The organism is Prosthecobacter sp. (assembly GCF_044222345.1).
GTDB lineage: Bacteria > Verrucomicrobiota > Verrucomicrobiia > Verrucomicrobiales > Verrucomicrobiaceae > Prosthecobacter.
Window position 1 is genome coordinate 1 of sequence record NZ_JBGANL010000038.1, and the last position, 57671, is coordinate 57671.

A 57671-nucleotide genomic window follows, 5' to 3' on the forward strand; every position below is an offset into this window, starting at 1 on the left:
GTCCACGAGGGCATTGGGAAAGTACTCGTCATCATACATGAGTTCGAGAAACGGATAATCTTTCAGTTGTTCGTTGGTGATGGGCATGGAGGGAAAGGATAAGATTCCGATTTAATACTATTGACTGACGCCAACCTGCCAACATAAAAACAGCACATGAATGTGCGCGCCCGACTATTGCTGGCCGCAGCAGCGCTGGCTTTTTCAGCAGTCGCAGCAAAAGCCTGCCTTTGGGACAGTGACACACTGGCGGCTGAAAGTGCTCGTTTCCCTGGCATCTCTCAGCTCATCACCGGAGCTTTTCCGCGCCATTCGCAGGAGTTTTATGAGTGGCGTCGGAAAACCAGTGAACAACAACTGGCCAAAAACCCGGCGCTTTTTGCCCTTTACGATGATCTGGCTGTAGCGCAGCACAAACTCGGTGATCACAAGGCCGCCATCGCCACCATGCTGGCCAAGGAAAAGCTCCGACCCGGTGTTTATGAAACCTATTCAAACCTGGGCACCTTTTACATCTACACCGGCGAGCTCGAAGAAGCCGTCAAATGGATTGGCAAGGCGCTCGCCATCAATCCCAACGCCCACTTTGGCCGGGAGAAATATCAAAAGTGGCTGGTCGAATGGCTGATCGAAAGAAACAAGCCCCACGAAGAGAACGCCAGCCCGCCCAAACGAAGATTATCACCTCACAGTATGTTGATGGGCTTTGCTCAGTTCGTGGCCAGCAAAGAAGCTGACATGATTTCATCTTCTTCCGACGCCGAAACCACGCTTTCCCCGGAAAATGCTCTGGCCGCCATCCGTGGAGTCGCGGGCATGATGCGGTTTGCTGACTTTGACAACCCGCTGCTGCAGGAAGCCATGGGAGACCTCCTTCTCTCCGGAGACCAGGAAAAAAATGCTGCGCAGCTTGCCTCGATTTGCTACATGAAGGCGGCTCAGGAGTCGGCTGATGATGAAAAGAAGCAAGCCCTGCTGGCCAAATGTAAGATGGCAGGCCGGTTTACCCCTGACTTCAGCATGGATTTAGTGCAAAGACAGCTGCATTTCGGACTCAAGGAGGGCAACTCCTACTTCCAGACAATTCGAGAAGACGAAATGGACTGGATCGCCGCAGGAAAGGACGCGAGCGCCGAGTTCCAAAAGAAGTATCTTGCGGCCCACTGACGACGAAAGCGACTCATAGAAGAGTGCTATTTTTTGGAATCTTGGGGCCATTCCGCCATTCGACAGCGGGGGGAATGCATGCTAAACACCCCGCCCCATGTCTGCTCCAGCCAACCGTCTTGATGCCCGTTTTGCCCAGCTTCGTGCCCAGAAGAAGAAGGCCTTCGTCGCCTATGTCTGCGCCGGAGATCCAACGCTTGAGGCCACCATTGACATCGTTCTGGGGCTGGAGCGCGCCGGAGCGGATGTGGTGGAGCTGGGCGTGCCCTTTTCCGATCCGCTGGCGGACGGGGTGGTGAACCAGATGGCGGCAGACCGCGCGCTGAAGGCCGGGGCCTCCACGCCGAAGGTGCTGGAGATGATCCGCCAGCTCCGCACGAAATCCCAGATCCCTCTGGTGCTCTTCACTTACCTGAACCCCGTCTATGCCTACGGCTACGAGCGCTTCCACATCGACGCCGCCGCAGCCGGTGCCGATGGCATCCTCGTGCTCGACCTCCCGCCGGATGAGGCCGCACAAAACACCGAGCTGAAGCCCACGCCAGAGCTGCGCCACATCCAGCTCATCGCCCCGACATCCTCGACCGAACGCATCACCAGCATCGCGAAAAGCGCTGAAGGCTTTGTTTATTACGTCAGCCGCCTCGGCGTGACAGGCGCGCAGGTGGAAGTCGCTTCAGGCATCGCCGAGCAGGTGGCCATCATCCAAGCAGCCACCGACGTTCCCGTGTGCGTGGGCTTTGGCGTGTCCAATCCCGCCCAGGCCGCCGAGATCGCCAGCAAAGCCGATGGCGTCGTGGTGGGCAGCGCCATCGTAAAACTCATTGAGCAGAACGGCAGCAGCCCCGACTGCGCCGCCAAAGTGGAGGCTTTTGTCAAGCCTCTCGTCGATGCCGTGCACGCCCTGTGACCTTCTGACCGCCTTGACTCCCTGAACAATCCCAGCCCCCCCTTCCCCGCCATGACTCTCAACTTCACCAAAATGAACGGCGCCGGCAATGACTTCGTCATGCTAGACAATCGCGACCTCTCCATCGCGCTGACCAAAGAGCAGATCGAAAAGCTGTGCGACCGCCATCGCGGCATCGGCGCGGATGGCCTGCTGTGTGTGGAACCCGCCACGGCGGACGGCGACTTCAAGATGCGCTACTACAACGCCGACGGCGGCGAGGCCGAGATGTGCGGCAACGGCGCGCGCTGCTTTGGCCGCTTTGTGAATCATCTGCATGGCGACACGCTCACCAAGATCCGCTTTGAGACCCTCGCCGGCATCATCTCCGCCGAGTTCGAAGGCGGCCATGTGCGCATCAACATGAGCGCACCGCACAATCTCAACCTCTCCCAGCACCTCGAAGTGGCCGGGGCCGGGCTCACCGTGCACAGCGTAAACACCGGCGTGCCGCATGCCGTGGTGATGGTGGATGATCTGGAAGTGGTGCCTGTGCGCGAATGGGGTGCTTCCCTGCGCTACCACGAAGCCTTCAAGCCGAAAGGCACCAATGCGAACTTCGCCAAAGTGCTCGCTCCCGGCAGCATCGCCATCCGCACTTACGAGCGCGGTGTGGAGGACGAAACCCTGGCCTGCGGCACCGGCATGGTGGCCTGCGCCTTGATTTACCACGAACTCACCGGCGAGCCCAGCCCGATCAGCGTCCTCGTCAAAGGCGGCGACACCCTCAAAGTCGGCTTCGAAGAGCCGGACAAGAGCGAGTACACCAATGTGACCCTCTTTGGTCCGGCTGACTTTGTGTTTACGGGGAGCGTCTCGATTTGATCGGGAGCTTTCCGGAGACTGAAAATTGAGAACTGAAAACTGGGAACTGAAAATTGCATGAGCGCTGAGAAGTCGTCTTTGGCATTGGCGGAGGAGATGGAGGATCGGTTCCTAGATTTTGCGGCGCGGATTTGTGCCTTAGTTGAAGCACTGCCGGACACCAAAACCGGCAGACATATCTCCGGGCAGATGATTCGCTGCGGAACTTCGCCTGCACCGAATTATGCAGAGGCCTGTGCCGCGGAAAGCCGGAATGATTTCACTCACAAGCTTGGCATAGTGCTCAAAGAACTGCGGGAGACACGCATCTGGCTAAAGCTTTCGGTCAAGACAGCCACCATGAAGAAGAGCCGCCTCAATCCGCTGATCGAGGAATGCTCTGAGCTGATGAACATTGTCGGAAAATCCATCGTGACAGCCAAAGCCAACGCCCCCGCCAAAAAGATCCGTTGACGCCAACGGTCAGTACAATTTCCAATTTTCAGTTTTCATTTCTCAGTTTTCAGTCCGACAAATCCCGCCCTTTCCACCTACCGCCCCCATGTTCGCAGGAACCCACACCGCTATCGTCACCCCTTTTCGCAACGGCCAAGTCGATGAAGCCGCGCTCAAATCGATCATCGACTTCCAGTTCGACAACGGTGTGACAGGCGTTGTCCCCTGCGGCACCACCGGGGAGTCCCCCACGCTGGATCACGAAGAGCACAGCCGCGTGGTGAAGCTGACCGTCGAGTTTTCCAAGGGCCGAGGCGTCGTCATGGCAGGCACCGGATCAAACTCCACCCGGGAGGCCATCGAGCTCACTCAGGAAGCCGAAGCGGCAGGTGCCACCGCATCCCTGCAGGTCGCGCCTTATTATAACAAGCCCACCCCCGAAGGCCTGTACCAGCATTTCAAAGCCATCGCCGACAACACCAAGCTGCCCCTCATGCTTTACAGCATCCCCGGACGCTGCGGCATCGAGATCGGTCTGGATGTCCTTGTGCGCCTCGCGGAAAACTGCCCGAACATCCGCTCCATCAAGGAAGCCGGCGGCAACCCTGAGCGCGTCAGCCAGATGAAGCAGATCCTTCCGGCGGACTTTGAGATTATGTCCGGCGACGACGGCCTCACCCTGCCCTTCATGTCCGTCGGCGGCGTCGGCATTGTGAGCGTGGCAGGAAATATTATTCCAAAGCAGATCAGCGAAATGGTGCAGCTGGCCCTGAAAGGCGACTACGTCTCCGCGCTGAAGATCCACACGAAGTACTACCCGCTTTTCGCCGCCTTCCTGAAACTCTCGACGAACCCCATCCCGATCAAGACCGCGATGGCACTGGCCGGTCACTGCACCGACGAGCTGCGCCTGCCGATGACCGGCATGGAGCCCGAGAAAGTTGCGGAACTGAGCGCCACGCTGAAGAAGCTGGGGATCATTGCCTAGGGGCTGGACAGCCAGCCACCGATGCGGCATCAATAGGGCATGAAGTTTCTGCTCTACCTATGCCTCCCTTTGCTGCTGGGGTTGTCCAGTTGCACCTACTTTGCCAACAAGTTCGCGTCCTCGAAGAAATCGAGTGAGGACAAGCGTGTCGGCGAGGCCAAGGTGATTGGAGTGATCGAGCTGGTGAATCCGGAGCAGAACTACGTGCTCATCAATTGCGAGCATCGGGTGGACATCCCGGTGGGGACCGAGATCATCTCCCAGGGCATCAACGGCACGGATGCGAAGCTCAAAGTGACCCCTGAACGCAAAGGCAACTACATCACGGCGGACATCACGGAAGGCACGCCGGTGGTACGTGATCTGGTGGTCTATCAGGTCAAGCGTGATGAACCTCCCCCACCCACGACAACCACCGCAACGGGTGTTGTCGTTCCCATGACTCCGGTGATGAAGGCCGATGTGATCCCACCGCTGGATGCCCCCTTTCAACCGATGACTCCGGTGCAACCCACCTTCGTCCCTTCCCCGGCTCCGCTGCCACCGCAGCCGACACCCGCAGCCCCTGCCCCAGTCAAAAAAGAAGAGCCTGCTGCGGATCTGAGCAAACTGCCACCTGTGATCCGATGATCTCCGAAAGCGAGGCACTCGCACGTGTGCTGGCGTCAGTGACGCCGCTGCCGGCCGAACAAGCGACATTGCTGAATGCACTGGATCGTTATGCCGCGCAGGATGCGACGGCCACGGTGCCGATTCCCGCCTTTGATCAATCCGCGATGGATGGCTACGCCATCGTCGCCGCCGAGAGCGCGACCACGCAGCCGCTGCGGGTGATGGGCGAACAGGCCGCCGGACTGGATGACGGACTACGTCTCCAAACCGGCTGCGCCATTCGCATTTTCACCGGTGCGCCCATTCCCGCCGGAGCCGATGCGGTGATCATGCAGGAAGACGTGCGGCGTGATGGAGATGCCATCGTCTGCACCGATCCCGTCAGCCCTGGAGAAAACATCCGCCGCGCCGGAGAGGAGCTGTGCCAGGGCCAGTTTGTGCTGCGTGCGGGAGAGCAGATCCCCCCCGGACGCATGGCCTTGCTGGCCTCTCAGGGGCTCGATCAAATCTCCGTGCATGCTCTGCCGCGTGTGGCGGTGCTGAGCACGGGCGATGAACTGGTGGCACCCGGCTCCGGCCCGCTGCAGGCCGGTCAGATTTACAACACCAACGGCCTCATGCTGCGCGGCATGCTGGCCCAGCTGGGCATCCGCACCAGCACCCAGGCCCACTGCCGTGATGATCTGCACAGCACCACCGAGACTCTGCGAGAGCTGATGCAGGCCCATGATGTGGTGCTGATCAGCGGTGGTGTTTCCGTCGGCGATCATGATCAGATCAAACCCGCGCTCAAAGCGCTCGGCATCGAGCCCGATCTCTGGCGCGTGAAGGTGAAGCCCGGCAAACCGTTTCTGTTTGCGCGCTCGGAGCAATCCTTCGTCTTTGGCCTGCCGGGAAATCCGGTGTCTTCCTTCGTGACCTACCTGCTGTTTGTGCGGCCGGCTTTGCTGAAAATGATGGGCGCTGCGGATTCCCATCTCAAGCCACGTCTGATTCCCGCCACCACCGGGACTGCGCTCTCGAACCCTGGTGACCGGCCCCACTATCTGCGGGGGACACTCACCCACGGTCAGTTCATGCCCTTCGGCCTCCAGCAGAGCCATGCCCTGCTGTCCCTGAGTCGTTCGAATGCTCTGCTGCGTCTGGAGGCCGGCCAAAATTTACAGGCGGGAGATGCCGCTGATGTGTGGTTGCTGGATTGAGTGGTTGCGCACCCTGCGCGGCCATCCATTCTGCACGACTACCCATGGAACACGTTCTCGTCATCACCCGTCAGCTTTTCGATCAACTCGGCAGTTTTCAAGGTTTCCAAGCCGATGCCTCGCGCTATTTGCACGCGATGCTGGCGCCGGGAGCCAATCACTTCATGGAGCGCCCTGCGGCTGAAAAAGACCCCTCGCACAAGCAACTCATCCCTTATGCCATCTTTCATCACGAAGGCCGCTATCTGAGCTACACCCGCGGCGGCAGCTCGGGAGAAAAGCGTCTCGTGGCCAAGCGCTCCATCGGCATCGGCGGCCACATCAATCCAGTGGATGCAGCGCAGGATGGTCTTGGCGAAACGATGTACTACAACGGCGTCGAACGTGAGATGGCCGAGGAACTGGTGATCGGCGGCACACACACGCAGAAAGTCATCGGCCTGATCAATGACGACGCGACGGAAGTCGGCAGCGTGCACCTCGGAGTCGTGCATTTCTTTGACCTCAGCAGCGACGATGTGCAGTCCAACGAAGACGCCATCCAGGACCTGCGCTTTCACACTTTGGCGGAGCTGCATGCCATGCGCGACCAGCTTGAAACGTGGTCACAAATTTGCGTGGACCACCTTTGGAGCGTTCAAAAATAATTGATATTGGTGGGTCCATAAGAAATGCTTGTCTCTTGAGTCAACGAGTGTTTCTCTTACTTTAATGGAAGAATCATCACTCAGCGCCGCAGCGACCCCCATCGCTTCGCTGAACCAGCCAGCTCCCAACAGCAGCTCTGCGGAGGATCGCATCCTGGTGGATAAAGCTCAAGCGGGTGACACGCGTGCCTTTGATGACCTCGTTCGTAAATACACGCCCAAGCTCTATGGCTTGATTTATAACATGACCTCGAACCGCGAGGACACCGCCGACTTGCTGCAGGATGTCTTCGCCAAAGCCTACCGCTCCATCAAGCGCTTCATGGGCAAGTCTTCATTTTACACATGGATCTATTCCATCGCGGTGAACATGACTTTGAACTTTCTTAAGAAGCGCGGAAGGCATCACAAAGTCAGTCTTGACGATGTAGATACGGGCATTGAAAACGATCCCGATTTCATCCGCGTCACCACCGCCAACACGGGCACGCTGCGCGAGGTAAACATCCACGAACTGCAAAAAAGGTTGAACGCAGCCATGATGAAGCTGTCCGAAGACCATCGTGCAGTGGTGACCTTGTACGATGTCCAAGGTCTCCAGCATGCCGAAATCAGCAAGATACTTGGAGTCTCGGAAGGGACCGTCAGATCACGATTGTTTTACGCACATCGCCTGCTCCAGACTTATCTTGAAGACTTCGTGAAATAAATACGCCCCCAGAACCTTTGAAGAAACAACAATCCACAGCACGCCATGAGTGAGTTTGAAGACATCCAGCGGTTGATTCGATTGAAGCGGTTCGAACAGCCTGAGGAAGGGTTCACCGAAAAGTTTCTCCATCAGTTTCATCAGAGGCAGCGGGCTGAAATGCTGCAGCAGTCGTCCTTGGAATTGTTCTGGGAGCGTGTCTCCACCTGGTGGAGCAACCTTCTGGTGCCCAAATGGGGCATCGTGACGGCGGCCGTCTCCGTTGGCGCCATGAGCCTCTGGCTGCTTTCACATCCTTCTGAAAAGCCCGGTGCAGAACTCACCGCAGCCCCAGTCGTTCCTGAAAAGCCCTTCATTCCCAAACTGGACCTGAGCGACCTTCCTCTGGCACGTATGGCGCAGCATGATGATGCCACCATGGCCGACATGCTGATTCGCAGACATCTTGAGGTACGCCCCGCTCTCGAAGGCAATGTATTGCCTGCGAATGGCTGGGCGCAGCCTTCACTGCGCAACGCCACACCTGCCATCCAGTCAGGTCTCGAGGGCATGCTGGGCAAATAAGCCCCCTCCCGCACCTGCAGGCCCCAGGTGGCCAAAGGCTCCCTGGCAGGCGAAAACTTCCCTTTGCCAGCAGGGCTACCCCGGCGTAATCCTCATGCTGCTCATGGGAAACCGCCCTGACATTCGCCTAACCACCCGAATTAGTTTCGGACTCATCCGCGCCTGACGCCGCCGGGAGAGTCCGTTGTCATGCATGCCTGCGCTTAAAGCGCCCCCGGCATCCGGCGTCCCGGAATCCATGGCAACCGCCAGTCCGGCCTGTTTTCTCGTTGCACCCACCTTCCATCTCTTCATTTCCCCTTCCCACATGTCTCCAGTTACCATCTATGACACCACCTTGCGTGACGGCACGCAGGGCACCGGCATCTCCTTCAGCACCCTCGACAAGATCCGCGTCGCGGAAAAGCTCGATGAATTCGGTGTGCACTACATCGAAGGCGGCTGGCCCGGCTCCAACCCCAAAGATGCCGCCTTTTTCGAAGAGGCCGCCAAGCGCTCCTGGAAGACGGCAAAGATCACCGCCTTCGGCATGACCCGCCGCGGCAAGATGAAGGTCGAAGATGATCCGCAGGTCAAGATGCTGCTCGATGCTAAAACGCCGGCCGTCACCGTGGTGGGCAAGACCTGGGCGCTGCATGTGACCGAAGTTTTCCAGGTCACCCTGGAAGAGAACCTCGCCATGATCTCCGACACGGTGGCCTACTTGAAAAAGCATGGCCGCGAAGTGCTCTATGATGCGGAGCATTTCTTCGACAGCTTCAAAGAGAACCCAGAGTACTCGCTCAAAACCATCAAGGCTGCCCAGGATGCCGGAGCAGATCTCATCGTGCTCTGTGAAACCAATGGCGGCGCGCTGCCTGAGTTTGTCGAAGAAACGACGCGCAAAGTCATCGCCCATCTGGGACGTCCGGTCGGCATCCACACGCACAATGACGGCGGAGTCGGCGTGGCCAACGCCCTCGCAGCTGTGCGCGCCGGTGCCTGCCAGGTGCAGGGCACCATCAATGGCTACGGCGAGCGCGTGGGGAACTGCAACCTCACCACGATCATGCCCAATCTTCAGATCAAGATGGGCATCCCGCTCGGTCTCGACCTGACCCACCTGCGCGATCTGGCGCACTTCGTGGACGAACTCGCCAACGTGCCGCATGACATCCGCGCTCCCTATGTGGGCGTGGCTGCGTTCACACACAAAGGAGGTCTGCATGTGCATGCCGTGCAAAAGCTGGCCCGCACCTACGAACACGTGGACCCCACGCTCGTCGGCAATCAGCGCGTCATCAGCATCTCGGACATGTCCGGTCAGTCCAATGTTCTCGTGAAGGCCGAGGGCATGGGCTTCAAATTCGTCAAGGGCGATGCCCGGGTGCAGACCATCCTCACCGAAGTGAAGCGCCTCGAAAGCGAAGGCTACGAGTTCGAAGCCGCCGAGGCATCCTTCGAGATGCTCATCCGCAAGCAGCTAGGCCAGCATCAGCCGGTGTTCAATCTGATCGAATACCACTCCACGCACCGCTTCCACGGCGGCGAGCATGGCTTTGAAACCTGTGAAGCCACCATCAAACTCGAAGTCGGCGACAGCCGAGTTTACACTGTGGATGAAGGCGACGGCCCGGTGAATGCGCTCGACAACGCACTCCGCAAAGCCCTCCTGCCCTTCTTCCCGGCGCTCAAAGACATGCGCCTGGCAGACTACAAGGTGCGCATCATCGACGGCGGCACGGGCACGGCGGCCAAGACCCGTGTGCTCATCACCAGCACCGATGGCAACGCCACCTGGGGCACCGTCGGCGTGAGCTGCAACATCATCGACGCAAGCTGGAAGGCGCTCGTCGATGGCATCGAGTACTTCCTGCTCAAGCGCGCCTAAACAGCCTTCATTCCCGCCGCTGCCAGCACCGCCAGCAAATCTGGCGGCAGCGGCGCTTTGACACTGAGCTGCTGGCCTGAAGCGGGGTGCTTCAGGCTCAGCTCATGCGCATGCAGGAAGAGCCGTTTGGCCAGAATGGTTTTGCGCAATTTTCGGTTCAGATCAAAGGAGCCGTACACATCATCCCCCACCAGCGGAAGCTGCCGTGAAGCCGCCTGCACGCGGATCTGATGCGTCTTGCCGGTGATCAGCTCGACTTCAAGCAGGACCACGCGGTTGAGCGCATTCGCCTCCAGCACCCGGTATTTCGCCTCCGCATTCGGACGCGCACCATGGCGCACCGTGGTGCGCACCTGGTGTTTGGCATGCGCTGTGATGAGGTGATCCAGCCACACGCCCTCAGGCTTGGCCGCACTGCCGCTGCATAGGGCGAGGTATTTTTTGCGCACCAGTTCCGCTTCAAAAGCTGCACGGCATGCAGCGGCTGTTTTTTCATCCTTGGCCCCCAGCAAAACACCCGAGGTGTCCTGATCGAGACGATGCAGCAGCCACACCATTCCAGCCGCCGTTTTAAAACAGCGCCGGTCATGATCATAACTGCCTTCAAACGCCGCCATCTGCGGCTTGCCTGCCTTCGGGTTCGGATGCGAGAGCACGCCATGTGGCTTGTTCACCACAATGAGGAAACGATCCTCATGAAGAATGTCGCAGCGGGTCATGTCGGAGGCGGGAGTCATTGGGGCTGATACTTCTGCACCAAATACTCTTCCAGCGCATCGAACCAGTTGCGAATCTCACCGGCCAGCAGGCCTTGCAGTTTCGCATTGCTCATCACGGTCATCAGTGGGCGTGGAGCCTTGAGCTGCGTCAGGCTGGCCAGATTGATGGGCTTAACGGTTGTGGTTTTGACCGGCACCTCCAGCCGGGCGGCGATCGCTAGCGCAGCCTCAGCCCAGGAATGCCATGAAGCAACGCCGCTGTTGCACAGATGCAGCACGCCACTGGCTGTCGGATGCCGGACTATCAATTGTTCGATCCAGCCGCAGATGTCAGCATTGCTCGTTGGCACTGAAATTTTATCTGCCACGGCACTCAGGTCGTCCGTCTGCAGCGCACGCTGAATGATGCTGTCAGGATGGCTCGGTTTGTGAGGACCAAACAACCACGAGACGCGTGCCACAAGAGCGCCGGGAGATGCCTTGAGCACTGCCTGCTCTCCGGCACGCTTGGTGCGGCCATAAATGTTTGCCGGGACTGTCTCGTCTGCTTCGAACCACAGGTCACGATCCACCCCGCTGAACACGTAATCGGTGCTGAAATGGATCATGCGTGCGCCACGTTGCTCACAGCATTCAGCAAGAATCCGGGGGGCCACCGCATTGACCAGGAATGCGCGCTCCGGCTCCGCCTCACAAACATCCGGGCTGGTCATGCCTGCGGCATTGAGCAGCACATCGAATTTCTGGGATGCCAGCGCCGCCGCGATGGTCTCTGGCCGCTCAAAATCCAGCTCAGCGCGCCCCCATGACAGGGTTTCAAAATGGGCTGCAAAGTGGCGGCCCAAGGCACGCCCTAAGCCACCGTGGGCGCCGAGAATGAGGATACGAGGGGCTGGCATGCCCCATGCTTGCCATGCCTCCCGTGCTTGCAAAGCCAAAAGGTATGTTCAAGGTGAGTGCAGGACTGATTAAGGATGAATGAGTGAAGCACAGCCCAAAATTGTAATCATCGGCGCCGGCCTTGCGGGGCTGGCCTGTGCCCGTGTGCTGGCGGCGGCAGGTCGCCCGTTCACCCTTTTGGAGGCCTCCAACGCCGTGGGTGGCCGGGTGCGCACGGATGTGGTGGATGGCTTCCAGCTTGATCGCGGCTTCCAGATCTTCCTGCCTGCCTACCCTGAGGCCAGGCAGGTGCTGGACTATGAGGCTCTCGACCTGCGACCAATCTACCGTGGCGCAAATATCTTCGTCAAGAATCGTTTCCACCGCCTGGCGGACCCTCTGGCGCATCCGCTCGACGCACTGAAAAACTTCAATGACTCCATTGTCTCCCTGCGTGACAAATGGACCTCGCTGCTATTGCGCAAGGAAGTTTTCGGCCTGCGCGAACCTCCACGTGAGCTCCCTGAAATGGAAACAGAGGACTATTTGCGCGACTTTGGCTTCTCTGAAAACATGATCGACCGCTTTTTCCGCCCGTTTTTTGGCGGGGTCTTTCTGGAGAAGGATCTGCGCACCAGCGCACGCATGATGTTATTTTTGTTCGCCATGTTTGACCGCGCGGGCAGTGCGGTGCCAGCACGCGGCATGCAGGCGATCCCTGATCAGATCGCCCTGGCGCTGCCCCCGGGAAGCCTGCGGCTGAATTCTCCAGTGTCTGCCGTGCGCCCCGGGGAGGTCACTCTGGACACCGGTGAAGTGCTGCACGCAGACCATGTCATCGTAGCGGTCAGTGAAGAAGTGGCTCATCGGCTGTTACCTCCTGCGGAAAACTCCCCACTCCTTCCCAGCCGCTCCACCACCTGCATGTATTTCGCCACGGATGATCTGCCGCCCGGCGATGCCGTTCTGCATCTGGATGGAGATGGCCGCGGCCCGGTCAACAGCATCCTCGCGCTCTCACGAGTCTCACCGCACTATGCGCCCCGGGGACAGCACCTTATCTCCGCCTCCATCATTGGCGCTCCATCAAGCACAGAACTGGAACAGGTCGTACGCGAGCAAATGCGCAGCTGGTTCGGGGAGGCCGTTGTCTCCAAATGGCGGCATCTGCGCACCTACCAGATTCGTCATGCGCAACCGGAGAGCAGGCAGCTGCGCCTCGGTGACAACCCGCTGGCCAGTGTGATCCAGCCCGGCCTCTATCGCTGTGGCGACTGGTGTGAGCAGGTCTCCATCAACGGCGCACTTCTCAGCGGCCGTCGGTGCGGAACGGCGGTAATGAAAGCGTTGGGAGAACCGACCCTGGATTAGGCGTGGCCGGCGCCGACTGCGTGGGCAGCACAAATGGGTTGATCGTGGCAGCGGCGTTGTTGAGCCGCACCTCCACTTTCGTCACGCCAAACTTCTCGGGCTTTTTTTCAGCAATCGCACGCAATTCCTGCGCCACGCCCTCGACATCCGCCCGGTTTTTGAGGTCTCGAATAGTCACAGTGGTGAAGCCCGGCCCAGCCTGCACTTCGATCTTGCTCGCAGGCACCCCCATGTCCACGTGAATGAGTTTCTCCCAGGCGCTGGCGTGTTGCAGGTCCGGCAGCGTGATGAGCCCGGCTTTGTGATACCGATCATCCTCTTCTGAGTTGGATTCAGGCAGGGGTGCGTCTGGCTTGTTCTGGCAGGCGACGAGACAGGCGAGAGCAGCGAGGAGGAAAAATCGAGGGATCACAGTTTGATAAAAGCCTTCTGTCTATACAGCCAGAAGCAGATCAGCCAAAGCACAAACAGCACTCCGCAACGCTCGATGACGGGTGTCCAATACGCCGGGAAAGCTGTCTCCGGCAGGTGCTTGTGCAGGTTCTCGGTGATCCACCCCGCACAAAGGCTGTGCAGCAGATAAATCACGATGCTGTTCATGCCCACGACCACCAGCGGGAAAACCAGCCGCCGCATGCCCAGGACCTCCACCAGCCAGTAAAAGATCGAAAGCAGGATGAGCACCCAGCCACCGCTCAGTATGGCCCAGGAGGGCGTCCAGATGCGCTTCACCACTGGCAGCAGTGTGTACTGATCGAGCTGCGCACCCACCACGGGCAGAATTTTGAAATCAAGCGCAGTGCCTGCCACCACCAGCAGGATGCCTGTGATCAGCAGCGTGGCACACCTGCCCTTGTCCGTTTTCCGGCTGTTCATCAGGAAGCCACCTGTGAGCGCACCACCGAGCATCGTGGCGAGTGCAGGGACGAAGTTGAGCGTTTGATAGCCCCCATTCGTGTATTGGTATGGCTGCGCCTGTGGCAACAGATTGAGCCACCAACGGTCAAAGGCAGCAGCAGCATTGGTGTGGATGTTCCAATGCCCGGCAAAACCTGGCAGGATCCCATGCGCCGAGTCCTTCATGCCCGCGATGGCGGCGAGCTCCTGCGCCGTCGGCAGTGGATGATTGACGAAGAACCAGGTGTAACCCGCCAAGATCAGAATGATGCCGGACAAGATGTATTCCCAACCCATGCGTGACAGGAGAAAGAGCACGAAATAGCCGAGGCCGATCTGCGCCAGCACATTGGTAAAGAGAAACACCGTGTGCTTGTCTCCTGAACGCGTGGCCAGCATCACCCCCAGGGCCACCAACAGGATGGAGCGTGAGAGCGCATGCCAGGCCATGCCAAAGAATGACTGCCCATGCTCGCGCCTCTTCGCATACGAAAACGGCACCGCCATGCCCACCATGAACATGAAACTCGGCTGAATCAGATCCCACAAGGAGCAGCCCTGCCAGTCCTGATGTGCGAACTGCGGTTTGATGAACTCCCAGACGAAGCCTGGATGCGCCGCCGCCATCTGCGCTATGCCAAAGCCCCCGGAGGCCATCAGCAGCATGATGAACCCTCGAAAAGCATCGAGGGACAGAAGACGTTGGTTGGAAGTGGTCGGGTTCATGGAGCAACCACAAACGCCACTCGTGCAGGCCTGCTATCGAAAGCAGTGAAGGTTATGCTCAGGCAGCCTTGAGAACCTCGTGCGTGTGGATGGCCGGATTGACAATGTCACGCACGAACTGAGCCGGCTCCGCACCTTCTCCAAAGACATAGATGCGGGTCCGCAGGGTGAGCTTTTTGATCTCAAACCCTGGATTCTGGATGCTGCGGTAATAGTTGAGGATCATTTCTTTTTCCAGATCCAGAGCCGCGCCTTTCATGCCGTATTCGAGCACAAAGGCGGCTTTTTCAAACGCAGGCTGGCCGCCGATGCGGGCCCCCTGGCTGATGGAATCGATCAAAACCTTGTCCACAAAGGCCTTCAGCGCCGCCTCATCTCCCTCGAATTCGATCTTGTACACGCGCCCCTCACGGTATTTCAGCGGCAGCGGATGCGGGGCGTAGAGCAGCTTGTGGCAGTCGCTTTCAGTGTCGAATTTACCGAGGATTTCAAAAATTTGGGTCACGAGGGTGGCGGGGATGGTTCCCAGCCTTCCTAGCAAGAACGCCCGCCCGCGCAAGCTCGCAGCGACCTGCCGTGAATCCCTCTTGCCTCCCCTGCCCCGGCCTGCTACAACTGCGCCGTTATGCCACGTATTCAATTCACCACTCCTGACGGTGCCTCTGGTGCCCTCGAACTCGACGCCGAACGCATGTCCGTGGGACGTGCTGATGACAACCAGCTCATCATCGCTGACGATTCTGTGTCCAGTCATCATGGTGAGTTCGCCTTTGACGGCAGCAGCTGGACGTTCACCGACCTCGGCTCCACCAACGGCACCAAAGTGGGCGGCTCCCGAGTGGACAACGTCAATCTCGCCTCAGGCGCTGCGTTTCAGCTCGGCAATGTGAACTGCGTTTTCCTCGGCGACGGCGAAGAAGAAGCCTATTCCGCTCAGACGACCACGATGTCCACGCCATCCAGTGGCTATGGCAGCCTCCCCTACAACGGCCGCCAGCGCACAGGCTTTGGCCCGAAGGTGAAACAAAAAAATCCTGGCGGGGCTCTGGTCACGCTGCTGGGAGTAGCTGGCATTCTGGCCTGCGGGGCCGCCATTTATTTCGCCAATCTAATGGGAGCCTGAGACCGTCAAATACCACGCGCTCGCGAACCAGGCTCCCGCACGGAGCACTCCAGCGGCCCTTCCGGCTGCCATGGTACAGTCTGCGCGTCATGAAAAACAACCCCCTTGCGGCATCCCCATGCCGCCATCCCAAGAAAAGAATCCATGTCTAATACAATCATTGTCGGTGCCCAGTGGGGCGACGAAGGAAAAGGTAAAATCGTAGATTACCTCACTGAGAACACGGACGTCGTCGTCCGCGCCGCCGGTGGCAACAACGCCGGCCACACCGTCATCAGTAACGGCACCAAGTACATCCTGCACCTGATCCCCTCCGGCATTCTCTGGAAAGATAAAATTTGTGTCATCGGCAACGGCGTCGTCATGGACCCCACCGGTCTGCTCGCAGAAATGGCCAAACTTCGCGGCCAGGGTGTCACCATCACCCCGGAAAATCTCCTCATCAGCGAAACCGCCCACTTGGTCATGCCCTACCACCGCGGCCTGGACAAGGCACGTGAGGCCAAGCGTGGCGACAAAAAAATCGGCACCACGGGTCGCGGCATCGGCCCCGCGTATGCTGACAAAGTCGAGCGCGATGGCCTGCGCACCATCTTGATGACGCAGCCGGAAATCTTCGAAGAGGAACTCCGTGACCGCCTCGCCCGTCACAACGCCACCTTCGCGGAACTCGGAGTCGAACTCGTTCCCGTCGAAGAAACCGTGAAGGAGATGCTCGAAGCGGCCAGAATTCTGGCCCCGCACATCACCAACACCACCGTGTATCTCCATGAGGCGATCAAGGCTGGCAAGAACCTGCTGTTTGAAGGCGCCCAGGGCACCTACCTCGACATCGACCACGGCACCTACCCCTTCGTCACTTCGTCCAACACCACCTCCGGCGGCGCCTGCACCGGCTCGGGCGTGCCTCCGCGCATGATCGACAAGGTCGTCGCTGTGGGCAAAGCCTACACCACCCGCGTCGGCAGCGGCCCCTTCGTCACTGAAAACGACGCCATTGGCGACATGCTGCACAACATGGGCCGTGAATTCGGTGCCACCACGGGCCGCGCCCGTCGCTGTGGCTGGCTGGACTCCGTCCTCGTGCGCTACGCTGTCATGCTCAATGGAGCGGACGAACTCGCGATCACCAATCTCGACGGTCTGGACGGTCTCGACACCATCCAGATCTGCACCGCCTACACCCTGCGCGGCAAAACCATTCACTACCCGCCGAGCACCGCCGCCGATCTGGCAGCCTGCGTGCCTGTTTACGAAACCCACCAAGGCTGGAAGCAGGACCTCAGCGGCATCAGGAAGTTCGCCGACCTCCCTCCGCTGGCCAAAGCCTACCTCAAACGCCTCGAAGAACTGACCGGAGCTCGCGTCAGCCTCGTCGGCATCGGTCCGGACCGCGAGCAGACTCTCGTCGCTTGAGGTCACATTCCAGTTGACGCCCGGCCTCATTCCCCTACTTTCACACCCCTTTTCCCAAACCACCCAGACCCGTTTATGACCGAAATTCAGATCCGTAAAGGCGAGCCCGTTGACCGCGCTCTCAAACGCCTCAAGACCCGCCTTGAAATGGACGGCATCCTTGAAGAAGTCCGCCGCCTGCGTGCGCATGAGACTCCCAAAGAACGCACCAAGCGCAAAGCCCGTGCTGCTGCCAAGCGTGGTAAGATCCGTTATCGTTTCACCCTGCCTAAGGCCCCCGGCGCTCCCGAGGCTCCTGTCACCGCAGCTTAATTCGGCTCAGGGAAAAGACTCTTTAAAGGGCGGGTTCACCCCCGCCCTTTTTTGTGCCCGCGCATCTTGGCTCGTGGCTGTCTTTTCAAACCAGGGGAGGTCTGTGCACCATTTGCCCCCACCCTTTCAGTTCCTTCTGTTCATCAGGGCGCATTGCTGTTAATTCCTGACAGCTCCTCATTATCCCCTCATGAAACTCAAGCTCGACCTGGATGACTTCCGCGTGCCGGATGGCAAACCGTTTCACATCAAGAAGGCAAAGACCAAGGTGAAGGATCTCTACAAGGACGATGCGCACTATGAGTCCCTCATCGCCGAATTCCGCATGGAGATCGACGACCTGCAGCAGAAGATGTATGCGCAGGACCGGCAGGCATTGCTGCTCGTCTTTCAGGCCATGGACGCCGCCGGCAAGGACAGCACGATCAAGCATGTGATGAGCGGTGTGAACACGCAGGGCGTGGAGGTGCATGCCTTCAAGCGCCCCACATCGGCTGAACTGGACCATGACTTCATGTGGCGCCACACTCGCGTGATGCCACCGCGTGGCCGCATCGGCATCTTCAACCGCAGCTACTATGAGGAGGTGCTCGTCTGCCGGGTGCATCCTGAGATCGTGACCCAGGTGCAGCGTCTGCCCGCGCAAACGACGAAGAACGTTGAAAAGCTTTTCGCCGACCGGCTCAAAGACATCCGCAACTACGAGGCCTACTGCCACCGCAACGGCATCCTGATTCTCAAATTTTTCCTCAACGTGTCCAAGGACGAGCAGAAGAAGCGCTTTCTCGACCGCATCAACACGCCCAGCAAGAACTGGAAATTTGAAGAGGGCGACGTGGGCGAGCGCGGCCACTGGAAGGAATACATGGAGGCTTATGAAGATGCCATCCGCACCACCGCCACCGAAGACTGCCCCTGGTATGTCGTGCCAGCGGACGACAAGAAAAACATGCGCCTCATCGTCAGCGCAGCGATCCTGGCCGAGATGAAGAGCATGAAGCTCAAGTATCCCGAACTGCCGGCGGAGCAGAAGAAGCACCTGCAGGCGGCGAAGCGGATGCTGCTGGCGGAGTAGCGGCGGTCAGATTGGCCGAAAAAGAGGAAAAGCGGGAAAAGGGCCGGATCAAGAATGCGGCCGTTTTTTCCCACCTTTTCGACTATTTCAAATCACTTCAGGCTTCGCAGCCAGGCAACGAGGTCGAGGAGTTCAGCTTCAGGCATGGTCTGGTCCAGCCCCTGCGGCATGAGGCTGGTGATCAAGGTGGTGTCTCCGGCGATGGTTTGATGCGCGATGGTTTTTTCCTGACCGGCGATGTCCACGACGAGCAGGCCTTCAGCGGTATGGGATTTGATCACGCCCAGGGTTTGCTGACCGTCGCTGGTTTCGATGACGTGGGCCTCGTAATCGCGGGCGAGGGTGTTGCTGGGAAAGAGGATGCTTTCGAGCAGATCACGCTCGGTGCGGATGGCTCCGATGTGGGAGAGATCGGGACCGATGGGGCGGCCTGCGGAGCCGATCTTGTGGCAGGCGATGCAGGTCCCCTTCCCCATCTCGAAGTTCTTTTTCCCATTCGCCGCATTGCCGCTGGCGATGACTTTGTCGGCCAGCGGGCCGAGCTGGCGTTTCTTGGATTCGGAGGCAGCGACGGCGGCGTTGTAGGCGGGGAGGATGATCGTCTCAAAAATCTCCGGCGACAGGTCGCTAAACGTGGTGCGGTAAGCACTTTCCTGCTGGCTGGCGATGACAGGATTTTTGGCGATCTCACGTGCGAGCGCACTGCCGACTTCGGGGTCTTTCGATTTGCGCACGATGCCAAGCAGCGATTTGAGTTCGACGGGACCCAACGTGGCAAAGAGCGGTGCGACTTCGAGGAGCTGCGGCTTGGCCAGAGGCGCACTGGCAATCATACCTGCGGCCTGAATCTTCGCGGCGGAAGAAGAGGCAGCATCGGCGAGCACGCCCTTGACCATCGTGAAGGTTTCGCCAGTGAGCTTGACGGACTTGGCTGAGTCGAGGGCTTTGAGGCGAATGGCAAGCGGACGCTTGGTGTCGTTGGCGAGGGCTTGCAGCGCGGCGTCGAAGTGCGGGGTCTTGAGTTTTTTGACGGCGTCGAAAACAAGCGGCGTCGGGGATTCAGCGAGAAGCTTGTCAAGAGCGGGAAGCCAGGCTTCGTTGGTGGTGCCGGTGGTTTGAGTGGCCAAAACATTCAAGGCTGCGCTTCGAACATCAGAGGAAGCATGCGAAAGCATCGCGGTCATGCGTTTTTGAGTCTCCGCCTTGGTGATCAGCGTAGAGCAGAATCCCGAAAGAGCTTTGAGCCGCTGCGGTGCAAGCCTGGGTTCGTCCAGCCACCGGGCGAATTCAGAAGCGATACGTTCATCTGCATCCGGATGAGCGGTGACAAAAGACAAGGCCACCCTGGCCAGCTCGGCGTCGGCTGCATCCAATTGCTTCATTGCGATGCCAAGACTCAGGTCCTGGCCCGAGGCATCTTCTGCCGTCAGGCTTTGCAGCATGCGGCGAAATGCCACTGTGTCTGAGCAGTCTTTGAGGTCCTGAGGGCGAATGGCTTTCTGTCTTTTAGCCGCGTAAATCAGGCCGTGTTCGAGGGAGGGATCCAGTTTGTCTCCCATCATCTGTCGAAGGGCGTCAACTACATCGTTTTTTCCAGGGCTGGCCTTCGCGACAATCGCAAGGGCATGCAGCCGGACATGCGGGTCTGACGATTTGAGATCTGAAATGGCTGACTGCAAATCTCCTGCGGACTGGGTGGCAGCCGCGCCCTTGCTGGCAAGCGGTGCGGCATTCGGCTTCGTCGATTTGATCCGATATACAGCCCCGAGCAGGTCCGACTTGGCCATGAGGCTGGAGGGGCAGCCGATGCGGAACCAGCCGCCGGTGTCGATGAGGAGGAGGGAGCCGTCGCGGGGGTCTTCCATGACATCGGTGAGATGGATGTCGGGATTGTGAAGCTTAAGGAATTCGTTTTCGACGGCCTTGTAGGTGCTGCCACTGGGAGTGAGCTCCATGCGGACGAGGCGCTGGGTATTGAAGTGGGTGACCATGAACTGCTGCGCAGACTGAGTGCGGACAGGAGTGTCCGCGCTCCCGTAGCTCTTCCAAAAGCAGCAGCCACTGACGGCGACGTGGCCGAAATTGTACATGACGGGCATGGTTTCGAGGGTGCGCGGCAGATGGGCGATGGCTTTGAGCTGATCGCTGCGCTCATAAATGCCGCCGTACAGCCAGTGGATGATGGTGTCGCCACGGGGCTGGGTGTAGTAGAGGTTCTGCACGCCGATGATGTCGCCGTCACGAGTAAAATCGACTTCGACGGGGTTGTCTCCGCAGCCGAGGGAATGCCAGGCGACGTCGCTACCATCGGGCTTGCAGCTCCAGATGCCGCAGGCGAGTGATTCATCGACCAGCGTGCCGTCCTTCTGCGCGACCTTGTGACCTTTGCGGCCATGACACCAGTAGAGGCGGCCATTGGGATGCAGGAAGGGGCCGTGAATGTCGGCGGCATTGCCGGTGTAGTCAAAACCGCCGACGATCATCTCGCGCTGGTCGGCGACGCCGTCGTTGTCGGTGTCGGTGAGCTTCCAGATTCCGGGTGGTGAGCCGACGTAGAGGCTGCCATTCAACCAGCAGGCACCTTGGGGAAAGGTCATCTTGTCCGCGAAGACGGTGCTCTTGTCGTAGCTGCCGTCCTTGTCGGTGTCTTCGAGCATGAGGACGCGGTTGGGCGGGCTGGCTTCAAGCTGCGCCTTGTTCCAGTTCACGCCGACGGCATCGCCGACGAAGAGCCGTCCCTTGTCATCGAGACAGCCCATGATGGGATGCGTGACGAGCGGCGAGGCTGCGGCGACTTCGAGGGTATAGCCGTCAGGAAGATCATGCTTTGGCAGCGCGAGCGATGCTTTGCCGGTGATGACAACGGGACGTTTGCCACTTTCGGGGATGGTGCTGCCTTTATCCGGAGGGAGGTCAGCGGCGATAACGGGGATGGCAAGGAAGAGAAGCAACTGGCGCATGATGGGAGTCATACGTTGCCAATGAGGCGTCTCATTGCAGACAGACTGGCTTATCACCAAATTACCCGCCTACAGCCGCCGGACTTCCTGCACTTCGAGGCCGGTGAGCTTCCATTCATCTTTCACCGGGGTGATGGTGACGCGTGCGTTGTAAATGTTAACGCGAGGGTGGCTGTGCCCCCAGTGTCCGACGATGCCACGGGCCATCCAGTTGCAATCCGCGATGAAGCCTGCGCCCTTGGGATTCGGCTCCACCTTGTCCACGGTGGCGGAAAATTCGGCTATGGTGACACGGGTGCCTTCACGGCCATCCAGCGTGAGCGCCTGGATGGTTTCGAGATAGAGTTTGCGCAGCAGCTCGCCATCGACACTGCGGGCAAGAACGTCATACACGTCTGACTCGGCGTGATGATCAAAAGCACGATAGACATTGCGCAGCAGCGGAGAGACGATTTTTTGAGCCTCCGCCACCTGGGTGATGGCCTGAGCGGCAGGCCCTGTATGAATGGGCAGCACGAGCAGCTGGCTCATGAGCACCCCACCCAGCAGCCAGACGAAAAAATAGGGCAGACTGCCCCCCGGAAGCTTGTGATCTTTCACCTTGAGGTAGATGTAAAACACCAGCCCGCCCACGAGCCAGAGGATGCCGCCCAGGGGCAGGCGAAATGGCTGTGGCAAAGGAATCTGCGGCACAGCCACAAGCGGGGCCGGGCGGGGCATGCGGCCCTGGTTGCGCCAGCGGAATGTTTTGATCGTGGAGTGTATTTCCCCGGTCTCGCTCAAGGGTCCAAAGAAGACACGCACCGGAAGCTTGGTAGTGCCTTTGATCCAGCCTTTCCAGGTGACATTCATTTCATCCGGACCCGGAGGTGTGGCAAACTCCCACATGAATCCGACGAGCGCCTGATTTAGGGCCACTTCCTCCCCCTCTTTCAAGGGCAGCGTGTTGCCGGGCAGGCCCTTGATCACCGCCACCAAGGGCATCGGCACTTGCAGCGCCTGATCGCCGACGCTTAGAGTGCACCAGTCGGAAGCACGCGATGCCATGGTGTCGACAATTTGCTTTTGCTGGTCGGCCGAAAGCGCGGCAGGCAGTGCAGCCTCAGGTGCCAGCCAGGCCAGCACGGTGGCCGCATCAAAGATCACTTCAAAGCGCGTCTGATAGGGCTCGATGTAGAGATATGCCTGCGCAATCGGCGCGGTGATGGTGAGAGCACTGCTGGTGGGCAGTGGCGGCGGTGCTGCGGCAGGAGGGACCGCAGGCGGCGGAGCCTCTGGCTGAATTGCTGGCGAAGCTGCGGGGGCGGCCACAGGGGCTTTCGTTTGGGGCACCACCGGAACTGCCGGCCCGAGTGATGGCAATGTCTGCAAGGGCTGGAGCGGACCGATCTTGATCGTGTCCTGCCCCTGTATTCCAACGGGAAGCCCCCCGCCAAGTCCGAGCACGACCATCAGGACAACACCGTACCAGTGCGATGTCAGGGAATGTTTTGGCATGCGATGGTGTTGAAAAACGCTAAATCAAAGCACCCATGGCTTGCGCCATTCCTTGGAGAGCAGTCCAGAAGCGGCGGCATTGTCTGCAATGGTCTCCGTTTTCGGATCCCACTTCAAGCCAGTGCTGCCACTGCGCAGGGCAATGTTGGCGAGGTGCGCGATGGTAATGCTGCGGTGTGAGACTTCAATGGGGGTCGCCGTCGGTTTGGCATCATAGATGCAGGAGAGGAAGTTGTCCGTGTGGTCCTTGCTTTCGTAGAGATGAATTTCCTCAGGGCGGGTCTTTTCGCGCAGGATTTCGGGGCTGCTGGCGGTGATCTTGCCACGATTGACGTAGATCCATTTGCCGTCATCACCTTCAAACATCACGCCGACGTGATCGAAGGGCTTTTTGGCGTTGGGCGTGGCCAGCACTGCCTCCACTTCAGGCATGATCTTATGCGTCGGACTGGCCACCTGCATGACAAGGCCGTTTTCATACACGCACTCAAAGGCGAACTCGGAGGCGGTGTTGTAGAGCGCCGCCTTGTCCATGGTGCCGGAGACGTTGCGCAGCTCGACGGGGCCGCTGAGCTGGGTGCCCATGCCCCACTGGGCGATGTCGATGTGATGCGCGCCGAAGTCCGTGATCATGCCGCCGGAGAAATTGAAGTTGTGACGCCAGTTCAGCGGCAGCAAGGCGGGGCGGTAGTCCATGTGCTCCGCCGGGCCAAGCCACATCTCGTAATCAAAGTCGGGCGGGAGCGGTGCGGGATTGATCTGGTCCGCCATGCCATTCCAGTTGCTGTGGCCTCCGGGCAAACCGACGCGCACGCGCTTGAGTTTGCCGATGCGGCCGTTCTGCGTCATCTCGCAGGCGAGACGGAAGTATTGATCACTGCGCTGCTGGCTGCCGGTCTGCCAGGTGACGCCAGCCTTGGCCACTTCATCGCTCATGCGGCGGCCTTCGGCGATGGTGAGTGCCAGCGGTTTCTGGCCATAGATATGCTTCCCTTTGCGCGCGGCATAGATGGCCAGGTAGGCATGCCAGTGGTCGGGAGTGGAAACCTGCACGGCATCCAGGTCTTCTTTCTCCATCATTTCGCGAAAGTCCGAATAGGCGGCGCAGGCTTTCACGGGCTTGCTGGCCGACTGGGAATAATGTGCGTCGATGATCTTCCTGCCAGCCTCACGCCCACCAGTCCGTTTGCCATCGTAGCCGTAGTGGCCGTACTCCTTCATGGGATCAGCCACGGCGATGACCTGGCACTTGGCGTTGTTGAGGAAGGACGGGGTCCAGTCACCTGCAATCGTCCCCCAGCCAATGGCACCGACGGTGATTCGCTCCGAAGGCGCGGGGCGTCCCCCTTTCCCGAGAGCCGTGGCGGGAATGATGGTGGGAAAACCAAGCGCGGCGGCGCTGGCGGTCAGGAAATGACGACGAGAGACGGTGGAAATATCTTTGGCCATGCTGACAGCTTAGCGGAGGCTCCCGCCGTGGCCAGAAAAGAAATGAAGAACTCCCCAGCAAGCAAAAGTGGACATGATGCGTCAGTTTGTTGCATGCTGGCAGGATGAAAGATCCCAAGGCGCTGCTGCAGCGCTTCCTGCCCCTCCTGTGTGCCGCAGTGCTGCTCGCGGCCTCATTTCTCCCTTATCAAGAGAAAAAAGGCCGCCTCCGGATCGTCCCTGGGGTATGGCCGGCCGCCGAGCCCCTGCTGCTGGCTGGAGACCTGCAAGTCCTGCCACCGAACCGCTTTCAAATCATCGAAATCACCTGGTCATCCGCAGTGGTCCGCGCATTTGGCAGCGGTGCCGCTGATGTGGCGGTGATGACCTTGGACAGTGTCCTGCGCATGCGGGAGGCGGGACAGAAGCTGAAAGTGCTCAAGGTGCTGAGCCAGTCTGATGGAGCAGATGCGCTTCTGGCGCGCCCTGAAATCCGGCGGCTGCAGGATCTTAAAGGCAAGCGAGTGGGGGTGGAGCGCAGCGCCGGCTCCTATCTGCTGGCGAATGCGCTGGAAAGCGTGGGCATGACCATGACAGAAATAGAAATGGTTCCCATGTTTCAGTCTGAGATGGAACCAGCCATTCAAGCCGGGCAGGTGGAGGCGGTGGTGATCACGGACCCATGGCTGACCAGGCTGTCTCACAACGGCATTCACAGCCTTTATGATTCAACCCAGCTCAAGGTTCCGATCACCTATTTGCTGGTGGCCTCCGAGCGTGCCTGTAAATTTTCCCGTGAAGATCTGGAGTCTCTGCTGCAAGTTCAGGAAGTCATGGCTGACGCCCTATGGGCAGGCAAACCCTTCCTGGGATTGGATGCCGTCCTGCGACGTGAAAACCTGAACGCCGCCGAACTTGCCTCATGCCTCGGTCGTCTGCGCCGGCTGAGTAAAGCTGAAAATGCGGTAATGCTGAAACAACTCCCGCAACTGGCGCTGCAAATGGAGAAGCAGATGCTCCACACCGGCATCATCATGTCCAAGCCGACGGGCGGCGAATGGATCGACGAGAGCTTTACGAAGGAGGTGCACCCGTGAAATTTTTTCATTCCATCCAAAGTCGCATCACACTGAGTGTGTTGTCGTTTGGCCTCCTGATGATTCTGCTCAACAACTCGAGAAATCAGCAGTGGCTGACAAACCGCCGGCTCGTACGCCTGGAGCAGGAGGCTACTGAAACGGGCAGCCGCCTGGCGGGCCTGCTGCAGCACCTGTCCCGCAGGCAGCAGGAACGTGCCGCCGAACTCGAGATGGCTTACGTGTCACTATCTTCAGATGTGGATCTGGGGCTGGTATGCAACAAGGAGGGAATCGTCACCTGCTCCACTCACATGCAATGGAAGCAGATGAACGTGCTGGAAACACCGCTGGCAAAAGAATGGCAGCGGCACGCTGCTGTACTGGAGACCATGGCGCCTGCATTTGAGTGGAACGCTGAGAAAACCAGCCTTGTGGTGATGGTTCCGTTCTTCGAAACCTATGAATCAAGCAGCCGCGCGGCGGTCCTGATCCGCTATGATGCCACGCTGGCGCTGGTCGAAGTACATGAGGAAGCCTGGCAGGAGTCTTTGCGACAGGCCGGGGTGCTGCTGGCATCATGCCTGCTGCTCTGGTTTGCCCTGGATGAATTGATCACCCGCAGGGTTCGCAAAGTGGTGGAAATCTTACGCGCCGCCAGCTCCAAGGACGGCCTCCCGATGACCTTGGAGGGACGTGATGAACTCTCCATGATCTCCAAAGAATTTGCCGGGGCGGTGACCAAGCTCAGGACAGCGGAAAACATGGTGCTCGAAGCCGCTGAACAGGAGCGCAGGAAGATCGGCAGAGATTTGCATGATGATCTCTGTCAAAGACTCTCAGCAATCAAAATGAAAGCAGGAGTCGTGCAGGGAATGATCCATGATGAAGATGGCAAGATTGCCACCCTCGCCGGACAGGTGGCTGAGGAGCTTTCAGAATCAACGGTGATCGCTCGCAGCATGGCGTGGGGGCTGGCCCCAGTGGGCATCGAGAATCATGGATTGAAGGATGCGCTGGAGAATGTGCTGCAGTTTGCCGAGAAGTCATACATGGTGCGGTGCTCGCTGGACTATTCCGATTTGAGCCCCTCTCTCACCGGGAGCTCCCAGGAATTGCTCTTCCGTATTGCCCAGGAACTGGTCGTCAATGCATGCAAGCATTCCAAGCCGAATGTCATCACCATCACCGTGCGGATGGAGGGCGCGAATGTGGTGTTGAGCGTCATTCATGATGGAACGCCATTTACAGAACGGACCGCGTCAGACGGTCACGGCATGGGCCTGCATCTCATGAACCAGCGGCTGCGCACACTTTCAGCAACGCTGGAGAGGACCATTGAAAAAGGAGATCGGGATTTCTCGATTGCCATTGTGAGGATTCCGCTAAAGACTCCATGAAACAAAAAAGCAATTGCCCCCCAAACTTGCACCAATGAAAACCAATGCCACACAAGCCGCCATACGAATTGCCATCGTGGATGACCACACGATGATGCGTGAGGGATGGAGGCTCTTCATTGAAAACGCTGCGGATCTCGCCTTTGCTTGGATGGCCGGAGATGCCTCCGAGGCCGTGCGCAAGGTGGACGAGGACACGCCGGATGTGCTGGTGGTGGACATTTCACTGCCAGACCGCTCAGGGCTGGAACTCATCAAAGATCTCCGACTGCTGCGTCCGAAGCTGCCGATGATCGCCATTTCCATGCACGATGAGAAGCTTTACGCACAGCGCGCCCTCAAGGCAGGTGCACGCGGCTACGTGATGAAGAGCGCCCCGCAAAAAGTGCTGGAGCAAGCCCTGCACCGTGTGGCCAGCGGAGGCATCGCCGTCAGCGAAGAGATGTCCGAAGAAATCCTGAAGGCTTTTTCCTCCGGCAGCGCCACCGAATCCAAGGATTCTATTTCAGAGCTGAGCGACAGGGAGTTTGAAGTCTTTGTCCTCATCGGCCAGGGGAAAAACACCGGTCAGATCGCGGAGGCGCTGCGAATCAGCACCAAAACCGTGGATGTGCACAAGATGAACATCCGTGCGAAACTGGGGATGAACGAGACAGGCGAGCTGGCTTATTTCGCCATTCGATGGGCGGAAGGGCAGAAAGCGAGCTGAGCACACGCGATTTTCTGCCGCCAATTGGCCCCTTGGTTTTGCAGTTCTTTGAGGGCTGCCATCCCGTGATTACAACGGCTTTCGTTGATCCGTTGGAACAGCTGGCAAGCTCTCCTTCATGACCTCTGCCAGCCCTTTCCTGGCATGACGAATGTCGGTTGAACGCTCCAAGCGGACCTTGCAGCTGGCTGAAATCATTTCAGCCAGCTGATATCGAACGGGCAAAGCCAGGCATCAGAAAGTGGAACGACGGCGACGGCGCATGCACAGGCCTAGCAGACCAAACATAAGCAGCAGCAGGCGACCGGGCTCGGGCACAACCACAACGATGATGCCCTGCGTATCGAACAGGCTCACGTCCCACCGGAAGCCGGAGCCAAGCTCAAAAAGGTCAAGATCTGTGCCGGTCTCTGCACCCGTGCGGAACAAACCACCGTTGTAGGCGACTCCGCCGACATTGTAGGTCAGATTGGCACCGTTCCAGTCGAGGAGTTTGAACACATCCCCTGCAGTGGCATTGTAGCCATTGTTAACAAGGGTAATTTTGGAACCTGTAACAATGGTCAATGCACCGCCAACAAGGATTTGATCGTGCTGAGCATTGGTGACCGGATCATTGAGAAGATGGCTGTAAGTCGGATCAGTGGTGATTCCACTGACCCAGGTGCTGTAGCCCGCAGTATCGTAACCGACCGTGTTCATGGCGGTGTAGCTGGAACGTTGGGCTTGGAGAGTGATCTCCGAGGTGGCTCCAAAGGTGGCCGAGGAGACGAAGGTCAGCGTCCCCATGGAGGCTCCCGCTTCATCACCCGGGCTAAGACGGCCAAGAATGGTCGCAGACCCTTGAATCTGGCCGGTCCCTGCGACGGTGGTGCCAGCAGCGGATGAGAATCCAGCAGCGTTAACGGCTCCCGTATCCCCCACACTGTTGCGACCCACCTGCAGGATGCCTGCGGCGACTGCCGTCGTGCCCGTGTAGTCGTTGTCCAAGGTCATCGTGGCCCAGCCATCACCTGATTTGACCACATTCAATGCAGCAGAGACCGTAGGGCTGGCGCCTGGAGCAAAGAACTGGCTGTTGATAGTGCCGTTACGGAATTTGGCGTCCCACAACACTTCCGTGGAAGCCGGTGTGCTTTGAGTAATGGTCAGAGTGCCTTCGGTGGCGGCGGCGTTTTCAATGATTTCGGTGCTGCCATTGGTGCTGCCACCCATCGCGCCAGTGTCGCCGATGTAGGGGCCGACGCCGCCATTGGTGGTCAGAGAGCCGATGGTGCGTGCACCACCACCGATCTGCAGGATGGAGTTGAACCCCATGTCCACATCATTGGCAGCAGTAAGCGCCTTGTCATTTTCCAGGCGCAGAATGGTGGTCTGATCCTGATCGTAGCCAGTATTGGCACTGACGCGGACATCACCTGTCCAGCCGCTGTTGTCGGCCTTGAGCACGGCGTAGTTGTAGGTGCGCCCGCTGGTGTTGTCGCTGGCGCCGTTGGTGTCATCTCCGTAGAAGGTGATGTTGCCGCTGGTGGTGGCACCGTCCAGAAGACGGCCGTTGAAGTTGATGTAGTTCTGGCTGCCACCGTTCTCAGCGCCGTCGTTCATGTAAACCAGGAGGCTGTCATTCAGCGTGATGTTGCCATTGATGTTGATCAGGTCGCCGTTGCCGACGGTTTCGACCGAGAGCTGCTTCGTCTGTGCGGAGTTGTAAACCACGTTGATGTCATGGTTGAGCTCAATGATGTAGTTCTGAACGACATCCTGATTCGAGAGCACCAGTCGGGCCGTGCCCTGGCGGTCAGCAGACCCCAGAGTGATGGTCTTCCCGGTCAAGTAGCCGGTGCCAAAGGCATCCGCCTGATACATGCCATAAACAGTGCCCTGCTTGACGATCAGGTTGCCGGTCCAGTCAGGATTGTTGTTGCGGAACTCCAGCTGGCCGATGCCATCCTTGATGATGTCGCCGCTGCCAGTGAGGTAGCCGGAATTGTAAGCAAGGCGCACTATCTGCCCGCTGAGAATGTCGAAGGTTGTGGTCCCCGCAAGGGTGATGACACCGTTCAAGTTCAAGGCGCGAACTGCGGGATTGGCAAAGCCCGCAGGTGTGGCCACAGAGGGATCCAAAGACCCCGCGGTCACGTAGTTGCCGCCCTCGAAGGTCAGCCACTCTTCAATGAAGTAGTCCCTTGCGTTCTGCAGGTTGCCCATTTGGATCGCCAGATTTGTGCCTGTGCGGAAAATGGTGCCGTCGGCGAAAGAATTATTTGTTCCAAGTATCGTTGATACCGTGTCAGCCGTGGTGGATGCGGAAGGATTGTCACCGTTTAGACGCAACGCACCTTCACGAACATCAAGCAGGCCCTGGAAGTTCGCGTTGTTGGTGGTGTTCAGAGTACCTTCAAGAGTCAACGTTCCCGCGCCCACCTTGACGATGTCGCCACGATACAGGGCGGTCGAGGCAAGAGTTCTGACACGCAGCTCGGCTGCGCCATCAACCACGTCGATGGTGCCGCCGCCGCCTGTCACTGTCACGCCACGGTTGCCAAGATCAGCATATCCAGTGCCGGTGTAGCGCAACGTGCCGCCGCCAAAGGTGATCTGGTCCACGGTGGCCGCCCCTGGATTGACACCAAGCTGGGTCACATCACTGATGGAGAGGATGGCCCCGTTGATGAAGGTTTTGCCTGTGTAGGTGTTCGCTCCGTTGAACACCACCACACCGGAGGTGCCAATGGTGGAGGCGTCCACCGTGCTAGGGCCAGTGATCGTCACGTTGATCGCGCCTGTGATAGGCACGTTCACATTCAAGTTTCCGGTGCTGAACTGGTGGAAAATCAGCTCAGCACGTCCGCCGGTCGTCGTGAGAGCCGCACCCGCGCTGCCATTGATGGACTTGTTTGCCGCACCCACGTTGCTGCTCACCAGGATGGCACCGCCGGAGGAGGCGATACTGGTGCCGGCAATCGTCAGAACGCTGCTGCCGAGATCAATGACGCCGTCTGCACTGGCGTCAAAGCGAAGAGTGCTGATGCTAAGGGCAGAACCGCGCGTGCCGCTGAAGCCAGCACCACCGTTTTCGGAGATGTTGCCGTTCGCAGACCAGCTGGCCACATCATTGTTATAGTCGCTCAAGACACGAATCGTGCCAAAAGAACCGACGTCATTGCCGCTGGCGCTGGCCACCATGGCAAAGTCAGTGGCCGTGCGCAGTTGAGTACCGTAGGTCAACCAGGTAATGATGGCATCCTTGACCGCTGCGGTTGAAGTGACATTGAAGTCGAGGGTGATCTGAGCGGTGCCGCCAGCCACATTGTCTTCGACCAGGTTGGCCGTGGCTCCAAGGCTGCGGGTGAAGTTGCTGGTGGTGTTGTTGGCATTGGCATTGCCCATGTTGATGGTCATGTTGCGCGCCGTGCCAGTATTGGTTGTGCGCGCCACGATTTCATTGCCTCCGAGGGTGAAGTCCAGCACCCGAATGGCGGCATTGTTGGTGGCGAAAGCGGTGGTCGTGTTGGCACCACTGCTGGCCAGCGCGATCAGAGTGCCCCCATCAAACCGCGCATTCTGGTTGGCCACCAGCGCCTGCACCGTGGTGCCGGTGTGGTTAAGCACCAAGGTGCCGCCAGCAAGAACGAAGTTGGCATCCGAAGCAGATGCAAGCCCGGTGTTTTGCAGGATCACCGTTCCGCGGCCTTGTTTGAGGAAGCCAAAGTTTGGCGCTGTGGTGCTGCCGGTGTTGCCTGTGATCACCTGGTTGATGACCACGGTGCCACCGCTCTGCGCCTGAAGATTGGCCACGATGCTGCCTGTCACAAGCGTGCCTGTGCCAGTGCCGAAAGTCACCGTGCCATTTTCGTTCAAACCGCCCACGTATTTGGCTCCCGTGCCAACCATGGACCATGCGGCCATGTTGAAGAACTGGTCCGCCCGGGTCAGGAACAGAGAGCTGAACAAGTTGGAGGCATTGCCCATCACAAAACCCTGCATGGTTGTGCTGCCATTGATGGCAAAAGAGGTGGTGTTCGAATCTGCATTCGGTATGCGGCTGATGGCCGTGTTCGTCCAGAATCCACTGCCATCATTGCCCACAGCATTGGGGTCGTAGTTGATCAACATGTCTCCACGAAGGAGGGAGAGGCGCCCGGCAGCATTGTACTGCTTCTCGAAGATGAAGCTCGTCTGGTCGTTACCAGCGGCAAGGTTGACACGCAGCACCTCATTCTCGTTGGTGCGAACGCCTGCCACGGTCGGGAGAGTGGAGATCACATCGGCGATAGGAATGGCGTTTCCGCTGCCATCCGCCTTGTCACCAAAGGTTCCTCGGAAGATGAACATCTGCGTCAGTTCCCCGGATGTGTCGAACTGGACAACGCGGGAGTCGATCTGCGTGATGTCATTGCTGATGGCCGTGTTGCCGCCAACGATGTTGCCATTGATGATGGTGTTGCTGTTGCCATCCAGGCGGATACGCGGCGTGAAAATCGTCTGGCCGGCAAGATCCACGTTGTCGATGGTGATGTTGCCAAAATAGTTCAAGGTGCGGCTGAAATTGCGGAGGATCTGCTGATCGCCTGAAAGCACGCCAATATAGATGTCCTCGCGCGCAGTCGCGGAGCCGATCTGGACACCTGCAGTGGAGCTGAGATTGCCGCTGCCGGTGATGACAACGCCGTTGCCAGCGCCCCCCGCACCGAGTCCGGTGCGACCGTTGGTGACCTGCAGATCCCCCTCACTGATACTGGTGATGCCGGTATAAGTGTTGTTGCCAGCCAAAATCATCTGAGCGAAACCGGTCTTGAGCAAGCCTCCTGTGCCCATGATGTTTGATCGGACATGCAATGTACCGGTGCCGATGGCGCCCGAGGTGGTGACATAATAGCCATTCTGAGCGTTGAAGATGGCTTCGCGGCTGCCGAAATTGAGATTTCCTCCCAAGATGTAAGTGGCCGCATCCGCTGTGTTGCCCACTGCAAAAGTGGCGCTGCTGACCATGCCGGAGGAGATGGTCAGGGTTCCGTCCACATACAGCAGCGCCGCGTGATGATCGGTGTAGCTCGTCAGAGTGGTGCTGCCGTTCACAGCGCCACCGGAACCATTGTTGTCAAAGACCGGGCCAAAGCGCAGCGCATTGATGGTGGTGCTCTCTTTCATCACGGTGGCCAGATCATTGAGGCTCACGTTTTGATTCAGGCCCAAAGCGAGGCTGTTGCCCAGGAGGCCGTCAGCAGCCGTGAAGTATTCCGAGTCATCCAGCGGGCGCAGGTAGCCGCCGTCATATGTCATGAAATTGCTGCCGCCCAGATATTGAAGGTTGCGCTGCTGGTTCCACAGGTCGCTGATGTTGCCGTTGTTGAAGCCAAGGATGCGGAAGTCCGTATCCAGTCCAAGCGGGATGACACCCCCGAGAATGCCAACGGCGATTTGTTTGTCGGTGGCGATCCAAGAGCGCCCACGGCCACACGGACACTGTCTCCCACCGCCGCAGTGCTGAAGGTGGAGGTGGCGTCCAGATCAACGAACCTCACGACAGCACCCGCAGAACGGTTCAGGTTGTTGATGGTAAGCGTCATGTTGGTGCCAGCACCGTTGGTAGGATTGAAATCCACAATGTTGGTGCCTGACGCCACATTGACCGTGCCAAGCGTTTCCGTGTTGTTGACGGCACCACCGCCAAGACGCAGCCAGCCATTGTTCATGTTCGTGATGGCACCATCATTAATGCGGTCATTGTTGTTGCCGCCGGTAGTACCGGAGGTCGCATCGAGACGGTTGGTATTGTCCAGAGTGATCATGCCCCGGCGTTGGAGATTGATGGTGGTCACGCCCGAAATCACACCATTGACGCCATTGAGCGTGAGGCCCCACTCCGCCCAGCCTTCAGCCAGCCCCTGAGTGGCGTAGTCCACGCCGTTGATGGCGTAAGTATGGCTTTCCCATGGCAAGGCTGCATAGCCGAAACGCAAGACGTTCAAATCTCCGGTGAAAGTGTTGTTGGCAGTCAGTCTCAGCTCACCAAATCCGAGTTTGGTAAAGCCACCCGCCCCCTGGATCACACCGCCAATCACCAGCTTGGATGCCGGCGATTCCGTTGTATTGCCCTGCTCCACGACGCTGTAGTTGCCAATCGAGTCGGAGATGATGATGTTCCGATCAGCGGTTCCTGTCAGATTGAGTTTCCCATCCAAAAAGGTGGAACCGTCCTGGATGGTGAAGAAATCCACCTGGAGATAGTTGTAGCCACCGTTGGCAGCGGCGATCACGCCATTCATGCTGATGTCCACCGTGTTATGGGTGTTGAACTGGTTTTCAAAGAGCAGACGTGCCCCTGTGTTTGCTCCAAGGCCGAGTGCAGCATTCGTTGCATCCGCCTGAATCTGGCCGCCATAGCCGATTTCGATGCCGTTGGTGATGTCCGAACTTTGAATGCCGTTGTCGGCAATCGCAGCGGACACTTCATGCCGGAAGCGAACGCTGCTGCCACGGATCACCAGACTGTCGAGCGCGCTGGAGAAGCTTGCGTCTGCAAACACCATGTTGTCCGTGGCATTGCGACCGCCGATGATGGTGAGGATCTTGTTATTACCAGCAATGACCGGACGATTGCGGGTCACCGCGCCAGTCAGGCCGTTGGCATTGCTGAGATTGGTGTCATAGGTGCCGACCACGAAGGCTGACGCATTGACCGTGCCACCGCTGTTGATCGTGGCATTGCCATCGAGGGTCAGGAAGGAAATTTGCCCTGTGCCGCTGGAATTACGCAGAGCGCCGGTGCCATTGAAGCCTGTGCCGGTGATCTTGAAGATTTCACGGAAAGGATCGCTGTCATCCCCGAAATTGAGCGCCTGACCGCGCAGATCCACGGAGGCACCATCAGCAACGACCGTTTCATTACCGACTCCAAAAGCACCCAGCGCACGGGCACCACCGACATAGAGGACACCCTCATTGACCATGATCTGACCAAGGAGAGTCGCTGTCTTGTTGATGCCGGTGTAGCCATCATAAACGTCGGAGAAGTTGTTGGCGCTGATCTGCAGGATGCCGGAACCGGTCTTGGTGAAGCCATTCTGGGCATAAACGATGCCAGAGATGTTCAGACCGACACTGCCATTGGCGGCTGCCACCGGGATATTGAAAGTGAGACCGGCCGCCGTCGTGTTGTTCATCGTCTGCTTGCCGCTCAGGGTGCCCAAGGCAGCAGCAAGTGTCGTCACGGTGGCCCCATCATTGTAAGTGATGAACTCGCCGGTGTTGCGGCTGTCATTGAACAGCAGAGTGCCTGTGCCGCCGATGGTCGTGGTGCCGCGCACATTGCCCAGGGCATTGTTGTTCAAGCCGATCTGGATCGTGCCGCCGTTGACGACAATGTCGCCATAGAAGTTGCCGTTGTCGTCATCGAAGAGGACCACACCCAGATTGCCGTTGTCGAGAATGATCGTGCCGTCCCCGGTCATGACTCCCGTGTTGTAGACAGAAGCATTGGTGGTGAGGAAGCGAAGCACCGACCCGATCCCCATGTTGATGACGTTGCCCTGAGGCGAGACGCCGTAACCGCCAAGGAAAGCATTGGTGGCCACGGTGGGGGCAGCCGCCGTACCACCCACCTGGATTTCGCCTTCATTCAAATTGAGAGCACCGCTGTAGGTGTTAAGGGCGTTGAGGTACACCTTGCCCGTGCCAGATTTGGTCAGGATCTGTGCACCTGTGTTGTTCTGAATGACGGCGTCAATTTGGAGCGCGCGTGCACTGTTTTGCAAGATGATCAGCGTCTCGAGCCCGGCTGTTGTCGCCGCATTCTGAATGAAGCCGTTCCTGATGATCACATCTCCCGCATTCACGTTCGGAGTGATGAGAAGGCCGCCACCAGTCATGGCCAGTATACCGCCACCGAGATTAAGCGTGCCGCCACCGGCTGTGTTAAACCGCAGGGTGTTGGCTGCCGTGCCTGTGATTGAGAAATTAGTCACGTCCACGTTGTTCGTGGCCGCGTAGCTGTTCACGCTGTAGGCAGTGTATGCAGTGACCGGACCGTCGCCACCGTTGGTGGAATTCACCGCCCAGTCGGTCTTGCCCACTGTGGCGTAGCCAATCCCAAGAATGCCGTTCGTATTGGTCGTGTCCACCTGGGCGATTCCCGCAGCACCGAAGTCGATGGTGCCACCGACATTTCGAGTGATGGCATTCATCCGGAGGACAGAAGTGCCGCTGGTGCGAGTGACCGCGTTGGAGCCAGGAGCGATCGTGGTGGCGCTCACCACTTCCACATGGCTGCCACCGCTCAGGTTGATCGTGCCGCCGGAAGTGCCCAGGATCTTGGTCTGGCCCGCAACGTTGGCATCTACGCCCACAGTTGTGAGCGCGGTGATCGTACCCAGAGTCAGTGCGGCACCATCTGCCAGCTTGCTGTTGTTGTTCGTCCCATATTCAAGCTGGAGTATGCCATCGCGGACGACCGTTTGACCAGTCCATCCGGCACCATTCACCCCGGAGAGGGTGAGAGTGCCCTTGCCAAAGAAGAGCAAGGTGCCAGCGCCGGTGAGCGAAGAGGTGGCATTGTTCAGATCCAAGGAAGCGCCGGCATCCACGGAAAGACGCAGTTGAGCGGACAACGTGATCAGTCCACTCATGATGCTGGTGCCGCTGGTGACTCCAAGACCACCATCTGCGGTGGAATTGGTAAAGGCATTGGCAAGGGTGATGCCACTGCGGATTTCCAAGCCATTGCCTGAAGCACCGTTGACCGTGATGGTGCCGCTTCCCAATGCGTTGCCAGCGCGGATGGCCAGTGTGCCTGCGGTGATGGTCGTGCCACCCGTGTAGGTGTTCCCTGCACTCGGATCAATGACCCACATGCCACCATCCACTTTTGCAAGAGAGGTGGCTCCGCCTTGATCGGTGATCTTGAGGCTGAAGGTGTTGTCGCTGATGGTAGAACCGCCCAGTGTCAGAGTGCGGACGCCGCTGCCAGCAAAGGCGATGGAACCGGTGTTGCTGAATGTGAGGGTCGGTGTGTTGGTGCCAATGATGATGCCGGAAGCATTAATGCGCGCGGCAAGAGCGCCCAGCCCCATGGTGAAGAGACGGTCAGTGCTCTGGTTTGTCAGGCCCTGCCAGGTGAGGATGCCGCCTTGATTTGCGGCCGTGTTGCTCACGAAGACAAGATTTCCAGCGGCGTTGCTTGAAGCGCCGACACCGCTCGCGATGCCGCCGTCGGCAAGATAATAGATGGTCATGCCCGCACTGGCGGTGGCACCCCCGGTGGCACCGATGGTGGTGATGCCCGTGTAGGTGTTGCGTGCGCTGCTTGTCAAAGTGGCCGCGGTGGAGGAGGACACCGTGCGGGTGAGATTTCCCTCTCCCGAGAAGAAGCCGTTCATGGTGCTGCTGCCCCCGATGATGGAGAGCGTCTGGCCGGAGAGTATCTCCGCCTCCGTCAGCACATCTCCCGTCAAGGTGGCGATGGTTTCGGAGTCGATGATTCTCAACTTCGCGGTGCCAGAGAAGATGCCGTCGCCACCATCTCCATTGAGTGCCACGCCGACCGTGTCCAGAATGGCCGCACCACCAGCGAGCTCAAGAATGCCATTGTTGATGACAAGGGTTCCGGTGAAGGTGTTTGCGCCGCTGAGACGCCAGGTGCCCGCGCCCTCTTTGATCACCGCCGTGGCCTGGCTGGTGGTCGGATTGCTGATGACGCCGGCAATGGTGTTGCTCAGGGTGTTGGAGCCATCCAGGACCCAGTTGTGAGTGCCCGTGGATCCTGAAGTAAGCGCACCTTTGATGATGATCTGCTTCACTCCGTTGTTGATCAACTGGCCGCCTGTGGTGTTTCCGGTTGAGGCATTGACCAGCGCCCAGGTGATGTTGCTCTCGAAGGTGGCAACTCCAGCATTGGAATCATTGAAAATGATGGTGCCCACGGCAGCACTATTCGGGGTGATCGTGTTGGTGCCCTGGCCGAAACCGCCATCGCCAATCTGGTCGGTGTTGCCATACTGGTCGTAGCGGCGGCCATTGAAGTTGTTGCTGCCGAGCGTGATGCTGCGCGCCACATTGGTATTGCCCATGATGCTGGTGGTTTCCGAACCGTCGCCAAGATCGCCCTGCAGCTCAAGCATGCCGACATTGACGGTGATGCTGCCGCTGAAATCATTGCCGGTGTTGGTGAGAGCCCAGCGGCCCGTGATGCCGTAACGGTCATCATCACCCGCATTTCCCATGGCGATCGAAAGGACATTGGCGCCCTGAGAAATGACACCCGTGATCTGATTGGTGATCGGGTTGAAGTAACCACCGGTCTGACCGGTAAGCTGAAGGGTGTTGGTGGCGGTCGCAGTGATGTTGCCACTGAGAATGAGCGCTCCGCTGCCATTGGCAGTGATGCGGTTGCTTCCCGTGCTGGTAACGGCCGAACCCGTGCCGGCCAGAATGATGTTTCCAGCATAGGTTTCCCCCGCCCCGACGTAATCAATGGCCCCAGCCCCCGTGCCTGCACCGAGAGTGACCGAACTGAAGGAGCCGATGGCATTGGCGAGGCTGGCGGTCTGGATGCCACCGCTGCTGTTGTCGGAAAGCCTGCCGAGCTGCAACGCGCCGGTGTTGGTATTCGTGCCGTACATGGCCATGAAGTTGCCACCACCGAGAGTCAGATTGCCAGAACCTTGGAAGGAGCCTGCGATCAATTGAGCCCCGCCGTCATCGACGGTCAGCGTTTGACCGGCATTGATGAAAGTGATGCCACCACGCTGCATGTAGAGCTGGCCAATGGTTTCCGTATTGGCAATGCTCAGCGTGGCACCGTTCAAAACGTGAGTGTCATTGTCATCGTGCATGGCCACGCCATTGGCGAGGACGACCGTGCCTTTGTCAATGTAGGTGCTGCCGGTATTGAAGGTATTGAGACCCGCGAGGGTGGTGACTCCCGAATTCTGGAAGACCCACACGTTGTTGCCAGAGAGCACCCCATTGTAGGTGTTGCTGGCGCTGCCGCCAAATTTGATGATGCCATTGTTGACGATGTTCAGCAGGTGAGTGCTGTCAGCATTGACGAGGGTGCTGTTGATGTAGAGGATGCCGCCGCCCTCGGATTGGAGAATAGCGACCTGGGTATTGGGAGCTCCCGTGGTTGAGCCAATGGTCAGATTGCCGGTCAGGGTGACGTTGCCCAGTCCTTGGCGCAGCAAGGTGGCATTGCGAGCCGTGGTGCCATCGGTGTTGGGATTGAGCGTGATGTTGTTGGCCACGGTCGTGTCTGCAATCAGGTGCCAGCGCAGATCGGTTGAGCCACCGGTCGTGGACTGCAGGATCACATCTCCCGTGCCCAGAGAGCCGGTGTAGGTGTCATTGCCGATGCGGAGAGAGACGCCGGCATTGACGGACTGGAGCCCCAAAGTGGTCGTGCCGGAGTAGGTGTTGTCCGCAGTCAGATAGACGTTGTTGCGAGCTTGAATGAAATTGCCGGAACCAGAGATCTTATTTCCCAGCACCAGATGGCCGTCATTGGTGTTCGTGACAAGCGTGCCATTGTTGACGATATCCGAACGGCTGCCAATGCCGCCGGCCGAGTTGTTGCCAAACTGAACGGTGGCATTCGCGCCAATGGTGAGAGTGCCGTTCAGCTGACTGGTCGCATTGGTCAGCAGCAAGGCACCACCCACAAGGGTGCTGTTGACAGTGAGACCAGCGCCAGGAGCTGAAATAATCTGCCCGCTGAGCACATGATTGAAGGCGGAGTTGAGACTGATCGTGCTGGCACTTCTCAACACCAGCGGCGCGGCCAAAGTCTGCGCGGCCCCGCTGCCGATGGCAAGCGTGCCGCCATCGAGATTCAAGAGCTCAATAATCGTGCCTCCGCCGGTAACGTTGATCTTGAGCGTACCACCAGCATTCACCGAAGTGAGGTTTGCCCAGCGGTTGGTGACAGCCGTGGCGGCAGCCCCAAGTCCGGCGTTGTTTTGGATTTCCAGAATGCCGCCTCTGACGGTCACCCGGCCTTGGAAGGTATTGGTGCCGGTGATGATGGTGGTGCCGGACCCAAGCTGCTCAAGGTTGCCCATGCCGGATATGACAGCGGCAATGGTCACCGGGTTGCTGCGGTTGATGCCAAGGGTGCCATTGTTCAGGATGGCTCCGCTGCCCACCATGCCCGCCGTGCTGCCACCAGCGGTGCTGTCGCCAAGCTGGAGGTAGCCGTAGCCAATGTTGGTGGCACCCGTGCCGGTCATGTCGTTCGTGAGCAAAGTACGTCCGCCACCGGTGGTGGTGAGGATGGTGTTGGCGGTGCCGTCGACGTTCGAGAGCACCAAATCTCCCAAGGTATTGTATTGATTGATGATCAGTTCATTTCCAGCGCCCGAGGTGAGGCTGGCGGAGATGGTGGAGGTGTGCGATCCCACGCTGCTGCTGACAAGAATGCCACCCGTTTCAAGGCTCATCGTCCCGGTGATGTCAGCATCATTCGCGCCGCTGAAGCGAATGGTCGCCGTGCTGGCACCTGCCACCGCGCCTGCGGCTGTGATGTCGGTATTGAGATTTGAGCCAAAAGTGTCCGCGGAATAGCTGGTGAGTCCGGAAATCGCAGTGCCCGCTCCGTTGGAAACGGCCCAGGTGCCACCGCCAAACGTGGCCCAGCCGCCAAGGATGCCACTGGCACCATTGACCGTGCTGGTCGCAGCAGCGCTCGTGCCAGCGCTCAGAGTACCACCCGCCGCGCGCGTGATGTCTCCCAGATTGATGCCTGCGAATCCGGAAAGCTGAGTGGATTCCGTTTCAGCATTAAAATGGATCCATGATTCAATGGCTGACGCGCCAGCATTGAGGGTCGTGGAAGCAACGGACTCGAGAATTCCAGTTCCCGTGCTGATGATACGGATGGTGCCACCGTTCAAAGTGAGCGCACCGACTGATGGCAGGATGTTGTTTCCTGCACCGTAGTTCAGAATGATGGTCGAATTGGACGAGAGCGTGATGCCGCCGGTGTGTGCGAGATTTCCAGAGAGAGTCAAACCGCCAAAGTTGCTCAGAATCAGCGCACCTGCGCCGCTGGTGGCGCCCGAATATCCGGCGGCGGAGACCGCACCGCTGCGGGCTTCGCGCAGGGTCAGCCCCAGTGTAAGCACCGCATTGCCTGTACCCGCAAGGGAACCGATGGTGTCTGCCTGAGTGACGGTAAGCTGAGTGCCGGTTCCGTTGAGATTGATGCGGGCGGCAGGAATTCCGGTGCTGTTGAAAGCACCAGTTCCAGCATTGAGTGTCAGAGCCGCATTGGTTCCCACATTCATGGTGCCACCAAAGCCTGTGCTGTTCCCCGTCAAAGACAGGGTTTGTCCTGCGACGGTGGAATTGACATTGATCACACTGTTGAGATTGCCGGTGAAGACGGTCCCAATTGTCTGGGTGTTTTGATCCGCAAGCGTCAGGGAGCCGTTCACCAGCTGAATGGTGCCACCGGTGGATGACGCAGCAAACCTGGAGACGGTTTGTGAAGTGCCGTTCAAATCCAAGATACCACCGACGGTGCGAATGCTGCTGGCCAGTGCCAGCGTGCCGTTTCCGCCTGTTCCTGGTGCACCGACGCCTGCCGCAGCACCATAGATGCCCATGCGCAGAATGCCGCCGTTGGAGATGGTCTGTCCGGTGTAGGTGTTGGCACCACGAAGCTCCAATGTTGAGGTATTATCCTTCTGGAAGTCACCTGCACCTGAAATGACGCCCCCGAAAACGGAACTGGTCGTGGTGCTGGTGATGAGCCTGATGCCCGCCGTCTGAAGCACGATCACACCGTCCACACCCGAGAGATAGTTTGCATAAAGGCCACCGACGTTGCCGCTGGGGAAGACACGAGAGGAACCTTTGCCGCCGCCTTGGAGAATGGTTATGCTGTCATTGACTGAAACGCCCGAAGTAAAGACACCGCCATTATTCTGAATGAACAACGTCTGCGCGCCATCGAGCCCGAACGCCCCGGTGGTGGTGAAACCGCCTTTGTCCAGCAAGACGGTGCCGTCAAAAGTAGCACCATCAGAGACCGCATTGTTCCAGGTGAAGGTTCCGGAGCCTTCCTTGATGAGCCAGGTGCCGCCTCCACCAAAGATCCGGCCGCTGTATGTGGAGCTGCTGTTGTCTCCGCCGATGGCCAGCGCACCGATGCTGGTGCCGATAGTTCCCGTGCCAAAACCTCCAGTGGTGAGTGCACTGAGGTTGATGGTGGTGCTGGTGCCGTTGCCGCCGCTGATAGAGCCCACACGCTCAAACGGCGTCAGATTGGTGGCATTGACGGCAAAATTCAGAATCTGAGTGCCCGAATTGGCAAAGACGATCTGAGAGTTGTCGCTCAAGACATCTTGGAAGGCATACCTGGCACCGTCCCAGATACCGCCACCGACCCAGACTGTTCCGGCGTTGATGGTGGTGGCACCGGAATGGGTGCTGAGCCCTGTGAGGAAGAGATCGCCTGCACCATTTTTGGTGAACCCGCCAGCACCTGTCATGGCACTGCTCAACACGCTGGTGGGAGTGATTGTCAGAGTAGGAATGTTGGCGGCGGTGGCACCGGGAAGCTCATTGATGAGAACGTTGTTGCCATCGATGATCTGCAGGATGATGCCGGTGGCGTTGGTCATGCCGGTGCTGCCGGAGATCAGCATGCCAGGAGCCAGTCCGGCAGTGCTCGAATCCAGCTTGATGACACGGATGGTGTTGTCGGAATCCGCCAGACCGCTGATGACGGTGGGGGTTCCATTGGTGTAAGTTGCCGCCAGGGTGGCACCGCTGCCAAGAGCCAGGAGGGTGTTGCGGGTGCTGGTGAGGGAATTGATGGCCTGGCTCGTATTCACGCCGAAAACCGTGTTCCAGCCAGCATTTCGAACTTTGGCAGAGGAGGCAAGAGTCGCACCGCCGGAGAGAATCAACCCACCCCCCGACTGGCCACCATAAGTGCGAACGAGCACATTCCCAGTGAAGTCAATAGAGCCAGCCAGGGTTTGTATTCCACTGCCCAGCTTGGTAAGCCCCCCAGTGCTGCCACCGCTGATGTTGCCGGCGAAGACTGCATCAGCGTTATCCAAGCCGAGGGTAAGAGCTCCATTGCCAGTCAGCAGGACATTGCCGCCGGTGCTGCCACCGCCGGAAAGGGAGCCCAGAGTTTCACTGTTGCCGTTCAAATCCAGAGCGACGCCTGCGGTGTTCGCCAGCACCACGCTTGAACGATCTGGAATGATGGAAAATGGGCTGGCACTCGCAATTTGAATGACGCCGGTGTTGATGATGGTGCTGCCTGTATAGGCATTTCCACCCGAGAGGAACAGCATGGATGAGGCACCGTCCTTGACCAGTGACACGGGACCGCGCTGCACGAAGCCATCCGTTTCCCCAATGGAACCGGTGAAGGTAAAGATGCCAGCATAAGATCCTGTGAAGGTCAGTGACTTGGCTCCCGAAACTGTGGAGGTGGTGTTGCTGGTAAATGTCAGCGCACCGCTGCCATTATTCTCGATGACGCCGCCACCGGTGGTGCCTGCGAGATTGATAATGCGGTCGGTGGTTTCACCCGAGCCCGTGTAGATCAGTCTGCCGGTGTCCGCGCCGAAACCAAAGTTAATCGTACCATTGGCCGCCGTGATGGGAGCCCCCAGACTGCTGCTGGATGAGCCGCCGGACACACTGTTGATCGTGCTGATACTCAGAGCACCATTTTTGATCTAGGTCCTGCCCGTGTAGGTGTTGGCACCTGTCAGCGTCAGGATTCCTGTTCCGGCCTTGCTGAAATTCAGCGTCGAGTTTGAGCTGTTGGTGATCGTGCCACCGAAGATCGTGCTGGTATTGTCTCCACCGGCCGTGAATGTCGAGGTGGTGCCGGAAGCAGTGTTGGTGATGATTCCCCCAGCGACAGCGTTTTCGCTGGCCAGAGAACCCACGGTGCCGTTGAAGCCGTTCAGCTCCACCGTGCCACCCGTCAGCACCGTCAGCGCCGTCAGCGTTGGCAGTGCATCAGTGACGCCATAGGTAATTTTGCCGGCCGACACCGTCGTGGTCCCTGCATACGTGCTGGCACCTTTGAGGGTCAGGTTCCCGGCTCCCGTCTTGTTGATGCCGGATGCCCCAGCCCCCGTCAATGGGGCGTTGATGTCCAAAGTCGAAAGAGTTGGGGAGAGGATCTCGCCATTCCATTGCACAGGATTGATCTCGAACGTACGGACCGCGCCGTTGAGATCGATGGCGCCAGCCCCCAGGAAAGCCAGCTGGTTGGTGGTTGCTGTGGCGTTCGCATTCACAGAGAGAGTGAACTGGGTTGCATTGAGAATGGAGGCGATCGTGGCGTTGGCCGGAACACCCAGCCCGACGACGGCAGTGCCGACAGTCAGCCCAGCCGTACTGGTGACCGTCACCGTGCTATTTCCATTGGTGGTGGAAGCGGTCATCACGACGCCGAGCTGCGACACCGCGCCTAGGTTCTGGGAAGTTGCGGTCAGGTTGCCATTCAAAGTGAAGCTCCCCGTGCCGACGTTCAGGACCGGCGAGTTGCCGCCGTTGTTGTTGAACACCACGCCACCAACCGTCTGGTTGAAGTTGTTCAGGTCAAATGTGGCACCGCCCAGGATGGTCACGACCCCAGTGTTTGCCATCTGGTTGGACGCGCCCAGAATCACCTGGGTGTTGCGGTCGGTGTAGACCGCCGGATTGCTGCTGTAGCCGCCCGAAATGGTCAGATTTCCAGGCACTGCGAAGGTGGTGACTCCGTCTGCCGCAGCATTGTTCAGGACGATGCGGCCCGAGTTCACCCAGGTGCCGCCCGTGTAGGTGTTGGATCCTGTGATGAACACGTCATTGGTGGCGTTCAGCGTTCCGCGCCCCTGATTGCCATCAATCACCAGAGCCACAGCACCTCCCGCCGCGTTGTTGACGATGTTGGCAGACACGGTGACATCCGCATTGCCGGTGTTGTCCGCCTGATTGTTGAGCCAGCTCAGCGCATGGAGGTAGAGGTCCGCCGGACTGGAAGTGGTGCCTGCGGTCAAACTACCGTTGATGATGCTGATGCTGTTGGCTGAGGCTGCCGTGGCAATCGGTGACGCGATCAGACCTCCGCTTGCAAGCGTCAGCGTTTTGCCGCCCAGATCGAGCACGCTGCTGCCGGTGGCCCCCGTGTTTGCCTGGAGGTTCAGACTGTTGAGAGTGGCGTCTGCCGTCAGGGTCGTGGTCGATCCGGCAACTGGCAGCAGAATGCGCACGTTGTCAGTCGCGGTGCCGGTGAAAATGGTGTTGGGCGAGTAGCCCGCATAGCCGTTGTTGGTCAGACCTGCAACACCTTGACTTGGGGTGTAGCTGGCAAATTCACGCTCAAAGGTGGCCCAGCCGCCGATGAGGTTGTTGGTCAGACCGTCCCCGAGATTGGTCGTGGCAACACCGTTGAGATTGGAGATGAACAGGCGCTGCAGGGCGGAAATATTGCCATCAATGTTCACGAAACGCACCGTGCCATGCTGCCCGGCAAGCTGCGCAAAGCTGGCGAAGGTGACATCTGACTGGTTCACATTCGAGCCTGGTTCCGCGAAATCAATGATGCTGCTGCCATATCCGAGCTTAACTGCCCCGAGTTGTTCCGTGCTGTAGAGAGAGGCTCGGGTGCGCCATTGGAACATGGCTCCGTTCAGAGTGATTGAAGCCGCGTCATTGATGCGATCCGTGAGGCTCACCGACTCGACGGTGATATTGCCGGTGGTGACCAGCAAAGTGGCGTTTGAAATTTCAATGGAGGACGTTCCGCTCAATCTTCCACCATCAATAAGCTGAGTGCGTCCGCCGTTGAGAAGGGTGGCACCGGTGTAGGTATTGTCACCATAGAGATTCCAATCGACCGTTGAACCCGCAGCACCGGACCGCACCACGGCGATGTTGCTCTGTCCCGCATTGTTATTTCCAATGGCACCACGGAAACTCACATTGGCAGTGGTCAGCGCCAAGGTGGCCTGGGAGGCCGAAGTATTGATCACATAACCGGCTGTATTGGGTGCAAATCCGTCATTGACGGCCAAGGCTCCTGTCTGAGCCTGGAGGTTGTTGATGTTTTGCACCGTGCCGTTGAGGTCAAGATTGCCTCCAAGAAGCTGCAAAGTCTGGTTTGGAGTCAGGCTGAAATCACCACCGCCGATCATCAGCGTGCCCTGGTTGATCGTGACTGTGCCGGCAAAGGTGTTGCCAGCGGCAAGAGTCAGTGTGCCCTCGCCCGACTTGGTGAGGCCTCCGCTGGTTCCGGTGATGGCGACGCCCAAGGTCAGATCTCCAACCGTGTAAACAATCAGTTCCCGATTGCTGGCAGCGGTGAGAGTTCCCGTGCCAGAGATTCCGCTGTTGCCGGCCTGCACCAGCAGCGCACCGCTTTCCAAGGTCAGAACCGCGCCGCCTGAGAGGGTGATGCCGCCACCACTGCCGAGTTGCAGGGAATTGATGGAGAGAGAAGCTGCCAAATTGGCGGCACTGGACAGATTCACATTGGTGCCAGCCGTCGAGAGAATGGTGACCTGTTCAGAACCACTCAGAAGACGAAGCCGGTTGGTTCCAGCATTGGCGCCTGCGGCGGCGGAATCTGCCGTGACGAAACCGATGCCCCCGCCAGTCACGCTGGTGTCTCCAATGGCCCAACCCAGGATTGATTTGTTGGTCGTTCCTGTGGCCCCCAGCTGGCCGGTGAAGGTGTAGGTGGCGGTGCTGCCCTGAATGGTGGCCACGTTGGCGCCCGCTGCATTGCCAAAACCATCCGCACGGATGAGCAGGGTGGAGCCGGCATTGCGCGTCACCGCCGCCGTGGTGAAATTCAGCTGCTGGCCCACGCCAGCATCCAGCGTGAAGACCGATGCGCCGGCATTCAAGGTCATCGCGCCGGTGGTCGTTTCCGTCGTGGTGGCGGAGCTGCTGCCAATGATCTGGAAATCGGAACCTTGGAAACTCAGCGCCGCATTGCCGAGGCGGTTGCTGACGTTGGAGCCGGAGTTGTCGAGCACCAGAGTGCCAACATCATGCACATAAATCGTGCGCAGCGTGCCCTGGCCTGAACCCAGCGTACTGAAAGTGCCGGCACCATTCAAGGACAGCGTGCCTTGCTTGACGAAGACATCCCGGCCAGAAAAGGCGTTTGCCACCTGAACATTCAGCGTGCCTGCGCCGAACTTGTTAAGCTGGTAGATGCCCAGGGTTCCCGTGTTGGTGAAGCCGGTGGTGGTGATGTTGGTGGTGCCTTCACCGCCGATCCCGACCCAGGAATGACGATTGACACCCGCTGTGCCCACCTGGCCCAGCACGCCGCCGGTGATGTTGAGCGTGGCACCTGCATCAGCCGCGAGCGTCACGGCACGCATCTGGCCGTCTGCCGTTGGTGTCGCGATGGTGATCAGACCGGACACGGTGTTCGTCCCTGTCGTACTGCGGATGGCTCCGCCACCGTTGATGCCGTTGTTGGTCGCATTGTTGGAGGCATTGATGAAAATGCCATCTGCCACCGTCGCTCCGCCGGTCAGTTCAAGGGCAGAACCGACGTTTGACATCAAGATTCCACCTGCGGAGGTTGTGATGGTAGGATTCGCCGCAGTCGTGTTGGCGCTGAGAGTGATCGTCGTGCCGCTGACGGCGGTGATGAATGTGTCTGCTGCAATCCCCGATCCAAACACCATCTGACCCACCCCATAATTGGCTGTGCCACCGGTCGGCGTGAGGACGGTCTGACCGGAGGCTCCCGTGGTCGCCGTTGAACTCGTGGTGGAGGAGGCATTGCCAAGCTGGTTGCCATTGGAAACTCTCAGCACGCCCTGCTGGACAAACATGACCCCGTTCCAGCCGGTCTCGGGAGATGTCAGCACGAGAGTACCGAGGTCATACTTCCTCAAAGCATTGTTGGCCGAAGCAAAGGTGAAGGCATTGTTCAGCGTCAGAGTATTGCCCTGTGTCACTTCAATTTCACCTGCGGCGGAGTTGAGGTTGAAAGTACGGGAGGTGGCAAAGGTGCCGGTGGCGCGGAAGCCATAGCCAAGATTGTTACCGCTGAGTCGGACAATGTTGCCTGAATCGCCCAGTACGGCGTCGGAGGATGCGGCAATCAACCCGGCTGTGATGTCGATGATGGAACCACCACCGCCAAACGTGTTGCCCGTGTTGGTCAACGACAGCACACCAGCACCGGATTTGGTGAGAACCACGGCCGATGCACCGGTCGGGCCGCCCGAAAGCACGCCACCAAGGATCAGCCCATCAAGCTGCAGCGAAGTGCTGCCATTCACCACGTTGAAGTTGGGTCCCTGATTGGTGGATACCGTATTGAACGTGATGTTGTCCGCCAGAAGCAGGCCGTAGTTGTTGTTATTGGTCACGATGAGACCGTTGGGCAGAGAGGATGAGGTAAAGCTGCTTGGCGCGACCACCTTGTTGACAGCCAGCGGGAAATAATCGCTGGTGCCCGCGCGACCGATGGTAAGCGACAAGGTCGTGCCTGCTGCTGTGGACTCCCATGCAATGTCGCCGAGGGCAATCGTCTCGAATGAGCCGGTTCTGTCCCCATCGACCAAAAGCGAGAAGGAGGTGCTGCTGGTCAAGCCACCAATGTTAACCGAAACGCCAGTGTTGTAGCCGTTGAGATTGATCCCAGTGATGTTGCCCAGGCCGGACTTGCTGATGGTGTTGGCGCCCGTTCCTCCAAAGGTGATCGAGCCTATGTTGGCAATGGGGCCGCCGAGCACCACATTGAGATACGGGGTGGGAATATTGATCACAACGCCGGTGGTGGCCAGGGTGTCAAAGCTCAGGGCACCGTTCAAGGTGAGTGTGGTCAAGTTGGTGCCGATGTTGTTGAAGATCGGGGTGCCAGCAAAGCTCATGGCGTTGGCCACCGTGCGGCTGTTGTTGTCCACCAGCAGGATGGTGCCGTCTGCAAAAGACACGGTGCCGACACCCAGGGGGCCGGAGAGAAGTGAATTCGGAGCGGTGGATGTGCTGTTGGTCCCAAGAATGATCCCGCCTTGCTGCACTGCCAGGCCACCATCAAAAGTGCTCTGGCCGCTGAGCTGGAGCAGTCCGTTGTCCGTTTTAAGAATCCGGGTTCCCGTGCCCGTGATCGCCGAAGTGATGTTCAGGGAAGCAGCAAGCCCGGTGTAAACCTGACCATTCAATGTCGGTGCCTGGATGCTGAAGGTGTTGTCACCACTGCCGAGGGCCAGGAAGCCGCCGTTGATCGTAGCAACCGTGGAGGCATTGCTGCTGGTGACGGTGACCGGCGCAGAGGAAGTGAGCGTGAGGATGCTGTTGGCCTGATTCGTGATGGTGGGTGTGCCGGAGCCGCCATTGTTGTTGAACGTGATGCTCTTGAGCGTGTTGTTCAGCCCCAGGCCGCCAGCCAGTGTGAGGGTGGAACTGCCAACCAAAGTGACATCATTGGATGCATCGATCTGCCCAACATTGCTGAGCATGGTGACCGCCGCGTTGTTGATGGTCAGACCTCCCGCCGGGAGGACCACTCCGGTGCCGACCAAATTCAGCGTGCCCTGAGCCACGACGGTACCGCCCGTGTAGGTGTTGTTGGCAGACAGGTTGACAATGCCAGTGCCGGACTTCACGAATGAAACTTTGTTGCCAAAGCCATTGTCGGCGATGACCGAATTGATGATCAGGTTGTTCATGCCGACGGTGAATGTAAGCCCACTGCCGGCGGCAGTGGCGACCTGGCTGAGCGTGACCTGGGTGGGACCGTCCACAGACACGACATAAGTGCCGGCAGGGATGCCGGTGCCGGTGAGTGTCATGCCCGGCGCGATGCCGGTGGTGGAGTTCATCGTGATCTGAGACGACCCCAAGGTGGTGGTGCCGCTGACCAACGCACCAGCGGTGAAGGTTTGGTTTTGCGCACTCGCAGTGGCATTGTTGCTCAGGGTGATCTGCGTCAGGCTGTCCACGGACACGACCGTGGTGCCAGCGGGGAAATTGGCATTGGCCAGGGTCATGCCCGGCTGGATGCCAATCGTTGAATTCATGATCACCACCGGAGAACCAGCAACGATGCCACCGGCAGAATTAGGATTGGTAAACGATGGATTGGAGGTGCTGGTGTTGTAAACAATGAGCTCGCGAGTCCCGCTCGTTTCCGTGCCGCCGGCGGTGATCACACCCCGGATGGCCGCAGTGCCAAAGCTCGTGTCAAAGGGGTTGTTGGTGCGAAGGATGCCACCAAGCTCAAGGTTAAGGACATCGCTGCTGCTGGTGAAGGCGATGTTGTTGGTGAAATTGCCGCTCAACCGAAGCATGCTGGCGGTGGTGGTGCCAGACAGGGTGGTTGTTATTGGAGTGACGGAGTAAGTTCCGAGGTCTGTGATGTTGCCACTGCCAAACACTGCCGAATAACCCGCAAAGCCACCGTTCCCCACCGTGCCCACACCGTTGGTGGTGTTGTAGGCGGCGTAGTCATTGGAGTTTGAAATGGCCCAGGCTCCCAGAACGCCATCACCATAGGTGGTGGGCGCAGACGTGAACACAATGCGGGGGAAATTGCCAATGCTGCCGAGCGCAGTAGATCCGAGGAAATTCATCGTCGACCCAGCGGAACGCGTCAGGCTGGCAATCGTCAGATCCTGGGCGGTGAACGCCCCGGCGGTACCAGTGCCACCGGTCGCGGCCTGAATGCTGTTCGCGCCCTGCGCTGAATAGATGTCACCCAGTTTTTCAGTGGCCATCGTGTTGACCCGGCCGTTGATCTGAATGTTGCCCGCCCGAAGTGTGATGGCGATGCCATCGCCAATGCGGTCATTGTTCTGCGTCTGCAGACTGGTGTTGCTGGTGGCGATCAAGGTGGCTCCATTGATCTCGATGGCTGAGGTGGTGAGGAGTGAGGCATCATTTTCGAGCGTGGTGGTGCCGCCCAAAAGCGAGGTGGTGCCGGTGTAAGTCTGCGCCGTCTCCAGCGTGAGGGTGCCACCACCGACGCGGCCCAGATTGATGCCGCCAGAAATGATCCCCCCGAAAGTGCCGCCGCCATTGGTGACAAAGGTGCTGGTGGTCAGCGCCGTGTTGGTCAGGGTGCCAGCCGAGTTTGGCAAGTTACCGCCGCCAGTCAGATTGCCGATATATTGAGTGCTGCCGTTGAGATCCACGGTGGCGCCGATGCCGATGTTGAGACTGTTGACCGACGGGAAGATGGCATTGAGCCCGGCGTTGAGCTGCAGGGTGCCCAAAGTACCACCGCCCACCTTGCTGAGCTGGCCGTTGATCAAAGTGGAGGTCACATGCAGTGTGGTGCCGGCCTGCACCTGGAAATAGCCCCCGCCGCCGCCCAGGTTCACCTGTGAGACAGCCAGCGTGTTGTCACCGCCGGTGCTGATGAGAGAACCCGTGGTGAGGTTAAGCACACGATTCCCCGTGCTGGTGATGGAGAGGCCGCTGCCGTTGATCTTCAGGGCGTTCAATGTACGCGACAGCGAGACATTGGCCGCTGCGGTCACGTTCATTGTGTCGCCGTTGGCCGCTGCGTTCAGATCGCTGGTGTTGTTGTAAGCAGTGAAAGCCACCACACCGTTGGTGGTGTCATAGGCGGCGAAGTCGTCCGTAATAATGATGCGCGGCAGGATGGCGTTGGTAAACGTGGCGCCACCTTGCTGGTAAGTGGTGATCTTCACCTTGTTCGTGGTTCCCAGGCCGGTGATGCCGGAAAGATCCCAGGAAGAACCGGAGTTGGCGAAATTGGCCGTGCCAAAGGTCAGCGTGTTGCTGCCCGTGCCGGACATGCTGATGGTTCCCATGATGCTGTTCACGGTGGCAACACCAACCGACTCAGAGGTGTTGTTCCCGATCAAGCTCAAGGTGCCGCCATTGAAGGTAAATGCGCGCCCAGCCACACGACCGCTGGCGTTGTTTCCACCGCTGTTATCCAGCGCCAGCACACCGCCCGCATTAAGCGTGACCCCTGAGGTGGTGTTGATACTACCGCCGGTGCCGCTGATGGTGACGGTGCCGCGATTGATTGTCAGGGCTCCACCAAAGGTGTTGGTGCCGGAGAGATTCAAAGCGTTGCCCTGAAACAGCAGCGCAGAGGCCGTGGCCGTGCTGCCATTGACAATGGCGCTTGTGATGTTGGTCGTCCCGGAGCCGGCAATGATCATGGTACGGTTGGTGCCTGATTCCGAAAGATTGACACCTCCCGAAAGGGTGAGCACAGCCCCAGACCCGGCATCGAGATCATTCTGCAAAACACGGGTGGCGCCGTTGTTGGTCAACGATGCGCCAAACTCGATGCTTTGCGTGCCATTGATGACCGCCGGGTCACCGGCAATCGTCACGGCGTTCACCAGTTTGTTGACTCCCGTCAGATCAAACGATGACGTCAAAACACCGCCATAAAGAATCAGGGCATTGGTGGCAGTCCCGAGCGCTTTGACATTGCCAACAACAAGCGTTCCCTGGCCAAGCGCAATGCCGCCAGTCAGCGTGGTGGCACTGCCAATGGTGAAGGAGGCCTCGTTGGCAATGCGAATGTCAAGACGCGTGAGAGAGGTCGAAAGCAGGGCGTTGTTCTTGATGTCCCCGTTCCATATCGTCGAACCATAGCCGCGGATGTTGAACTGGCGTGTGCCAGCGGCGTTCTGGAAATTGAGGAAATTGCCGTTGACGGTAAGAAGCGCGCCGCCCTCAAGATTGTTGCTCAGGTTGTTGTCATTACCGCCGGAGTTTTTGATCACGTCTCCATTGATGGTGATGGGATTTGCACCGGCAAAAACGGCCGTCGTGTTGTTGTTCAAGATCACGGGCTGTGAGATGGTCAATCCTGACGGATCGGTGGCAAAGATCCCGGCGTTCGACATCAAAAGCCCGCCAAAGACCAGCTGGGCGTTCACCGGGATCGTGCGAGCTGCAGAAATCGTAAACGACGTGGCGCTGGTGATGCTGGCAATGGTGTCGCCATAAGCGATGCCAGTTCCGTTGATGTTCATGCCCACGACCAAACCGGCCGTGGTTCCAGTCGCCAGTGTGATCGTGGCGGAATTGTTGACCGCAGCGGAAGTCAAACCCGTGGGGCCGGCTGCACCGAGAGACCCCGTGCTGGCAATGCCGAGAAGGCCGCCGTCCACCCGGGTGCCGCCTGTGTAGGTGTTGGCGGCGTTCAAGATCCAGACACCGCCATCGGTCTTGAGCAGGCGCAAGGCGCCCACGCCCCCAAAGGCAGGCGTGCCCAGCCCTTGCGCATTGTCAGAAAGCACGGAGGTGATCATGTTGGCGTCCGTGTTGGTGCCCCGGATTTCCAAGGTCTTGTCGCCGCTGATGGTGTTCACCGACGTCGCCGTGGTGTTTTTCAAGTTGGTGAGGATCAGCGCCCCGGTGCCGCTGGAGTCGATGCGCCGGGTTCCAGTGGTGCCAGTGAGGTCGATCTCGCGCGTGGTGGTTTCTCCCGTGCCGACGTACATCAGGCTGACGGTGGTGCTGGTGCTGGGATTGCCCAGTTCCAAAATGCCACCACCGACGTTCGTGCCGAAACTGGAAGAAGTCGCCCCGTCGGCGCCAATGGATGTCACATAAACGGCATCCTGACGGATGACTGTCCTGCCGCTGTAGGTGTTGTCATTCCCGAGAATAAGACCTGCGCTACCGATCTTGCTGAGACCGCCCGTGCCGCCGATCACACCCGAGATCGTGGCGAAATCAAGATTGGTGCTGCCATTGTCATCCACCTGGATCTGACGCCAGCCTTCACCCGTCACTGTTGTTGCAGCGCCAGCGGCGGCGAGGACTCCCGTGCCCGAACTCAGGGTAAACTGAGTCGAGCTGTTGATGGCTGTGATATAAAGCCCGGCGGGAATGTTGGAGTTGCCAGTGAATACCTGGCCAATGGTCAGTCCGTCCGTGGTCCCGCTGGTCAGATTGACGGTGGCACTTCCAGCCGTCGTCGTCACATTGATGGACTTGCTGATGCCTGCTGCCAGGTCGAAATTGCCTTTGATTTCGACGTCCGCCAGGGAGGTGGCGTTGTTGAGAATCAACGCACCCGCACCGATGAAATTGGCGGTCGATCCCCACACTGGTGTGCCCAGAGAGCCAAAATCCACAGTCAGCTTGGATGTGCCAGATGAGAAACCTCCATTACCGTAGGCGGCAAACCGCAACTCCCCGGCGCCCGTGCCCAGGGCCCGGTTGAATGTGCCGGAAGTCTGATACACACCGCCATTGAGCAGAAGATTGCTGCCGGATGACAGGCCTGCGCCGTCCACCGCCTGGAGAGCTCCGCCAGTGATGGTGGTCGTGCCCGTGTAGGTGTTCGCGGTTGATGGATTGAGAATCCACAAACCCGCACCGTTTTTGGTCAGCGAGAGCGCACCGCCGTTGGGATTGTCGATCAGATGGATGGCGATTTCGTTATCGCCCTGCGAATCGCCGTCAAGCGTGAGGGTGCGGGCACCGGTCCCGCTGAAAGCCAGATCCGCGGTGTTGTTGAAAATGAGCGCCGCATTGTTGTTGTTACGCCCGGCAGTCAGATTCCCGTAGCTGCCAAAGGAGGCGATGGTGCCGCTTCCGGCCAGAGTGAACAAGCGATTGATGCTGACAGACGGGGTCTGGGTTGCGGTGACCGCACCGCCGGAGTTGGTTCCGACATAACGCAGGGAACCTCCATTGAGAATGAGGCTGGCTGCGTTGGTCGCGTCGCTGGTGGCATCCCCCATGCCGATGCCGCTGGCCACGCCGATGTCGGCGATGTTCGGAATGTCCAGATTTCCGCCAAGAATGGTCACCGCTCCTGAAAAGGTGTTGGCGCTGGTAAGTGCCACGGTGCCCGATCCCGTTTTCACCAACTCCACGTCCGCAGTGGCTCCATCCTGAATCAGGCCGGTGAAGACACCGCCCCCGTTGTTGCTGCCAAACCGCAGGGCGGCCGTCCCGCCCGCTGCGCTGTTGGTGATGATGCCGGCGCCGTTCAGCGAGTTGATCGAATTGGTTCCCGATGCGACGGTACCAAGGTTCACCCCGTTGAGATCAAAGGTGGCTCCCTGACGGATCGTAAGATTGATATTGGCACCGCCCAGCACACCTGCGCCGGACATTTGCAAAGTCCCCTCATTCACGGTGACCGTACCCGTCTCGGCGTTGGCACCGCTCAAGATCAAGGTGCCCGATCCGTTCTTGGTAAGTCCGCCGGTGGTCGTGGCGGTGATCGGCGCCGAAATCAGCAGGGAGTCTGCGAGGCCATCCACGCGAACGACGAGATCCTGATTGCCGCCCGTAGTCACGCCAGTGCCGCTGATCGTGCCCGAGCCACCCGTCTGCAGAATACCGCCCGAAGTGTTTGACCCCACGTTGATCGTGAGGAGTCCCGTCTGGTCCACGGTCCGGCTGCCGAGTATTTTCAAGGAACTGATGGTGAGCGCACCCGAACTCGTGTCGCTGGAAACCAAATTGTGACTGGCAGCCGTGAGGGCCGCTCCAGCGGTCACAAAGCCAGCGTCCGTATCGTAAACGGGTGCCAGCAGCACCCCGCCGTTGGAACGGGCGAAGTCAGCGCCGTTGAAGTAGATACGACCATTCCCGGTCAGCGTCGTGGCGGTGCTTGTGGCAACTCCGGTCAGCGTCACCGTGCCATCGCCGATAATGTTCAAGCCCGTGCCGATCGCAGGCGTGGCCAGCGAGGAGAAAATCAGCCCTGTGGCACCGCCGCCAGAAGTGATCTTGATGGTGCCCGCACCCGCAGTCAGGGTCAAAGCGCCGAGGGACTCCGTCAGCGCACCGCCGCTGAAGCCCAGATACTCAAAGGTGCCGCCCGCCGCTTGATTGGTGTTCAAGGGATCGGCGTTGAAAATGAGCGCGGAAGTGTTGTTGATAACATCCGAGCCGGAGCCGCTGCCAGCAGTCGCCTTGATTTGAAGCGTTCCACCCGCGACCGTCACGGTGCCTGTGAAATTGCTCACCGTGCCAAACGTCAGCGCCGTGGCATTGGCAACAGCGGTGCCAATGGTGGTGTTGATCGTGATGGTGTTTCCATTGATCGCGGTGATGATCGAACCGCCCGGGATGTTGGTTCCCGAGACCGTTTGTCCCACAACGAGGCCAGCGGCATTGGAAACGGTGAAGCTGTTGGTTTGCACCGCACCACCACCGGTGGTTGTCACGCCCGCGGCACCCGCAGTCACGTAGTTGGAGGCTGATGGATCATAAAGCCATGTGCCAGAGCCGATCTTGATCAGCGAGGTCTTGTTGGTGCCGTTGTTGTCCTGAATCACACCCCGGATCTCATTTTGCAGCGTGCTTTCGCCACCCAGATACAGATTTTTGATCCCTGCACCCGTGGCGGCAATGTTGTTTGCAATAATCAAAGCCGAAGGGCTGCTGCCCGTCTGATTGGCCAGGATGATTCCTGATCCCGTCGTGCTGGTCAGATTGATGGCCTTGGTGACGGTTTCACCCGCACCCGTGCCAGCGGCACCCAGGTAGTTCAAAGCACCGCTGCTGAGCTGCAAGGCACCGCTTGTGCCGCTGTTGATCGCACCGAAGGAATTGATCGCCAAGGTGCCGGCATTGACGTTGAAGCTGCCCAGGAAATTGCTGGATGTGCCCCGGATGGTGAGCGTGCCGGATCCTCCCTTGGACACGACGTGCGCAGCGCCTGCGGCCGTGAGGCTGCCAGTCAGCAAGGTGTCGCCATTGCCCTGAATGGTCAGCGTACGCGCCGTGGTGTCCGTCTGGTTCCACAGGCTGCTGGTCGCAAGAGTGAGCAGGCCGTTCGAATTGTTTTCAATGAGCGTGTTGTTCGTACCGCCCGTCCCCATGACGCCTGCCGGGGAATTGTTCAAGCCCTGCAGGGTGACATTGAAGCCGTCCCGGCCCGTGATGCGGAAATTGACATTCGTCCCCGTGGCCCGCGTTTCCCCAAACGTCACGGTCTGGTTGATGGCGCTGCCATTGACATCACGGCTCACGAAGATGCCCGTGTTGGTATTGTCACGGTTGAATATTTTTCGTGTCGAAAAATCAGCACTGCCCACGCCGGGTGTGTCGGTGCGGACTTCCAGAATGCCGTTGTTGAGGTCAATCGACTGCGTGCTGGGGTTGGTGCCAAGGGCGCCGTTTGTGGAGACACGCACGGTGCCGGAATCAATGCGGAGGGACTGGGCAAAATTGTTGTTCGCATTCTGCAGCCACATCGTGGTGCCATAGACCGTGCCAGCTTTGGCAAACCGGTCATTGGCGACTTCAAAGCTGGTCACCTGCCCCGAGATGATGAAGTTGCCGTTGCCAAAGAACGTCTGCGTGCTGCCGTTGCCGAGCTGGACATCCCCTGAAATCGTCGTGATGCCATGGGTCGAAACAACATTCCCCTGGGAAGCCGTGCCGCCAATGACCAGATTTCCGGCGATCGTGTTGTTGCCCACGCTGATGAGAGCACCGCCGTTGTTGATGGCACCCGGGCCGCGACCTGACAGGCTGATGTCACGATTGATCGTCATTCCCGCGAGCCCGCCCTGCAAAACAAGGCTGCCGCCGCTGTACCCCGGATTGCCGGTGTTCGCCAGGCCATTGACCGAAATGATTGAGGTGCCCGCGCCGAGCTGGGCCTCCTTTGTAATGACGACAGCACCGCCGTTGATGACCACATCCCCCGTGAAGGTGTTGGCATTGCTGCCGAGCCTGAGCGTGCCGTTGCCGGTTTTAGTCAGCCCTGAAGATCCTGCGATGATGGAATCAATTTGAGCCCCCTTGAAGGTGCCCACATTGATGACGGAAGAGTTCGCTCCAGCAACGGTGCTCAGTGTCAGCGTGCCACCGGTGATGACGTTGCCGTCGCTGCCAAAGGTCAGACCGCCCGCGGTGATCGGCCCGCCCACGGTGATGGTTCCAGGAACGCCGCCAAAGATAGCCACCTCACCATTGAGCCAGTTTGCGGTGTCTGACAGACTGCTGTCAAAGGACCAGTTGGTCGCCGTGGTATTCCACTGACCATCAGAGCCGTTGTAATACAAAGTAGCCCCTTGAACCTGAAGGGCCCAGAAAGGAAAAAACACCGCCATTGCAGTGGCGATCGGTCGCGTAAAATGACGACGCAGGGTGTCCAAGAGAACGCTGGATTTCTTCATCTGATGGGTGGATAAACTGAGGGCTGCGGGAGACA

General features: G+C 58.8%; 30 protein-coding genes and 1 pseudogene (1 of these 31 running past the window's edge). 19 read left to right on the top strand and 12 right to left on the bottom strand.

Annotated elements, in window-relative coordinates; all coding sequences use genetic code 11:
* Positions 1–156 precede the first annotated feature (156 nt).
* The 11 genes from ACILSL_RS18740 to cimA all read left to right on the top strand — a co-directional run bounded on the left by ACILSL_RS18740 (position 157) and on the right by cimA (position 9968).
* A complete protein-coding gene (locus ACILSL_RS18740) occupies positions 157–1167 on the top strand; it encodes a tetratricopeptide repeat protein (RefSeq protein ID WP_395733586.1) in 1011 nt (336 codons plus the stop codon).
* Between the two features lie 97 nt (positions 1168–1264).
* The gene (trpA, locus tag ACILSL_RS18745; RefSeq protein ID WP_395733587.1) at positions 1265–2077 is read left to right on the top strand and encodes a tryptophan synthase subunit alpha; all 813 of its coding nucleotides are present in this window, start codon (positions 1265–1267) and stop codon (positions 2075–2077) included.
* 51 nt (positions 2078–2128) lie between these two features.
* Positions 2129–2941 (top strand): diaminopimelate epimerase, encoded by an 813-nt coding sequence (gene dapF / locus ACILSL_RS18750; RefSeq protein ID WP_395733588.1) that lies wholly within the window; start codon positions 2129–2131, stop codon positions 2939–2941.
* Between the two features lie 57 nt (positions 2942–2998).
* Positions 2999–3394 (top strand): four helix bundle protein, encoded by a 396-nt coding sequence (locus ACILSL_RS18755; protein WP_395733589.1) that lies wholly within the window; start codon positions 2999–3001, stop codon positions 3392–3394.
* Positions 3395–3482: 88 nt separating this feature from the next.
* Positions 3483–4364, top strand: coding sequence for a 4-hydroxy-tetrahydrodipicolinate synthase (dapA, locus tag ACILSL_RS18760; protein WP_395733590.1), 882 nt, complete (start codon positions 3483–3485; stop codon positions 4362–4364).
* A gap of 39 nt (positions 4365–4403) precedes the next feature.
* Complete coding sequence (locus ACILSL_RS18765; protein WP_395733591.1) at positions 4404–4994, top strand: hypothetical protein; 591 nt, start codon at positions 4404–4406, stop codon at positions 4992–4994.
* Positions 4991–6178, top strand: a complete 1188-nt coding sequence (gene glp, locus ACILSL_RS18770) for a gephyrin-like molybdotransferase Glp (protein ID WP_395733592.1) — start codon at positions 4991–4993, stop codon at positions 6176–6178. Before ACILSL_RS18765 ends, glp begins: the two co-directional genes overlap by 4 nt.
* Before the next feature lie 44 nt (positions 6179–6222).
* Complete coding sequence (locus tag ACILSL_RS18775; RefSeq protein ID WP_395733593.1) at positions 6223–6825, top strand: hypothetical protein; 603 nt, start codon at positions 6223–6225, stop codon at positions 6823–6825.
* A 64-nt stretch (positions 6826–6889) separates the two neighbouring features.
* Positions 6890–7534 (top strand): RNA polymerase sigma factor, encoded by a 645-nt coding sequence (locus ACILSL_RS18780; RefSeq protein WP_395733594.1) that lies wholly within the window; start codon positions 6890–6892, stop codon positions 7532–7534.
* Positions 7535–7579: 45 nt separating this feature from the next.
* Positions 7580–8098, top strand: a complete 519-nt coding sequence (locus ACILSL_RS18785; protein WP_395733595.1) for a hypothetical protein — start codon at positions 7580–7582, stop codon at positions 8096–8098.
* 307 nt (positions 8099–8405) lie between these two features.
* Positions 8406–9968 (top strand): citramalate synthase, encoded by a 1563-nt coding sequence (cimA, locus tag ACILSL_RS18790; RefSeq protein WP_395733596.1) that lies wholly within the window; start codon positions 8406–8408, stop codon positions 9966–9968.
* On the opposite strand, the gene ACILSL_RS18795 is transcribed toward cimA, so the two are convergent.
* Together ACILSL_RS18795 and rfbD are read right to left on the bottom strand one after the other, a co-directional pair.
* Complete coding sequence (locus tag ACILSL_RS18795; protein ID WP_395733597.1) at positions 9965–10705, bottom strand: RluA family pseudouridine synthase; 741 nt, start codon at positions 10703–10705, stop codon at positions 9965–9967. The two genes, cimA and ACILSL_RS18795, sit on opposite strands and share 4 nt — an antisense overlap.
* Entirely contained in the window at positions 10702–11586 is an 885-nt protein-coding gene (rfbD, locus tag ACILSL_RS18800) for a dTDP-4-dehydrorhamnose reductase (protein WP_395733598.1), read from the bottom strand. Before rfbD ends, ACILSL_RS18795 begins: the two co-directional genes overlap by 4 nt.
* Positions 11587–11665: 79 nt before the next feature.
* On the opposite strand from rfbD, the gene ACILSL_RS18805 reads away from it, so the two are divergent.
* Positions 11666–12937 carry a protoporphyrinogen/coproporphyrinogen oxidase gene (locus ACILSL_RS18805; RefSeq protein WP_395733599.1) on the top strand — a complete coding sequence of 424 codons (1272 nt, stop codon included), beginning with the start codon at positions 11666–11668 and terminating at the stop codon, positions 12935–12937.
* Here the strand turns inward: ACILSL_RS18805 and ACILSL_RS18810 are convergent.
* The 3 genes from ACILSL_RS18810 to ACILSL_RS18820 are packed head-to-tail and all read right to left on the bottom strand — an operon-like array spanning position 12876 to position 15065.
* Entirely contained in the window at positions 12876–13349 is a 474-nt protein-coding gene (locus tag ACILSL_RS18810) for a hypothetical protein (protein ID WP_395733600.1), read from the bottom strand. The two genes, ACILSL_RS18805 and ACILSL_RS18810, sit on opposite strands and share 62 nt — an antisense overlap.
* On the bottom strand, positions 13346–14560 hold the full coding sequence (locus ACILSL_RS18815) for an acyltransferase family protein (RefSeq protein ID WP_395733601.1): 1215 nt from the start codon (positions 14558–14560) through the stop codon (positions 13346–13348). The genes ACILSL_RS18810 and ACILSL_RS18815 overlap by 4 nt, the downstream gene beginning before the upstream one ends.
* Positions 14561–14618: 58 nt before the next feature.
* Positions 14619–15065 carry a hypothetical protein gene (locus ACILSL_RS18820; RefSeq protein ID WP_395733602.1) on the bottom strand — a complete coding sequence of 149 codons (447 nt, stop codon included), beginning with the start codon at positions 15063–15065 and terminating at the stop codon, positions 14619–14621.
* Between the two features lie 120 nt (positions 15066–15185).
* On the opposite strand from ACILSL_RS18820, the gene ACILSL_RS18825 reads away from it, so the two are divergent.
* The 4 genes from ACILSL_RS18825 (at position 15186) to ACILSL_RS18840 (ending at position 18486) form a co-directional block, all read left to right on the top strand.
* Positions 15186–15683, top strand: a complete 498-nt coding sequence (locus ACILSL_RS18825; RefSeq protein ID WP_395733603.1) for an FHA domain-containing protein — start codon at positions 15186–15188, stop codon at positions 15681–15683.
* 144 nt (positions 15684–15827) lie between these two features.
* Complete coding sequence (locus ACILSL_RS18830) at positions 15828–17099, top strand: adenylosuccinate synthase (RefSeq protein ID WP_395733604.1); 1272 nt, start codon at positions 15828–15830, stop codon at positions 17097–17099.
* A 75-nt stretch (positions 17100–17174) separates the two neighbouring features.
* Positions 17175–17411 carry a 30S ribosomal protein S21 gene (rpsU, locus tag ACILSL_RS18835; protein ID WP_395733605.1) on the top strand — a complete coding sequence of 79 codons (237 nt, stop codon included), beginning with the start codon at positions 17175–17177 and terminating at the stop codon, positions 17409–17411.
* Between the two features lie 190 nt (positions 17412–17601).
* On the top strand, positions 17602–18486 hold the full coding sequence (locus tag ACILSL_RS18840) for a polyphosphate kinase 2 family protein (protein WP_395733606.1): 885 nt from the start codon (positions 17602–17604) through the stop codon (positions 18484–18486).
* Positions 18487–18578: 92 nt separating this feature from the next.
* On the opposite strand, the gene ACILSL_RS18845 is transcribed toward ACILSL_RS18840, so the two are convergent.
* From ACILSL_RS18845 to ACILSL_RS18855, 3 genes are all read right to left on the bottom strand, one after another.
* A complete protein-coding gene (locus ACILSL_RS18845; protein ID WP_395733607.1) occupies positions 18579–21446 on the bottom strand; it encodes a PVC-type heme-binding CxxCH protein in 2868 nt (955 codons plus the stop codon).
* A gap of 69 nt (positions 21447–21515) precedes the next feature.
* Entirely contained in the window at positions 21516–22943 is a 1428-nt protein-coding gene (locus tag ACILSL_RS18850; RefSeq protein WP_395733608.1) for a hypothetical protein, read from the bottom strand.
* A gap of 24 nt (positions 22944–22967) precedes the next feature.
* Positions 22968–24392, bottom strand: a complete 1425-nt coding sequence (locus ACILSL_RS18855; RefSeq protein ID WP_395733609.1) for a Gfo/Idh/MocA family protein — start codon at positions 24390–24392, stop codon at positions 22968–22970.
* 104 nt (positions 24393–24496) lie between these two features.
* On the opposite strand from ACILSL_RS18855, the gene ACILSL_RS18860 reads away from it, so the two are divergent.
* From ACILSL_RS18860 to ACILSL_RS18870, 3 genes are read left to right on the top strand one after another with little or no spacing between them, the layout of a single operon-like run.
* A complete protein-coding gene (locus ACILSL_RS18860) occupies positions 24497–25468 on the top strand; it encodes an ABC transporter substrate-binding protein (RefSeq protein WP_395733610.1) in 972 nt (323 codons plus the stop codon).
* Positions 25469–25527: 59 nt separating this feature from the next.
* Positions 25528–26847, top strand: a complete 1320-nt coding sequence (locus ACILSL_RS18865; protein ID WP_395733611.1) for a histidine kinase — start codon at positions 25528–25530, stop codon at positions 26845–26847.
* Between the two features lie 34 nt (positions 26848–26881).
* A complete protein-coding gene (locus ACILSL_RS18870; RefSeq protein ID WP_395733612.1) occupies positions 26882–27556 on the top strand; it encodes a response regulator in 675 nt (224 codons plus the stop codon).
* A 234-nt stretch (positions 27557–27790) separates the two neighbouring features.
* Here ACILSL_RS18870 and ACILSL_RS18875 read toward each other — a convergent pair whose 3' ends face one another.
* The 4 genes and pseudogenes from ACILSL_RS18875 to ACILSL_RS18890 all read right to left on the bottom strand — a co-directional run.
* Positions 27791–32839: a beta strand repeat-containing protein gene (locus ACILSL_RS18875; protein WP_395733613.1), complete on the bottom strand. Its 5049-nt coding sequence runs from the start codon at positions 32837–32839 to the stop codon at positions 27791–27793.
* Complete coding sequence (locus ACILSL_RS18880) at positions 32836–43215, bottom strand: autotransporter-associated beta strand repeat-containing protein (RefSeq protein WP_395733614.1); 10380 nt, start codon at positions 43213–43215, stop codon at positions 32836–32838. The genes ACILSL_RS18875 and ACILSL_RS18880 overlap by 4 nt, the downstream gene beginning before the upstream one ends.
* 39 nt (positions 43216–43254) lie before the next feature.
* Positions 43255–47370, bottom strand: coding sequence for a beta strand repeat-containing protein (locus ACILSL_RS18885; RefSeq protein ID WP_395733617.1), 4116 nt, complete (start codon positions 47368–47370; stop codon positions 43255–43257).
* 1707 nt (positions 47371–49077) lie between these two features.
* Positions 49078–57671, bottom strand: a pseudogene (locus ACILSL_RS18890) (autotransporter-associated beta strand repeat-containing protein) (its annotated part continues 13 nt past the right edge of the window); the annotation flags it as partial.

Excerpts from the sequence above, each read along its gene's own strand:
- ACILSL_RS18740 (WP_395733586.1), top strand. The coding sequence starts at position 157 with ATGAATGTGCGCGCCCGACTATTGCTGGCCGCAGCAGCGCTGGCTTTT.
- trpA (WP_395733587.1), top strand. The coding sequence starts at position 1,265 with ATGTCTGCTCCAGCCAACCGTCTTGATGCCCGTTTTGCCCAGCTTCGT.
- dapF (WP_395733588.1), top strand. The coding sequence starts at position 2,129 with ATGACTCTCAACTTCACCAAAATGAACGGCGCCGGCAATGACTTCGTC.
- ACILSL_RS18755 (WP_395733589.1), top strand. The coding sequence starts at position 2,999 with ATGAGCGCTGAGAAGTCGTCTTTGGCATTGGCGGAGGAGATGGAGGAT.
- dapA (WP_395733590.1), top strand. The coding sequence starts at position 3,483 with ATGTTCGCAGGAACCCACACCGCTATCGTCACCCCTTTTCGCAACGGC.
- ACILSL_RS18765 (WP_395733591.1), top strand. The coding sequence starts at position 4,404 with ATGAAGTTTCTGCTCTACCTATGCCTCCCTTTGCTGCTGGGGTTGTCC.
- glp (WP_395733592.1), top strand. The coding sequence starts at position 4,991 with ATGATCTCCGAAAGCGAGGCACTCGCACGTGTGCTGGCGTCAGTGACG.
- ACILSL_RS18775 (WP_395733593.1), top strand. The coding sequence starts at position 6,223 with ATGGAACACGTTCTCGTCATCACCCGTCAGCTTTTCGATCAACTCGGC.
- ACILSL_RS18780 (WP_395733594.1), top strand. The coding sequence starts at position 6,890 with ATGGAAGAATCATCACTCAGCGCCGCAGCGACCCCCATCGCTTCGCTG.
- ACILSL_RS18785 (WP_395733595.1), top strand. The coding sequence starts at position 7,580 with ATGAGTGAGTTTGAAGACATCCAGCGGTTGATTCGATTGAAGCGGTTC.
- cimA (WP_395733596.1), top strand. The coding sequence starts at position 8,406 with ATGTCTCCAGTTACCATCTATGACACCACCTTGCGTGACGGCACGCAG.
- ACILSL_RS18795 (WP_395733597.1), bottom strand. The coding sequence starts at position 10,705 with ATGACTCCCGCCTCCGACATGACCCGCTGCGACATTCTTCATGAGGAT.
- rfbD (WP_395733598.1), bottom strand. The coding sequence starts at position 11,586 with ATGCCAGCCCCTCGTATCCTCATTCTCGGCGCCCACGGTGGCTTAGGG.
- ACILSL_RS18805 (WP_395733599.1), top strand. The coding sequence starts at position 11,666 with ATGAGTGAAGCACAGCCCAAAATTGTAATCATCGGCGCCGGCCTTGCG.
- ACILSL_RS18815 (WP_395733601.1), bottom strand. The coding sequence starts at position 14,560 with ATGAACCCGACCACTTCCAACCAACGTCTTCTGTCCCTCGATGCTTTT.
- ACILSL_RS18825 (WP_395733603.1), top strand. The coding sequence starts at position 15,186 with ATGCCACGTATTCAATTCACCACTCCTGACGGTGCCTCTGGTGCCCTC.
- ACILSL_RS18830 (WP_395733604.1), top strand. The coding sequence starts at position 15,828 with ATGTCTAATACAATCATTGTCGGTGCCCAGTGGGGCGACGAAGGAAAA.
- rpsU (WP_395733605.1), top strand. The coding sequence starts at position 17,175 with ATGACCGAAATTCAGATCCGTAAAGGCGAGCCCGTTGACCGCGCTCTC.
- ACILSL_RS18840 (WP_395733606.1), top strand. The coding sequence starts at position 17,602 with ATGAAACTCAAGCTCGACCTGGATGACTTCCGCGTGCCGGATGGCAAA.
- ACILSL_RS18845 (WP_395733607.1), bottom strand. The coding sequence starts at position 21,446 with ATGCGCCAGTTGCTTCTCTTCCTTGCCATCCCCGTTATCGCCGCTGAC.
- ACILSL_RS18850 (WP_395733608.1), bottom strand. The coding sequence starts at position 22,943 with ATGCCAAAACATTCCCTGACATCGCACTGGTACGGTGTTGTCCTGATG.
- ACILSL_RS18855 (WP_395733609.1), bottom strand. The coding sequence starts at position 24,392 with ATGGCCAAAGATATTTCCACCGTCTCTCGTCGTCATTTCCTGACCGCC.
- ACILSL_RS18860 (WP_395733610.1), top strand. The coding sequence starts at position 24,497 with ATGAAAGATCCCAAGGCGCTGCTGCAGCGCTTCCTGCCCCTCCTGTGT.
- ACILSL_RS18865 (WP_395733611.1), top strand. The coding sequence starts at position 25,528 with ATGATTCTGCTCAACAACTCGAGAAATCAGCAGTGGCTGACAAACCGC.
- ACILSL_RS18870 (WP_395733612.1), top strand. The coding sequence starts at position 26,882 with ATGAAAACCAATGCCACACAAGCCGCCATACGAATTGCCATCGTGGAT.
- ACILSL_RS18875 (WP_395733613.1), bottom strand. The coding sequence starts at position 32,839 with ATGACATATGACGGCGGCTACCTGCGCCCGCTGGATGACTCGGAATAC.
- ACILSL_RS18885 (WP_395733617.1), bottom strand. The coding sequence starts at position 47,370 with ATGTTTGTCCAGCAGGGCGTGCTGAGAGTTTCCAATGGCAACCAGCTT.